Source organism: Schaalia sp. (genome assembly GCF_050312375.1).
Lineage (GTDB): Bacteria > Actinomycetota > Actinomycetes > Actinomycetales > Actinomycetaceae > Pauljensenia > Pauljensenia hyovaginalis.
On sequence record NZ_JBNOYB010000048.1, the window covers coordinates 1 to 57671 of the forward strand.

At 67.1% G+C, this 57671-nt stretch carries 45 protein-coding genes (1 of these 45 running past the window's edge); 10 read left to right on the forward strand and 35 right to left on the reverse strand.

The features are described 5' to 3' along the window. Positions 1-71: 71 nt before the first annotated feature. The 3 genes from ACQY7V_RS03620 to ACQY7V_RS03630 all read right to left on the reverse strand — a co-directional run bounded on the left by ACQY7V_RS03620 (position 72) and on the right by ACQY7V_RS03630 (position 2316). The gene (locus tag ACQY7V_RS03620; RefSeq protein WP_320785632.1) at positions 72-569 is read right to left on the reverse strand and encodes a DUF2249 domain-containing protein; all 498 of its coding nucleotides are present in this window, start codon (positions 567-569) and stop codon (positions 72-74) included. Positions 570-654: 85 nt separating this feature from the next. Next, positions 655-1119, reverse strand: coding sequence for a RidA family protein (locus ACQY7V_RS03625; RefSeq protein WP_235362005.1), 465 nt, complete (start codon positions 1117-1119; stop codon positions 655-657). A 66-nt stretch (positions 1120-1185) separates the two neighbouring features. Then, positions 1186-2316: a CPBP family glutamic-type intramembrane protease gene (locus ACQY7V_RS03630; protein ID WP_428638952.1), complete on the reverse strand. Its 1131-nt coding sequence runs from the start codon at positions 2314-2316 to the stop codon at positions 1186-1188. Positions 2317-2625: 309 nt separating this feature from the next. Between ACQY7V_RS03630 and ACQY7V_RS03635 the strand changes: the two genes are divergently transcribed. Genes ACQY7V_RS03635 through ACQY7V_RS03650 form a run of 4 tightly spaced genes read left to right on the forward strand, consistent with a single transcriptional unit; the run spans position 2626 to position 7428 of the window. Continuing rightward, positions 2626-3219 (forward strand): 2-oxoacid:acceptor oxidoreductase family protein, encoded by a 594-nt coding sequence (locus ACQY7V_RS03635; RefSeq protein ID WP_154475722.1) that lies wholly within the window; start codon positions 2626-2628, stop codon positions 3217-3219. Beyond that, on the forward strand, positions 3212-4525 hold the full coding sequence (gene porA / locus ACQY7V_RS03640) for a pyruvate ferredoxin oxidoreductase (RefSeq protein WP_154475720.1): 1314 nt from the start codon (positions 3212-3214) through the stop codon (positions 4523-4525). The genes ACQY7V_RS03635 and porA overlap by 8 nt, the downstream gene beginning before the upstream one ends. A gap of 13 nt (positions 4526-4538) precedes the next feature. Then, a complete protein-coding gene (locus tag ACQY7V_RS03645; protein WP_428638955.1) occupies positions 4539-5798 on the forward strand; it encodes a thiamine pyrophosphate-dependent enzyme in 1260 nt (419 codons plus the stop codon). 4 nt (positions 5799-5802) lie between these two features. Beyond that, a complete protein-coding gene (locus tag ACQY7V_RS03650; RefSeq protein WP_428638957.1) occupies positions 5803-7428 on the forward strand; it encodes an NAD(P)-binding protein in 1626 nt (541 codons plus the stop codon). A 79-nt stretch (positions 7429-7507) separates the two neighbouring features. Here the strand turns inward: ACQY7V_RS03650 and ACQY7V_RS03655 are convergent, their stop codons facing one another. From ACQY7V_RS03655 to ACQY7V_RS03675, 5 genes are all read right to left on the reverse strand, one after another. After that, positions 7508-9409, reverse strand: coding sequence for a carbohydrate-binding domain-containing protein (locus ACQY7V_RS03655; RefSeq protein ID WP_428638958.1), 1902 nt, complete (start codon positions 9407-9409; stop codon positions 7508-7510). Between the two features lie 42 nt (positions 9410-9451). Then, on the reverse strand, positions 9452-10411 hold the full coding sequence (locus ACQY7V_RS03660) for a VTC domain-containing protein (protein WP_428638960.1): 960 nt from the start codon (positions 10409-10411) through the stop codon (positions 9452-9454). A 12-nt stretch (positions 10412-10423) separates the two neighbouring features. Further along, a complete protein-coding gene (locus ACQY7V_RS03665) occupies positions 10424-10966 on the reverse strand; it encodes a DUF4956 domain-containing protein (protein ID WP_277298778.1) in 543 nt (180 codons plus the stop codon). A 118-nt stretch (positions 10967-11084) separates the two neighbouring features. Next, positions 11085-11870, reverse strand: a complete 786-nt coding sequence (locus ACQY7V_RS03670; RefSeq protein ID WP_184451221.1) for a TetR/AcrR family transcriptional regulator — start codon at positions 11868-11870, stop codon at positions 11085-11087. A gap of 80 nt (positions 11871-11950) precedes the next feature. Further along, entirely contained in the window at positions 11951-14290 is a 2340-nt protein-coding gene (locus ACQY7V_RS03675; protein WP_428638962.1) for a glycoside hydrolase family 3 N-terminal domain-containing protein, read from the reverse strand. A gap of 162 nt (positions 14291-14452) precedes the next feature. Here ACQY7V_RS03675 and ACQY7V_RS03680 point away from each other — a divergent pair, with 162 nt between their 5' ends. Beyond that, entirely contained in the window at positions 14453-16039 is a 1587-nt protein-coding gene (locus ACQY7V_RS03680) for a sugar porter family MFS transporter (RefSeq protein WP_428638965.1), read from the forward strand. Positions 16040-16141: 102 nt separating this feature from the next. On the opposite strand, the gene ACQY7V_RS03685 is transcribed toward ACQY7V_RS03680, so the two are convergent. From ACQY7V_RS03685 to ACQY7V_RS03700, 4 genes are all read right to left on the reverse strand, one after another. After that, positions 16142-17014 carry a carbohydrate ABC transporter permease gene (locus ACQY7V_RS03685; protein ID WP_320772006.1) on the reverse strand — a complete coding sequence of 291 codons (873 nt, stop codon included), beginning with the start codon at positions 17012-17014 and terminating at the stop codon, positions 16142-16144. Continuing rightward, on the reverse strand, positions 17011-17928 hold the full coding sequence (locus tag ACQY7V_RS03690; RefSeq protein WP_428638967.1) for a carbohydrate ABC transporter permease: 918 nt from the start codon (positions 17926-17928) through the stop codon (positions 17011-17013). Before ACQY7V_RS03690 ends, ACQY7V_RS03685 begins: the two co-directional genes overlap by 4 nt. Next, on the reverse strand, positions 17925-19178 hold the full coding sequence (locus tag ACQY7V_RS03695; protein WP_428638968.1) for a sugar ABC transporter substrate-binding protein: 1254 nt from the start codon (positions 19176-19178) through the stop codon (positions 17925-17927). Before ACQY7V_RS03695 ends, ACQY7V_RS03690 begins: the two co-directional genes overlap by 4 nt. 64 nt (positions 19179-19242) lie before the next feature. Further along, a complete protein-coding gene (locus ACQY7V_RS03700) occupies positions 19243-21021 on the reverse strand; it encodes a glycoside hydrolase family 31 protein (protein ID WP_303778210.1) in 1779 nt (592 codons plus the stop codon). Positions 21022-21356: 335 nt separating this feature from the next. On the opposite strand from ACQY7V_RS03700, the gene ACQY7V_RS03705 reads away from it, so the two are divergent. Beyond that, positions 21357-22370, forward strand: coding sequence for a LacI family DNA-binding transcriptional regulator (locus tag ACQY7V_RS03705; RefSeq protein ID WP_428638969.1), 1014 nt, complete (start codon positions 21357-21359; stop codon positions 22368-22370). 66 nt (positions 22371-22436) lie between these two features. On the opposite strand, the gene ACQY7V_RS03710 is transcribed toward ACQY7V_RS03705, so the two are convergent. Beyond that, entirely contained in the window at positions 22437-23549 is a 1113-nt protein-coding gene (locus ACQY7V_RS03710; protein WP_428638971.1) for a glycerate kinase, read from the reverse strand. 94 nt (positions 23550-23643) lie between these two features. Here ACQY7V_RS03710 and ACQY7V_RS03715 point away from each other — a divergent pair, with 94 nt between their 5' ends. Beyond that, entirely contained in the window at positions 23644-24642 is a 999-nt protein-coding gene (locus ACQY7V_RS03715; protein ID WP_303772610.1) for a hypothetical protein, read from the forward strand. 99 nt (positions 24643-24741) lie between these two features. Here the strand turns inward: ACQY7V_RS03715 and ACQY7V_RS03720 are convergent, their stop codons facing one another. From ACQY7V_RS03720 to ACQY7V_RS03745, 6 genes are read right to left on the reverse strand one after another with little or no spacing between them, the layout of a single operon-like run. Next, positions 24742-25386, reverse strand: coding sequence for a DAK2 domain-containing protein (locus ACQY7V_RS03720; RefSeq protein WP_303772611.1), 645 nt, complete (start codon positions 25384-25386; stop codon positions 24742-24744). Continuing rightward, positions 25386-26393 (reverse strand): dihydroxyacetone kinase subunit DhaK, encoded by a 1008-nt coding sequence (locus ACQY7V_RS03725; protein ID WP_235361086.1) that lies wholly within the window; start codon positions 26391-26393, stop codon positions 25386-25388. The genes ACQY7V_RS03720 and ACQY7V_RS03725 overlap by 1 nt, the downstream gene beginning before the upstream one ends. A gap of 51 nt (positions 26394-26444) precedes the next feature. Beyond that, positions 26445-27491, reverse strand: coding sequence for an ABC transporter permease (locus ACQY7V_RS03730; RefSeq protein ID WP_235361085.1), 1047 nt, complete (start codon positions 27489-27491; stop codon positions 26445-26447). After that, positions 27488-28537, reverse strand: coding sequence for an ABC transporter permease (locus ACQY7V_RS03735; protein WP_235361084.1), 1050 nt, complete (start codon positions 28535-28537; stop codon positions 27488-27490). The genes ACQY7V_RS03730 and ACQY7V_RS03735 overlap by 4 nt, the downstream gene beginning before the upstream one ends. Further along, entirely contained in the window at positions 28534-30048 is a 1515-nt protein-coding gene (locus tag ACQY7V_RS03740; RefSeq protein WP_235361083.1) for a sugar ABC transporter ATP-binding protein, read from the reverse strand. Before ACQY7V_RS03740 ends, ACQY7V_RS03735 begins: the two co-directional genes overlap by 4 nt. A gap of 57 nt (positions 30049-30105) precedes the next feature. After that, positions 30106-31149, reverse strand: coding sequence for a substrate-binding domain-containing protein (locus tag ACQY7V_RS03745; protein ID WP_235361082.1), 1044 nt, complete (start codon positions 31147-31149; stop codon positions 30106-30108). Positions 31150-31496: 347 nt separating this feature from the next. Here ACQY7V_RS03745 and ACQY7V_RS03750 point away from each other — a divergent pair, with 347 nt between their 5' ends. Then, a complete protein-coding gene (locus tag ACQY7V_RS03750; RefSeq protein WP_235361081.1) occupies positions 31497-32234 on the forward strand; it encodes a DeoR/GlpR family DNA-binding transcription regulator in 738 nt (245 codons plus the stop codon). A gap of 192 nt (positions 32235-32426) precedes the next feature. On the opposite strand, the gene ACQY7V_RS03755 is transcribed toward ACQY7V_RS03750, so the two are convergent. The 11 genes from ACQY7V_RS03755 to ACQY7V_RS03805 all read right to left on the reverse strand — a co-directional run bounded on the left by ACQY7V_RS03755 (position 32427) and on the right by ACQY7V_RS03805 (position 46647). Further along, positions 32427-34124, reverse strand: a complete 1698-nt coding sequence (locus ACQY7V_RS03755; protein ID WP_428638975.1) for an MGH1-like glycoside hydrolase domain-containing protein — start codon at positions 34122-34124, stop codon at positions 32427-32429. After that, positions 34121-34978 carry a carbohydrate ABC transporter permease gene (locus tag ACQY7V_RS03760; protein WP_277298754.1) on the reverse strand — a complete coding sequence of 286 codons (858 nt, stop codon included), beginning with the start codon at positions 34976-34978 and terminating at the stop codon, positions 34121-34123. The genes ACQY7V_RS03755 and ACQY7V_RS03760 overlap by 4 nt, the downstream gene beginning before the upstream one ends. After that, complete coding sequence (locus ACQY7V_RS03765) at positions 34968-35936, reverse strand: carbohydrate ABC transporter permease (protein WP_428638976.1); 969 nt, start codon at positions 35934-35936, stop codon at positions 34968-34970. Before ACQY7V_RS03765 ends, ACQY7V_RS03760 begins: the two co-directional genes overlap by 11 nt. A gap of 25 nt (positions 35937-35961) precedes the next feature. Further along, the gene (locus tag ACQY7V_RS03770; RefSeq protein ID WP_428638977.1) at positions 35962-37251 is read right to left on the reverse strand and encodes an ABC transporter substrate-binding protein; all 1290 of its coding nucleotides are present in this window, start codon (positions 37249-37251) and stop codon (positions 35962-35964) included. Positions 37252-37256: 5 nt separating this feature from the next. Beyond that, complete coding sequence (locus tag ACQY7V_RS03775; RefSeq protein ID WP_321082918.1) at positions 37257-38195, reverse strand: DMT family transporter; 939 nt, start codon at positions 38193-38195, stop codon at positions 37257-37259. A 366-nt stretch (positions 38196-38561) separates the two neighbouring features. Beyond that, on the reverse strand, positions 38562-39563 hold the full coding sequence (locus ACQY7V_RS03780) for an acetylxylan esterase (protein WP_303774763.1): 1002 nt from the start codon (positions 39561-39563) through the stop codon (positions 38562-38564). A gap of 67 nt (positions 39564-39630) precedes the next feature. Continuing rightward, entirely contained in the window at positions 39631-41988 is a 2358-nt protein-coding gene (locus tag ACQY7V_RS03785; protein WP_428638980.1) for a beta-glucosidase family protein, read from the reverse strand. 44 nt (positions 41989-42032) lie between these two features. Further along, the gene (locus tag ACQY7V_RS03790; protein ID WP_428638982.1) at positions 42033-43514 is read right to left on the reverse strand and encodes a glycoside hydrolase family 43 protein; all 1482 of its coding nucleotides are present in this window, start codon (positions 43512-43514) and stop codon (positions 42033-42035) included. Continuing rightward, positions 43511-44374: a carbohydrate ABC transporter permease gene (locus tag ACQY7V_RS03795; RefSeq protein WP_428638984.1), complete on the reverse strand. Its 864-nt coding sequence runs from the start codon at positions 44372-44374 to the stop codon at positions 43511-43513. The genes ACQY7V_RS03790 and ACQY7V_RS03795 overlap by 4 nt, the downstream gene beginning before the upstream one ends. Next, complete coding sequence (locus ACQY7V_RS03800; RefSeq protein WP_154475682.1) at positions 44371-45366, reverse strand: carbohydrate ABC transporter permease; 996 nt, start codon at positions 45364-45366, stop codon at positions 44371-44373. The genes ACQY7V_RS03795 and ACQY7V_RS03800 overlap by 4 nt, the downstream gene beginning before the upstream one ends. Positions 45367-45375: 9 nt before the next feature. After that, a complete protein-coding gene (locus ACQY7V_RS03805; RefSeq protein WP_320836164.1) occupies positions 45376-46647 on the reverse strand; it encodes an ABC transporter substrate-binding protein in 1272 nt (423 codons plus the stop codon). A 231-nt stretch (positions 46648-46878) separates the two neighbouring features. Here ACQY7V_RS03805 and ACQY7V_RS03810 point away from each other — a divergent pair, with 231 nt between their 5' ends. Next, positions 46879-47940, forward strand: a complete 1062-nt coding sequence (locus tag ACQY7V_RS03810) for a LacI family DNA-binding transcriptional regulator (RefSeq protein WP_320836165.1) — start codon at positions 46879-46881, stop codon at positions 47938-47940. A gap of 73 nt (positions 47941-48013) precedes the next feature. On the opposite strand, the gene ACQY7V_RS03815 is transcribed toward ACQY7V_RS03810, so the two are convergent. From ACQY7V_RS03815 to xylA, 3 genes are all read right to left on the reverse strand, one after another. Continuing rightward, positions 48014-49507: an MFS transporter gene (locus ACQY7V_RS03815; protein WP_428638987.1), complete on the reverse strand. Its 1494-nt coding sequence runs from the start codon at positions 49505-49507 to the stop codon at positions 48014-48016. Positions 49508-49636: 129 nt separating this feature from the next. Continuing rightward, positions 49637-50995, reverse strand: coding sequence for a xylulokinase (locus ACQY7V_RS03820; protein ID WP_320836167.1), 1359 nt, complete (start codon positions 50993-50995; stop codon positions 49637-49639). Positions 50996-51253: 258 nt separating this feature from the next. Beyond that, positions 51254-52606 (reverse strand): xylose isomerase, encoded by a 1353-nt coding sequence (gene xylA, locus ACQY7V_RS03825; protein WP_154475674.1) that lies wholly within the window; start codon positions 52604-52606, stop codon positions 51254-51256. A gap of 79 nt (positions 52607-52685) precedes the next feature. Here xylA and ACQY7V_RS03830 point away from each other — a divergent pair, with 79 nt between their 5' ends. Beyond that, positions 52686-53930, forward strand: coding sequence for an ROK family protein (locus tag ACQY7V_RS03830; RefSeq protein WP_428638989.1), 1245 nt, complete (start codon positions 52686-52688; stop codon positions 53928-53930). A 46-nt stretch (positions 53931-53976) separates the two neighbouring features. Here the strand turns inward: ACQY7V_RS03830 and ACQY7V_RS03835 are convergent, their stop codons facing one another. Both ACQY7V_RS03835 and ACQY7V_RS03840 read right to left on the reverse strand, forming a co-directional pair. Beyond that, on the reverse strand, positions 53977-54681 hold the full coding sequence (locus ACQY7V_RS03835; protein ID WP_235361070.1) for an MgtC/SapB family protein: 705 nt from the start codon (positions 54679-54681) through the stop codon (positions 53977-53979). Between the two features lie 33 nt (positions 54682-54714). Further along, positions 54715-57671: the 3' portion of a glycosyl hydrolase family 95 catalytic domain-containing protein gene (locus tag ACQY7V_RS03840; protein ID WP_428638991.1), read on the reverse strand. The gene runs 529 nt beyond the window's last position; 2957 of the gene's 3486 nt are visible here — the last part of the coding sequence; its start codon lies off the right edge, out of view — the gene reads right to left on this strand; the stop codon is at positions 54715-54717.

Genomic DNA, 57671 nt, shown 5'->3' on the forward strand with positions numbered 1-57671 from the left:
AAAGTGAGGACTGCGGCGCTCGCTGCTCCCGGCCCGCTGTCAGCCGCGGCGCATCGGGCGGGATGTCGGCTTCAGGAGATGCGGGTGATGCGGTAGCGCCAGTCGACGGGCCCCGCATCGAGGGTTTCGACGCGGTAATGGGCCTCGGAGGCCTCAAGCCGCCGGAACAGGGGAGCCGGTTGATGCGGGGCGACGATCACGAGGTTCTCCCCGACGGGGATCGCGTCGATCGCGGCGAAGAGAGCGGCGTGGCGCACGAGCTTCGGGATCGAATGGATGACGAGTTCCTCGACGGCGCTGGAGGCGCGGGCACGAGCGGCCTCGCCTCTGTGACCGTGGCCTCCGCAGCCGCAGCCGCCCGCGGTTTTCGCGGCTTCGGGGGCGTCGACCGTGCGGCGACGAGAGTGCCCGCCGCAGCCGCAGCCGCCTGCGCTGCGATCGCCGCCGTGTCCGTGCCCGCCGCAGCCGCCGCCCTCTGCCTTGAGGTTCTCGGGCTTGGTGTCGGCTGCGACGAGCTTGAAGGTCTGGTGCGCGCCCCCGGGGGTCGCGGTGGGCGGGGTGTCGGCCATGATGATCCTTTTCAGGCTCGGAACGATATACCCGGTGGGGGTACCCCGCCAGTCTATGCGCACTCCGCTGGGAGCGCACCGGGGCTCAGTCCTCGCGCAGGGCGAACTCCACCTCGACCTCGACGGAGACATTGAGGGGAAGTGCGGCGACGCCCACTGCGGAACGCGCGTGAGAAGACCCGAAGACCTCGCCGAAGAGCTCCGAAGCGCCGTTGATGACGCCCGCCTGACCGTAGAAGTCCGGCAGAGAGGCGACGAAGCCGGTCAGCTTCACCACCGAGGCCAGACGATCCACTCCCCCGGCGAGCTCGGCGGCGGCCGCGAGCGCGTTGAGGGCGCACACCCGCGCCGCTTCCTTCGCGTCATCCGGGTCGGCGCCATCGGCGCCGACCGCGCCGATGCAGACCGGTTCGCCCGCGACGACGGGGATCTGGCCGGAGGTGCGGATCACGCCCCGATCGAGGACCGCCGGAACGTAGGCGGCGACCGGCGCGGCGACGGGCGGCAGTTCGAGGCCGAGCTCGGCGAGCTTTTCGGAGGGGAGGGTCATGGCGGTCCTTTCGTTTCAGGCGGCTCGGGATGTTCAGCGCCCGGGCATGATGACGGCATCTTCAGGCTAGGCGATCGCGGTCCGATCCGGCCTTTCCTCCGCTCGCACCGCCCACAGTCGATCGACGATGAGCGTGTACAGGATCGTCGATCCGATGCTGAGCCCGAGCACCCACAGGGGCATGCCGGAGTCGTCGAGGGGGTTGGCGACTCCCAGGACCGCGAACACGATTCCGATCATGTTGTTCAGGACGTGCAGGGCGATCGATGCTTCGAGCCCCCGGGTCCGCCAGGCGAGCCAGCCCGTCGCGAGCCCGAAGACGGTGACGTCGACCATGCCCATCCACCCGTAGATGTGGCCCAGCGAGAAGGGGATCACCGCGAGGACGATGGCGAGCAGCGCGGGGACGCCCCAGCCCATGAGGATCCGCAGGAAGAAGCCGCGGAACACGTACTCCTCGGCCGCGCACTGCAGGGGCACGAGGACGATCACGATCGCGAGCAGCAGGGGCGCCCGTTCGAGCGCGCCGGCGGGGACGCCTCCCATGCGGATCGTGTCGCCGATGGACAGCAGGATCGAGGGCGAGAGGACGAGCAGGCCCATGCCGAGGGCCGCGGCGAGTCGCTTCCAGCGCAAGCGCCCCTCGATGGATGACAGGACGCCGATGCCCACGCCTTCGACGACTCGGATGGCGAGCCAGAGGAAGGGGATCATGAGGGCGAGGAGCCCGAAGTTGAAGGTGTAGAACCACGGGTTCGACAGCGAGGCCGAACCGCCCTCGAACAGCTTGAAGAATGAGGCGATGTCGCCTCCCCTCATGACCACGGCGACGGCGAAGACGAGCAGGATGAGCATCATGGTGAAGAACCACGAAACCCCGCCGAGGAGGAGGGTGAGCAGCGGCGTCCACCATCTGCGAGGGCGGGGGCGGTCGGACTTGCGGAGGCGGGAGTGCCCGGGCGCGGGCCAGGGCTGCTTCGAGGCCTTCTCGACGCGCGGCTGTTCGGGGACATGGGGCCGAGGGGCGAGGGGCGGGTACCCGGCCTGAGGGTATCCGGTCTGCGGATAGGCGCTCTGGGGGTAAAGGGCCTGCGGGTATCCGGCGGGAACGCCCGGCTGAGGGGAAAGGGGCTGGGGATTCGCCTGCTGGGGGTGCGGGATTTGGACGGGGTTCGGGGGCTGCGGTGTCATGTCCATGCCCCAAGTCTGACGGACCCGGTCCTTTCACGCCTCATCGGCCCGCATCGCGCCCCATCCCCGTCAGGGCCCGTCCTCATCGGGGGATGCGCGCCCGAAGCGCCGCCGATCGGCGGTGGATGCGGCTCCTGCCGGGCACCGATGAGGCGCGCGCCCCTCGGTGAATCGGGGATTAGAGAAGGCCCGACGCGCGAATTTGTGCCTTCCGTCACCCCCGGTCTCAGGAGGCGACCCCGACGATTCGGCAGGACACCGCGACTTCACCTCGATTCCACCCGCATCGTCGGCACTCGGCCTAGCGTCGAAGACATGGTCGAAGTGAGAATCCACGGTCGAGGGGGACAGGGAGTCGTCACGGCGTCCGACCTGCTCGCGATGGCGGCGTTCACGGACGGGCACCACGCGCAGGCCTTCCCCTCATTCGGTTCGGAGCGCACCGGCGCCCCCGTCGTTTCCTTCTGCCGGATCGCCGATCAGGAGATCCGCACGCGCGAACCCGTCCTCGAACCCGATGTCGTCGTCGTTCAGGACCCGACGCTGCTGTCCGTCATGGACGTCTTCGCAGGCCTGAAGCCCGAGGGCTTCGTCCTGCTCAACTCGACGAAGGACTTCCACGAACTGGGCCTCGATGAGCTCGTCGCATCCCTCCCTCCCGGGCACGCGATCACCCTGCCCGCTTTCGACATCGCGCGCGAGCACGTCGGACGCCCCGTCCCGAACGCCGTGATGCTCGGCGGCGTCGCAGCCCTCACCGGCCTCATCGCACTCGACTCGGTGATCGGCGCGATCCGCCGGCGATTCCCCGGCGGGGTCGGCGACGCGAACGTCGCCGCGGCGAGCGCCGCCTACGGCCTCGTCGCCTCCCGCACCGGTGCGAACACGAAGGAGAAGGCCGATGCGTGAACAGATCGAGGGCTCGCAGGCGATCGCCAGGGCCGTCGCCGCCTGCCGCCCCGAAGTGATCGCCGCCTACCCGATCAGCCCCCAGACGCACATCGTGGAAGCCCTCTCCGCCCTCGTGAAAAAGGGCGGGCTCGAGGACTGCGAATACCTCAACGTCGAATCGGAGTTCGGCGCGATGTCGGCCTGCATCGGCGCCTCCGCCGTCGGCGCGCGCACCTACACCGCGACCGCCTCCCAGGGCCTCCTCTTCATGGTCGAGGCCGTGTACAACGCCGCCGGCCTCGGCCTCCCGATCGTCATGACGGTCGCGAATCGCGCGATCGGCGCGCCGATCAACATCTGGAACGACCACACGGACGCGATGAGCCAGCGGGACTCCGGGTGGCTCCAGCTCTACGCGGAAACGAACCAGGAGGCGGCCGATCTGCACGTTCAGGCCTTCCGGATCGCCGAGGAGCTTTCGATCCCCGTCATGGTGTGCATGGACGGATTCATCCTCACGCACGCGATGGAGATCGTCGACGTGCCCGAAGAAGCGCAGGTGGCCCGCTTCCTCCCGCCCTACGAACCGCGGCAGGTCCTCGACCCGGCGAACCCGGTGTCGATCGGCGCGATGGTAGGCCCGGAGGCCTACACGGAGGTCCGCTATCTCGCCCACCACCGCCAGAAGCAGGCCCTGGAGCTCATTCCTCGGGTCGCGGCCGACTTCAAGGAGGTCTTCGGGCGGGATTCGGGCGGCCTCGTGCGCCCCTACCGCACCGAGGACGCCGAAACGATCATCGTGTCGATGGGCTCAGTCCTGGGCACCATCAAGGACGTCGTCGACGAGCGCCGCGCGCGCGGCGAGAGGATCGGCGTCCTGGGGATCACGAGCTTCCGCCCCTTCCCGATGGACGCGGTGCGCGAGGCGCTCAAGGGCTGCGCGCGATTCGTCAACGTCGAGAAGGCCTTCTCGGTCGGCCTCGGGGGCATCGTCTCCTCTCACTGCCGCAGCGCCGTGCGCGGCATGGGCATCGAGAACTACGAGGTCTTCGCGGGTCTGGGCGGGCGGCCGATCACGAAGGCCTCCCTCCACTCCCTCCTCGACGATCTGGCGGCGGGGGGCCTCGAGGAGCAGACCTTCCTCGACCTCGACCGCGCGCTCGTCGATGCGGAGCTCAAGCGGGAAGCGGCGTCTCGCCGCTCGGGTCCGACCGCGGAGAACGTCATGCGCGATTCGCACGCCCGAACCGACGCCGCCCTCGCACACGACGCGCCGCTAACGGACGACGCGCCGCCCTCGTCGCGGGCGACCGGGGCCAACTGAAAGGAGTCGGGAGATGAGCGTCCAGCCGGGCATCCCCGGGACGCGGGAGACCTCGATCCCCGCGCGCGAGCACGTGAAGTTCTACCAGGTCGGCTCCTACGCGGTCGGCAACCGCCTCGCCGGGGAGGACGACCGCTCCGTCCAGTCCGACCCGAACCGCTGGAACACCCTCACCTCGGGGCACCGCGCCTGTCAGGGCTGCGGCGAGGCCCTCGGCGCCCGCTACGCCCTCGACTCGGCGGTGGCGGCGACGGGCGGTGACCTCATCGCGGTGAACGCAACGGGCTGCCTCGAAGTGTTCTCGACCCCTTACCCGGAGTCAGCCTGGACCGTCCCCTGGCTCCACTCCCTCTTCGGGAACGCCCCCGCGGTGGCGGCGGGCGCGGCGGCGGGCCTGAGGGCGAAGGGGCGCGGAACCCGGGTCGTCGCCCAGGGCGGCGACGGCGGCACGGTCGACATCGGGATGGGCTGCCTGTCGGGCATGTTCGAACGCAATGACGACGTCCTCTACATCTGCTACGACAACGAGGCGTACATGAACACGGGGGTGCAGCGCTCGGGCGCCACTCCCCCGACGGCCCGGACCGCGACGACTCAGCCGGTGGGACCGAACCCGGGCAACCGCTTCGGGCAGGGCAAGGACATGGCCCGGATCGCGATGGCCCACGAGATCCCCTACGTCGCGACCGCGACGGTCGCGGACCTGCGCGATCTCGAGTACAAGGTGACGAAGGCGATGGGCTACCACGGGGCCCGCTACATCCACGTCCTCGTGCCCTGCCCGCTCGGGTGGGGAGCGGCCTCGAACATCACGGTGAAGCTCGCGCGCCTGGCGACGCAGACCGGGCTCTTCCCCGTCTTCGAGGCCGAGGGCGGGGAGATCACCTCGGTGACGAAGATCCGCAGGCCCGCGCCGGTCGAGGAGTACCTGCGCCCGCAGCGCCGCTTCGCGCACCTGTTCAAGGGCGAGGGCGACGCGCAGACCCTCGCGAGGCTCCAGGCGATCGCGGACCGCAACATCCGCCGCTACGGGCTCATCGACGAGGACAAGCTCGACGAGGACGTGCGCGCCCGCGTCCTCGCGGCGCCCGAGGATCCCGAGGGCCGCTACGAGCAGATCCTTCATGCGGCCGCCCAGACGAAGCAGGGCCTCGCCGAGGCCGCTGTCCTCGCCCGGGAGGCGGCTGGCGCGAGCGGAGTGCAGGTGGGTCTTCGCAGACCGCAGGCCCAGACGAGGGCGGCGCTGCGCGCCGACGCCCCGGAGCAGGAGTGAGGCCATGACCATCGAGAAGCAGCCTTTCGCGATCACCCTCGACGTCGGATCGTCCCTGGCGAACGAAACCGGATCGTGGCGCACGGAGCGCCCGATCTACGTCGATCTCCTCCCCCCGTGCAATGCGGCGTGCCCGGCGGGTGAGAACATCCAGCAGTGGCTCTACCATGCGGAAGAGGGCGACTACCGGGCCGCGTGGGCGGAGATCATGCGGAACAACCCGATGCCCGCGACGATGGGACGGGTCTGCTACCACCCGTGCCAGAGCGCGTGCAATCGCGTGCAGGTCGACGAGGCGGTCGGCATCAACGCGATCGAGCGCTTCCTCGGCGACAAGGCGATCGAGCAGGGGTGGACGGTCCCTGTCACCGCCCCCGATTCGGGCAAGTCGGTCCTCGTCGTCGGCGCCGGGCCCTCGGGCCTGTCGGCCGCCTACCATCTGCGCCTGGCCGGGCACCGCGTCCACATCAAGGAGGCGGGCCCGATGGCGGGCGGCATGATGCGCTTCGGCATCCCCTCCTACCGGCTGCCGCGCGGCGTCCTCGACGCGGAGATCCGCCGCATCCTCGACATGGGGGTGAGCATCGAGTACGGCGCGAAGGTGGAGAGCATCGAGGACGAGGTCGGTCATTGGGACGCGATCTTCCTCGCGGTCGGCGCCCACATCGGCCGCCGCGCCTACATCCCGGCGGGCGAGTCGGCGAGGATCATGGACGCCGTGTCCCTCCTCCAGGACGTCGAGGTCGGCGAGAAGCCGATGCTCGGGCGCAGGGTCGTCGTCTACGGCGGCGGGAACACTGCGATCGACGTCGCGAGGACGGCGAGGCGCTTGGGCGCCTCCGAGGCGATCATCGTCTACCGGCGCACGCGCGACAGAATGCCCGCCCACGACTCGGAGGTCGCCGAGGCCGAGGAGGAGGGCGTCATGATGCGCTGGCTCTCGACGATCAAGCACGTCGACGGCGAGACGATGACGATCGAGAAGATGGAGCTCGACGAGTCGGGCTTCCCGCAGCCGACCGGAGAGTTCGAGGAGCTCGGCGCCGACTCCCTCATCATGGCGCTCGGCCAGGAGTCGGACCTGTCCCTCATCGAGAACGCCGAGGGCATCACGATCGAGGACGGCGTCGTCACGGTCAGCGATCAGATGATGACGGGGATCGAGGGCGTCTTCGCGGGCGGGGACATGGTCCCCTCGGAGCGCACCGCGACGGTCGCGATCGGGCACGGGAAGACGGCTTCGCGCTACATCGACGCCTACCTGCGCGGAACGGCCTATTCGCCCGCGCAAAAGCACGCGGACGCCGAGTTCTCGCGCATGACGCCCTGGTACTACGCGGACGCCCCGCATCAGGTGCGCGCCAAGCTCGAGGGCGCGCGGCGGGCCTCCACCTTCGACGAGGTCGTCCAGGGCCTCGACGAGGAATCGGCCCTCTTCGAGGCCCGCAGGTGCATGTCGTGCGGGAACTGCTTCGGCTGCGACAACTGCTTCGGCGTGTGCCCGGACAATGCGATCACGAAGATCCGGCCCGGCGAGTACGAGTTCAAGTACGACTACTGCAAGGGCTGCGGGGTGTGCGCGGAGGAGTGCCCCTGCGGGGCGATCTCGATGGTGCCCGAGCAGGTGTGAGCCCCCTCCCGGGCGCGTTTTCGGGACCGGCCCCGCTGCGGAGCCGGTCCCGAAGACGCCGTTCACACCGGCGCGGGCCTCATCGGGCCCCGGGGCCGCCCGGGGCGACCGGCGCTCCCTGGCCTCCGGGGCCTCCCATAGCCCCGCCCATTCCGGCGGCGGCCTGTCCGGCGGTCACCGAGGTCGAGGAGCCGTCGACCTCGATCGTGTAGTCAGCGCCGTTCGTGATCTCCGCTGAGGCGTAGACGATCGATGCGAAGGCCTTGCTCGCCGTGAAGGAGAGGATCTCCGTTCCGGCCGAGTCCACGATCCTCACCTTCGATCCCTGGGCGCCCGAGAGGGCCGCGGAAATCCAGCCCGCGCCTTCGGTCGAGGAGGGCGCTTCGGCCATGCCGGCGGAGCCGACTGCGAGGAGGGTGCCCCCGGTGACGCTCATGGTGCCGTTGTAGTCGAGTGCGCCGTTGCCGTCGTTCGTCGGGCCCCACACCGTCGTCGTGCCGCCGGTGATGGAGATCGAGCCGTTCGAGTCGAGGCCGTCGCCTCCGGCGTTCACGACGAGGGAACCGCCGGAGATGGTGACCAGCTCGCCGGAGTCGGTGAAGTCCGCCCCTCCCCCGCCCGGGCCCGCCTGGCGCTGGTCCTGCTGCTCAACGGCGCCGGTCTCGTCGGAGGAGGCGGCCGCGGCGGCCGCGCCCGCTTCGACGCTCGTGGATCCGGAGCCGTTGATCCCGTCGTCCGAGGCCGTGATGTCGACGCTCCCGTCGGCGACGGTGATGAGGCCCGCCTCGAGTCCTTCATTCGACTGGGAGACCGTGACATCGGCCCCGTCGAGAACGGCCGCGACCTCGGCATGGATCCCGTCATCGCCGCTGGCGAGCTCGAGGGTCCCCGAGCTGAGGCGGATCGCGCCGTCGGAGTGGAGGGAGTCGTCCGCGGAGTCGACGGACAGATCCGCGCCTTCGACGATGAGGTAGACCCCGGTCTTGACCCCCTTGCTCGAGGTCTCGAGAGCCGCGCCCGTCGAGGCGCCGCCCCCGGATTCGATGTCGATGGAGCCGCCCGCCAGAAGGGCGTCGCTGTGCGCGACGATGCCGTCGCCGCCTGCGACCACGGAGATCTCACCCCCGCGGATCAGGACGTAGCCCGCGGTCGCGTCCTCGTCTTCGTCGGACTTCAGGCCGTCGCCGCCGGACTCGACCGTGATCGTACCGCCGAGCACGCTGAGGGAGTCCTTGCCGCGGAGGCCGTCGTCCCCGGCCTTCACGCTGATGCTTCCCGAGAGGATCGTGAGGTCGTCGGTCGAGGTGATCGCGTCGTTCGCCGTCGAGGAGACTTCGAGGCTTCCCTCGCCCGTCATCGTGAGGTCCATGTCGGCGTAGATCGCGGCGTTCGCTAAGGAGGATTCCGCGGCCGAGGAGGTGTCGACGATGCGCGATGCGCCGGACAGGGAGATCACGAGGTCGTCGCCGGTCTCGGCGAGGATCGCGGCGCCGGAGTCGTTCGTGATCGTGGCCCCGTCGAGGATGAGGACGACTCGGGCGTCCTCGGGGGCGTCGACGACGATCTGCCCTTCGTAGGAGCCGCTGAGCCGGTAGACGCCGGCGGCGCTGATCCTGAGGGTTCCGTCCTCGACGGCGACGGACTCCGAGGTGGAGCTCGCCGAGGTTCCGGCGAGGACGACCTCGACGGCGTCCGAGGAGGACCACTCCTCATCCGAGACGGCGCTGGCCTGGGCGTTCGCGGCGAGGGCTTCGTCCAGGGTCGGCGGGTTCGTCGTATCGCCGGCCGATGAGGACGCGGCGACGGCTTCGGAGGCGGTGGCGGTACTGCTCGCGGCGGCCCCGGCGGAGGAGGCGCCGCTCGTGCAGGCGCCGAGGGCGAGGGCCGCGATCACGGCGAGGGAGGCGAGGGGGCGGCGCGAGCGCTTGAGGGCCCCGAGGGGACGGCGCAAAGTCGCGTGCGGGGCGCGGGAGTCGGTCATGGCTGTTCGTTCCTTTTCAGTGGGTGGGGCCGGGTGCTCGCATCAGGATGCGAGGAGGTGGAGGAGGCGGGGCCTCGTGCTGGAGTCGTGAGAAGGCGGGTCCGCATCGGGGGCGGCCGGAAGGGCGCTCGGCATCCTTCCGGCGCGCAGCGCCCGCTCGCAGCGCTTCACCCCGAAGGCGTGCGCGAGGCTTCTCGTCCATCGGTTCGCGGGGAGTTCCGGGTCGAGCGCGGCGAGGGCGGTGGCGTATTTCGAGAAGCGGACGGGGCGGTGGCCGCGCGACCAGAGGAGGTGGTCGAGGGGCGAGGGCGCCGATCCGGATTTCGTTTCGATGATGACCAGCTCCGGGGCGCTGATGCGGGAGTCGGCTGGGAGGGGGCGCGTGCCCGCTCCGGCGCTTCCGGGGCGCGGCGCGCGCAGGTCCTTCCACTCGAGGCGCTCATCGAGGGTTGCGCGCCCGATGCCCTTCGCCATCAGGAGAGTCGTGCGCATGTAGCGCCCCTCGAGGGCGGGGCCGAGGGCCTCGGCGGGCGGTGCGGCGCATCCGGCGGCCTCGATCGTGCGGCGCGCCCAGAGCGCGCCCTCGGGGGTGAGGACTCCTTCGAGGGCGGCGTCGGGGTCGTAGGGGATTCGTTCCTTGACGGTGCGCCCCCGCGGCCCGCGCGTCTTGACCTCGAGGAAGGCGAGTCCGGAGTCGAGGTAGGAGCGGATGCGGATCTTGTAGCGCCGCCGCCTCGGTTGGGCCGCGCCGCGGAAGGAGTCGAGGCCGGGGGTGTCGAAGTAGGTGGAGGCGTAGGAATGGGCGGTGGCGCCCTCGATGTCGAGGACTCTGGTGGCGCGGTCGAGATCGGCGATGAGGGTTTCGGCCTCTGCGCGCTTCAGCGCGTACTTCCGGTCGACGCGGGTGAGCATCGAGGCCGCGGTGTTGAGCTCGCCGAGGCTGATCCTGCCGAGTTCGTCGGGGATCGCAAGGCTACGCCGCAGTGTCGGGGGTGCGTGCACGGGGTCCTCCTTTCAGGCCGCGCGGGAGTGGACCTCGACGAGGGTGAGGTCGTTGACGAGGTCGATCTTGAGGATGCGGGTCTTGAGGACGTCCGCTCCGAGTCTCGCTTCGAGTTCGGCCACGAGTTCCTTCTCGTCGGCGATGGCGCGGTCGAGCTGGACCTGTTGGCTCCGCTGCGAACCGAGGAGGAGGGGGGAGTCGGCGATGGCGAGAGCGGCGAGGATGAGGGCGATGAGCCCGATGGTCAGCGCATCGGGAGCGCCCGCCATTCCGCTGAGGAGCCCGATCGACAAGGAGGCGAAGTAGTAGGCGACTTCGCGCTGGCTGATCTCCGAGGAGCGCAGCCGGATGATCGAGAGGACGCCGAAGAGCCCGAGTCCGAGTCCCGCCGATACCGTGGCCTGCGTGAGGATCATCGTGACGGCGAGGACGCCGATGTTCACTCCGATGAACGCGGCGACGAGGTCGGCGCGCTTGTGGCGGCGCCAGTAGAGGGGGAGGGCGAGGAGGGTCATCGCGACGAGGTCGATGCCGATCATCGTCAGTGTGGACATCGTGGCTCCTTACGGGTGGTTCAGATGTCCCTATCTGACCCCGGGAGCCTATGAGGCGTCTGTGAGGAGGTTCTGATGCGCGTGTGCTCCGCCCCCGGGCGGGGCGGCGGCGCGGATGTCAGCCTTGTGCGCCGCCCGAGCCCGCATCCTCGACGAGCCACGTCGCGACGAGGGCGTCGGCGGCCGCGCGGAACTCGGCGGCGATGCCGGTGTCGTAGGGGAGGCCGACGAGGGGAGGCTCCTCGGCGGCGCCGCTTCCGGGCGAGGCGGGGGTCGGAGCGCCCTCGGCCCCCGCCAGGGCTCCCCCTGCCGCCTCGGATCCGGGTTTCTCCTTCTGCGCGCGCCTGTCGGCCCGGGCGCAGAGCATCTGGACCTGAAGGCCGTCGGAGAGGGCGACGAGCGCGCGGGCGAGCTCCCAGGAGGGCGCGTCCGGTCGGAGGACGCCCTCGGCCTTCCCGTGCTCGAAGGCCCGGGCGAGCACGTTCACCGCCCGGGCGAGGTGATCGGCGAACCACGCATGCGCGGGGTGATCGGCTGTGACGACCGCGCCGGTCATCGCGGTGAAGAGGGCCGTGCCCTCGATCTCCTCGACGTTGGAGGCGACCAGGGCGCAGAAGGCGTCGAGGACTTCGCGCATGCTCCGATCCCCGTCGAAGACTCCGAGGGAGACCGCTCTCCGGTCGCGCTCGTCGAGGACCGCGGTGAAGAGCTCCTCCTTGGATCCGAAGTGGTGGAGGAGACCGGGTTTCGTGATGTCGGCGGCGCGGGCGATCGTGGCGAGGGAGGCGCCCTCGTACCCCTTCTCCCCGAAGACCTTCAGCGCTTCGACGAGGATCCGCGCGCGCTTGTCCTCACTGCCCGCGCGGGGGCGTCCCGGCCTCCGGTCGACGTGTGCTGTTTCCATCGCTCCTCCTTCGCCCCTGCATGCTCGCACATGAGCCCGCGCCTTTCCGAGGACACGGGGCGGCGGGGCGCTGCGGGGGTTCAGGCCCCGCGGGCGGGGAGCTCGGCGAGCATCGCCTCGTACTGGGCCTCGGTGATCGGCATCCCGGGGAAGCGGGAGAGTCGGACGAGCGGCATCGCGCCCATCATCTCGCCGATCTCGGGGTCCTCGGCGAGGGCGATGAGCCCGGGGGCGTGCGCTTCGAGGAGGGGGCGGCCGAGGGGGTGGCGAGTCCATTCGGCGAGGGTGGAGTGATCGACGAGTTCGGGGTGAGCCGCGTCGGCAAGGACCTCGACTGCGACCGCATGGCGGGAGTCGCGCGAGTGCTCGCCGACGGCGAGGATCCAGCGCCCCTCTTCAACGGCCCATCCGTGAGCGGCGGCGTCCCAGTGGGAGAGGGCGCGCCGGGTGATGGGGAGGTCGATCTCGCGCGATTCGCCGGCTTCGAGGCGGAGTTTCACGAATCCGGCGAGGGACCTCGGTGCGCGGGCGATGCCGGAGGGCGATTCGCGTCCCACGTAGAGCTGGACGATCTCGGCGCCCGCGCGCTCGCCGAGGTTCGTCACGCGGACGCGGATGCTCCCGAGGATGTCGCCGTCGGCCGTTCCCCCGGCGTCGAGGCGCTCGGGGATGGAGCGGATCTCGAGGTCGAAGCGCGTGTAGCCGAGGCCAGAGCCGAAGGGGTGGGCGACGGGTGCGTTCATCGCGTCGAGGCCGCGGTATCCGACGAAGATCCTCTCCCCGTACTCGACGACTCCGGCCTCGCCGGGGAAGTTGAGTTGGGCGGGGACCTGGGCGAGTTCGGCCGGGAGCGATTCGGCGAGCCGGCCTTCGGGGGCGAGGTCTCCGAGGAGCATGTCGGCGATGGCCGAGCCCGCGCCCTGGCCTCCGAGCCAGGCCTCGAGGAGGGCGTCTGCGAGCCGTTCCCAGGATTCGACTTCGACGGCCGAACCGTTGGAGAGGACGACGATGCTGAGGGAGGCCGCTTCGGACACGGCCCGCAGGAGTTCGATCTGCTCGGCGGGCAGTGAGATGTCCGTGCGGTCGTAGCCTTCGGCCTCCTTCTTGGCGGGCAGGCCGAGGAAGAGGACGGCGGTGCGGCCCTCGGCGAGGGCGACGGCGTTCTCCCTCAGGGCCCGGGGGTCGAGGCCCGCGGTCCCGTCCTGGTCCTGAACGCCCGCTGCTTCGGCGAGGTGGAAGCCGGGGGCGAAGGCCACGGCTTCCTCGCCGAGGCGTGCGCGCAGCGAGTCGAGGACGGTGTCGAGGCGGATGGGGTTGACTTGGGAGGATCCTGCGCCCTGGTATCGGGGGGTGCGTGCGAACTCGCCGATGAGGACGAGGGGGTTGTCCTCGGTGAAGGCGGAGGGGCGCAGCGGGAGTGCGGCGCCGCCCTCGGCCTCCTCGTTGCGCAGGAGGACGGATCCGGCTGCTGCGGCGCGGCGGGCGAGTTCGTGGTGGGCGCTCGCGTCGAAGTCCTCGCGGGCGGGGGTGCCGGCGGCGCGCAGGATCATGGTGACGATGCGCGTGGCGGCGGCGTCGAGGACGGATTCGTCGAGTTCGCCTTCGCGGACGGCGCGGACGATCTGCGCGTCGGTGCGTCCGCCGGAGGCGGGCATTTCGAGGTCGAGACCGGCTTCGAGGGCGGGGACGCGCTGGTCGACGGCGCCCCAGTCGGAGACGACGAGTCCTTCGAATCCCCATTCCTCGCGGAGGATCCGCGTGAGGAGCTCGCGGTTCTGGGAGGCGTAGGTGCCGTTGACCTTGTTGTAGGAGCACATGACGGTCCAGGGCTGGGCTTTGCGGACCGTGGTTTCGAAGGCGGGGAGGTAGATCTCGCGCAGGGTGCGCTCGTCGATGCGGGCATCGACGCGCATGCGGTCGGTCTCCTGGTTGTTCGCCGCGAAGTGCTTGAGGGAGGTGCCGACGCCTTGGGATTGGACGCCGTCGACGAGGGCGGCGGCGAGTTCTCCGGACAGGAGGGGGTCTTCGGAGAAGTATTCGAAGTTGCGTCCGCACAGCGGTGAGCGCTTGATGTTGGTGCCGGGGCCGAGGAGGACGGCGACCCCGTTGGCCTTGGTCTCCTCGCCGAGGGCGACGCCGATCTCGCGGACGAGTTCGGGGTCCCAGGTGGAGCCGAGGTTGGCGGCGGGCGGGAAGCAGGTGGCGGGGACGGAGGAGTTGAGTCCGAGGTGGTCGGATGCTCCGGCTTGTTTGCGCAGGCCGTGCGGGCCGTCGGTGAGCATGAGCGGGACGAGGCCGAGGCGTTCGACCCCCTTCGTGTGCCAGAAGTCCCGGCCGGAGGTGAGGGAGGCCTTCTCCTCGAGGGTCATCTCCTTGACGAGGGCGGCGGCGCGGGCGGTGAGGTCTGCATGTGTACTCATGGCGAGCTCCTTCGATCGACACACCTATTCTACCGATCGATAAATAAATAGCAAGGCCCCGTCGCCGAAGCTTCGACCCCGCGCCATCTGGGGCGGGGCGACGCGAGCCCGCCACGACGCATTCCCGCCTCAGCCCCCCGAAGAAGAGTGCAAGATGAGGGCATGACATCCGACGCATCGCCCTCGACGCCCGCCCGTCCGGGCACAAGAGAACTCGCGCGCCTCGTCGAGGCGACGCCCGCCTCGGGCAAGAAGCGGAGCATCGCCCTCCTCGCAGCGGTCGCCACCTTCGGATCACTGCTCTTCGGCTACGACACGGGCGTCATCGCGGGCGCACTGCCGTACATGTACATGCCCCGGGCCGCAGGGGGCCTCGGGCTCAACGAGTTCGTCGAAGGCCTCGTCGGCGCGACCCTCGCCATCGGCGCCGCCCTCGGGGCCATCTTCGGCGGGCGGCTTTCGGACCGCTACGGCCGCAGGCACAACATCCTCCTCCTCGCGCTGGTCTTCCTCGTGGGCACGCTCGGCTGCACCTTCTCGCCGAACATCCCCGTCCTGCTCCTCTTCCGCCTGATCCTCGGCTTCGCCGTGGGCGGCGCCTCGGCGACCGTTCCGATCTACCTGTCCGAATCGGCGCCCACTCGCGTGCGCGGACAGCTCGTCGCCCTCGACCAGTTCATGATCGTCTTCGGCCAGCTCCTCGCGTACTCGATGAACGCCGCCCTCGCCCGAGGGCACGGCGGACCGGAGGTCACCACCGGAACCGGGGAGTCCCTGTCCTGGGACGCGGCGCAGACGATGAGCGCCCTCGAGATCATCGGCGGCAACGGGCAGGCGTGGCGCTGGATGCTGGTCCTGGCGACGATCCCCGCGATCCTGCTGTGGATCGGCATGCGGATGATGCCCGAGTCCGGGCGCTGGTACGCGGCGACTCTCCACTACGCCGAGGCGATCGGCTCCCTCAAGCGGATCCGCGACCCGAAGCTCGACGACATCGGCGCCGAGATCTCGGAGATGATCGAGCTCCACGCCACCGAGGAGCACGAAGGGAAGTGGTCGCTGCTCCGGACCCTCTCGGTGAAGTGGACGCGCCGCCTCACCCTCATCGGCATCGGCCTGGCCTGCTTCGACCAGCTGACCGGCATCAACACGGCGATGTACTACCTGCCGAAGATCCTCCACGCCGCTGGCTTCTCGACGACCGACTCCATCTCCTTGAACGTCATCACCGGCGCCGTGGCCACGATCGGCGCGGCCTTCGGCCTGTGGCTGGTCGGCAGGCTCCAGCGCCGCCACGTGGGCATCTACCAGGAATCGGGCGTCACCTTCTTCCTGTTCGCCCTCGCCCTGGTCTTCGCCTTCGGAATCGCGCCGTACACCCTGGCCGACGGGACGATCTCCGCCGAAATCCCCGCGTTCTGGCCCTGGTTGGTCGTGATCCTCGTATCCCTGTTCGTCTTCGCGAAGCAGTCGGGCACGGTGAACTGGGTGCTCGTATCGGAGATCTTCCCGGCGCGGATCCGCGGAGTCGCTCAGGGCTTCGCAGTGGGGTGCGGATGGCTGATGAACGCGGTCGTCTCCTACGTGTTCCCCGTGATGATCACGCACCTCGGAGCGGCATGGACCTACGCCGCTTTCGGGGCGATCAACGTGGTGTCGCTCTGCTTCTACCTGTTCATCGTCCCGGAGACGAAGGGCGTATCGCTGGAGAAGCTCGAGGAGCGTTTCGCCCAGAAGTACGGGGTCTGAGGGGCTTTCGCCCCCGCCCGCGCGGCGCGCCCCGCCCTCGTCGATCGGGGCGGGGCCTGTCCGCGTCGCAGAAGCCGACCAGTCTCGTCGTCGGCCGGTCGACTACCCCTTGGTCGCCCCTCCCGCCAGACCGGCGACGATGTACCTCTGCAATGCGATGAAGATCAGGAGGACCGGAGTCGCGATGAGAGCGGCGACGGCCATCAGGTGATTCCAGTTCGTCCCGTACTGTCCGATGAGCCGGTTGAGAGCCACCGTCAGGGGTTGGACCTCCTGTTGCGTGGACAGCGTGAGCGCGAAGGTGAATTCGCCCCACGCCATGAGGAATGCGAAGGAGCCGATCATCACGACTCCCGGCCGGATCGTCGGAATGATGATTCTGACGATCGTCTGAAGCACTCCGAGACCGTCGAGCTTCGCCGCCTCCTCGACCTCATAGGGAAACTGCTTGAAATACGGTCGCAGAAGGATCACCGCGAAGGGCAGGGTGACGGAGAGGTCGGCGAGGATGATCGAAAGGTGGGTGTTGATCAGCCCCATTTGACGGAACATCACGAAGAGCGGAATGGAGATCGCGATCGCCGGCAGGAGCTGCACCACCGTCAGCAGCACCATCATCGAGGTCGACACCCCGTCGCGGAAACGCGCAACGGCGTAGGAGGCGGGGACCGCCACCGCCAGCGTGAGGATCAAAGTCCCCAGGGCGATGATGAAGGAGTTGCCGAGGGCGACCCACACCCCGTACTCGGGCGAGAAAGCCGCTCGATATGAGTCGAGGGTCGGCGCGTAGGGGACGATGTGGGGCGGCTGCGAGAAGGTCTCGACCTTGTCCTTCAAGGAGGTCGTGACCATCCAGTAGACGGGGAAGAGGTAGACGAGGGCGATGATCCAGGCGATGACGGATTTGGTCCACCGCTGACGCCGCCTGCGTTTCTCCGCGTGCGAAAGTTGGGATGACGGACTCGCCGCGCTCATCTCTCCTCCTCTTTCAGACTGCGCACGTAGAACCACGAGAGAACCAGGGGGAGCACGAGCGTGAGCGTCGATGCGGCCGCGCCGTTGCCGAACTCGAAGACCTTGAAGGTCTCCAGATAGGTGTAGACGGGCAGGGTGGTCGTCGCCGACACCGGACCGCCCTTGGTCATGGTGAAGATGAGGTCGAAGACCTTGTAGGTGTTGATGACCCCGAGGAGCAGGACCGACACGATCACGGGGCGCATCAGGGGCGAGGTGATCGACCAGAATTGGCGCCACCACCCCGCACCGTCGACTTGGGCGGCTTCGTACAGCCCGTCATCGATCGCATGCAGTCCCGAGAGGAGGAGCAGCATGTTGAAGGGGATCCCGACCCAGAGGTTCGCCACGATCACCGCGATCATCGAGGTCGCCGGGCCCGTCAGCCAGTGCACGGGTTCGCTGATCAGACCGCTTTGAAGAAGCGCGTAGTTGAGGACGCCGAAGTCCGAGTCGAAGAGCCACTTGAAGATCGTGCCGGTGACGACCGGGGGCAGGATCCAGCCGACGAGGAGCAGAGCGCGGATCGTGCCGTTCCCGGGGAAGGGTTTGCGGAAGAACAGGGCCAGGGCGTAGCCGATGACGAACTGGAGCACGAGGCAGGAGATGGTGAACACCGCGCTCAGGACGACGCCGTTCCAGAACTCCGGGTCGTCGAGGACGGCCCGGTAGTTGGCGAAGCCCTTGGGCGCGAAGTTCCCGGTGATGAGATTCGCGCCGTTCGCATCACTGACGGAAATCCAGAGGTTGTAGATGAGGGGCGCGAGGAGGAATACCGCGATGTAGACCAGCGCGGGAAGCGAGAGGGCCAGGCCCAGGCCGCGAGTGCGGGTCTTCGCACTCGCGGCCCGGGCTCGACGACGCTCGGAGCTCACTTGTCCGACTCCAGCAGGGCCGCGATGGTTCCGGCGGCCTTCTTGGCGGCCTCCTCCGGCGTCGACGCGCCGGTCAGGGCCTCCTGCATCGAGAGTTGAACGGCTTCGGAGACCTTCGCGTACTGCTTCCCGTAGGCGCGCGCATGCGCGACTGCGAGTTGGTCCTCGAAGACCTTGAGCTTGTCATCCGAGGAGAGCTTGAGCTTTCCGGCGAGGTCGGGGCGGGCGGAGAGCTGCCCCGATTCGTCGCAGTAGATCTTCGCGCCCTCGGCGCTCGTGAGGAATTCGGCGAGCTTCACGGCGGCATCGGCCTGCTTGCCCTCCTGGAGGACGACGACGTTCTCACCGCCGAGCCCGGTGGCGGCCTCCTTCCCCTTGGGGAGGGGCGCAACGCCCCATTCGAAGGGGACGTCGGCGAGATTCTGCAGTTCCCAGGGCCCGTTCATCATCATCGCGACTTTCCCGGCGGTGAATTGTGTGCGCGCGTCCTCTTGCGAATAGTTCGTGACCGCCGAGGAGACTGAACCCTCGTCGATCATTCCCTTGAGGAAGCTCAGCGCCTCAGCACCGGAGGTCGCGTAGTCCTCGAGGTCGCCTCCGGTCTGCCAGACGAAGGGGAGGAACTGGAAGGTCCCCTGCTCGTTCTTGACGGCGGAGATGGCAAGTCCTGAAACGTCTCCGTTCGCGGTCACCTTGGCGGCGGCGCTCAGCTCCTCCCACGTCGTCGGAACCGCGACGCCCGCTTCGTCGAGCAGCGCCTTGTTGTAGTAGAGGCCGAGGTTGTTCGAATTGAGGGGGAGGCCGTAGGTCTTCCCGTCCATCTGCGTCGACGTCCACGGGCCGGGATGGAACTCGCCGGAGCGCGAGCCCTCCGTCTCCGTCAGGTCCTTCACGAGTCCGAGGGCGGCGAAGTTCTGATTGTCGACGACGTCGACCACGGCGAGGTCGGGCACGGCGCCGCCGACGCCGCCCTGGACGATGGACTTCGCAAGATCACCGTATGCGAAGGAGGTGCGCTTCACCTCGTATCCGGGGTTCGCCTTCTCGAATGCGGCGACCGCTGCCTCCATCGCGGTGTTGGAAACGCCCTGGCCGAGGTAGTCCCACATCTCGATGGTGACGGTTCCACCATCGGAGGCTGCGCCCGGGTCCGGACTCGCTCCCGAACATGCGCTCAGGATGAGGGCGAATGACAGGGCGGAGGCCCCGAGGGCGCTGAGCCGGCCTCTTTTCGTACTGATCACTGACATGTTTCCTACTCCTTCGTATGAAATGCGGTGAGTGTGAGGGGATGGTCGTTTCGGGATGGTCGTTTCAGAGGGAAAGGGCGGAGCTCGCCCGGATGAGAACGGGGATTCGTTCGAGGGGCGCTTCGATCTCGACGGTCTGACCGCCGTCGTAGACCTCATCGGTGTACGCGTCCCTCCACTGGCATCCGGAAGGCAGATGCACCCGCGCGCAAGTCGCTCCCGGCTGCGTGATGGGGCGCACGAGGACATCGGGCCCGAGGAGGAATTGGTCCTCGACATCCCAGGAGGAGGGATCTTCGGGGAACTCGATGAAGAGCGAGCGCATCGGGGGGATCCCGGTTTCGGCCGCCTCTTCCATGAGCCCGTCGATGTAGGGGCGCAGGCGCTCACGCAGGAGGATGTGCTCTTTCGCGATTGCGAAGGCCTCGTCGCCGTACGACCAGATCTCGTTCGGGCCTCCCGGGCTCACTGCGCCGACGGCTTCTCGGGGCTCGCGGTGTCCGTGGAGGCGGAAAAGCGGGCAGAAGGTTCCGAACTCGAACCAGCGGATGAACAGCTCTTGATATTCCGGGTCTTGCGGATCCCCTCCGTGGAATCCGCCGATGTCGGAGGTCCACCACGGAATGCCGGAGATCGCGATCGACTGGCCCGCACTGACCTGATGGCGCAAGGCCTCCCAGGTCGGAGCGATGTCGCCCGACCATACGGCGGCTCCGTAACGCGCCTGTCCCGCCCAGGCCGAGCGGCAGAGCAGGACCGTTTCAGGGGTTCCGGCATCCCGCATCCCCTCGAAGAATCCCTTGGCGTTCTCTCGAGGGTAGGTGTTGTTCACCGCAAGGCCGTTCCCCGTGAAGTAGCTGAGGTTGCCCGGGTGCCCGGGGTTCAACTCGGGTTCGCATGCGTCCAGCCAGAAGACTCGGACTCCGAGGTCGTGGTAGTTCTGCTTGATCTTGCTCCACAGATACTTCCGCGCCTGCGGGTTGGTCGCGTCGTAGAAGGCGACGGGGAGCGGAGTCGGCATCCCCTTGTCTTTGAACTTCTGATGGAATTCGACTCCCGCTTCGGTGCCGACGAGGAAGCCGCGGTCGTGGAACTCCTCGTAGTTCTTCGACAGGGGGGAGACCGTCGGCCATACGGAGACCATCAGTTTCGTCCCCAGCTCTTCGAGCTCGCGCATCATCGCCGCGGGATCGGGGTACTCCTCCGGGTCGAACTCGTAGTCGCCCATCGCGGGCCAGTGGATGAAGTCCGTGACGATCACCGAAAGCGGGATGCCGAGCTCCTTGTAGCGCCGTGCGACTTCGAGCAGCTCATCCTGCGACATGTAGCGCAGCCTCGACTGCCAGAATCCCGTCGCCCAATGAGGAAGGACGGGGGCGTGGCCGACGACGTCCGCATAGGCCGAAAGAATCTCCTTCGGCGTCGGCGCCAAGCAGAGCCAGTAGTCGATGATCTCCGTGCCCTGGGCGACCCATCGTGTGCGGTCCTTCGAGAATTCCACGCGTCCGACGGCGGGATTGTTCCACAGGAGGCCGTACCCGCGGTCTGAGAGGACGAAGGGGATCGACACCTCTCCGTTGCGCTGGATGAGATCGAGGACGAGGCCCTTGTGATCGAGATGCGGATGGGCGTGCTGCCCGAGGCCGTAGAGCTTCTCGTCAGGGTCGGATGCGAAGACCTGGTGGACCTCGACGCCCCCGGGCCCCGGGTAAACGCCGTGGGCTCCGGGCCACCAGAAGTGCTCCGAGGCCTCTGCGAGAACGCATTCATCCCCGCGGAGGAACGAGAGGAGGGGCCGCGGGTTGCCCGCGCCATCGTCGATCACCAGCTCAATCGTGTTCACACCTGAACGCATACGTATGCGCTTCGACAGGACCTCGATGTGCGCGGGAATGGAGAGAGGGGGCTCGCCCAATGCGCCATGATCCGGTCGATCGAGCGTATGGCGCGACATCCGGACGCGGAAGGAGTTCTCCCCCCAGGTCTCAACCCGAATCACCTCATGGTGATGACGAAGCTCGAAGCCCGATTCGAATACGGCAACATCTTGCACTCGCAGCCTCCTTGCCGATCGCGCATACGTATGCGCGATGCTGAAAAACACCGGCGGCACCGAAGTGCCGCAATGTGGTTAGACTAAAGCGACGTATCCCACACCGTCAACGCTCGAGAGTAACGATGACATCACAAAAGCCCACGAGTCACGATGTCGCCAGACTCGCCGGCGTCTCACAAACCACTGTGTCCTACGTGATGAGCGGACGCAGAGCCGTGGCGCCCGACACCGAGCAACGGGTCCTTCGCGCCATGTCGGAACTCGGCTACCAACCGAATTCAGGAGCCCGCGCACTGCGCTCCAAGAAGACCAACGTCATCGGAACCGTGATCCCCTATCACCCCGGCGCCGACCCCGGCGCTCAGCATCAGTTCATCATCGCTTTGACCACGGAGGCCAGGAAGTACGACTACGACATCCTCCTCGTCACGGCGGACGAGGGCGCGCCCGGCCTCCGCCGAGTGATCGACGGCGCGCTGTGCGACGGCCTGCTCATCATGGAGGTCGCCACGCGGGACCCCCGGACCGATGTCATCCACCAATCGGGCACCCCCGCGGTCTTCATCGGCATACCGGACAACGAGGATCCCATTCTGGCGATCGATTCCGATTACGAATCCGCCGCTCGGCAGTCCGTCGAGCTGCTCCGGGAACGCGGGCACCGGAGGATCTCCCTTCTCGTCCCGCACGACGAATCACTCACCGAATTGAACTTCATCAGCAGATTCCGCAAGGAAGCGCGCGCCTGCGCGAATTCTCTCGGAATCTCCCTCCTCGAGCACCAGGTCGACGTGTCGTACCGCCACGTCGCGCAATACCTTTCCCGACTGGCCCCCGTCGCCGGGGACGCCCTCCTCCTCGCCCCGGTCGTCTCCGCTGACGACTGGTGCAATGCGCTGCGCGACCGCGGCCTCATCCCCGGGCGCGACATCAGCCTCATCGCCTCCTCGTGGGACGAAGAGCGGGCGCACACGCCCGACCGTCCGACTTGCTTCGACATGAGGACGCAGGAATTGACGGAACGGGCGATTCAGCTCCTCATCACCCGGATCTCCTCAAGGCCCCCCGATCGGCCCATACGTCACCTCGTCGAGCCTCGCCTCCGAATGGGGACAACGGTGATGGCGGCGCATTAGCGGAAGCCTTGAAGATCGGACCCGGCCTGTTCGGAGCGCAGCCCGGCTCACGATTCTCGGGTCATTTCACAGCCGGAGGGAGTTCAAGACCTGCGCGACTGCGCGGCGCATGTTCTGCGGGCCGTGCTTCAAGGCCTCAGCCAGCGGCTCATCAGGATCGCCCACCTTCACGATCCGAGCGACACCGTGCTCGAGGAGAACCTCGGCACCGTCCTTGATCCTCCCGGCGAATATCATCACGGGAACGCCCTCGGCGCTCGCGATCGCGGCGACTCCGGCCGGGGTCTTCCCATTGAGCGTCTGCGAATCCAGCGAACCCTCACCAGTGAACACCCAGTCCGCGTCCTCGACGCTCCCGGCGAGACCGACGGCCCGCGCGACCAGGTCGACGCCGGGCAGCAACTCCGCATTGCAGAACGCCCGCAAGGCGAAGCCCAGACCGCCCGCAGCGCCCGAACCCGGCATCCGGGCGACATCCGCCTTGCCGGAAACCTCCGCGAAACGCCGATGAGTCTCATCGAACACCGCCACCTGCTCCTCGGCGACGCCCTTCTGCGGACCGAACACGGCAGTCGCGCCCATCGGCCCGTTGAGCGGATTCGTCACATCGCAGGCGACCCGGATCCTCACCCCCGCGAGGGCCTCCTCCAGGGCGGCGGTCTCAACGCGCCCGACGCGGGAAAGATCATCCAGACAGGGGGAGAGCTCACCGCCCTCGGCATCGAGGAAACGCGCGCCGAGCGCGTGCAGCATTCCCGCGCCCGCATCATTCGTCGCCGAACCGCCGATACCGATGAGCAGCTCCTCGGCGCCGCGTGCGAGCGCATCACGAATGAGCAGGCCGAGCCCCGCGGTGTTCGAGCGCACGACATCACGATCCTCAGGGGCGATCAATTCAAGGCCCGCGCACGAAGCGACATCGAGGACCGCGCGCCCGCCCGCGAGCGCATAGGTCGAAGAGATCGGCCGACCGAGGGCGTCGACGGTCCTCACCTCGACGCGCTGCGCATCCCACGCGGTCCCGACCGCCTCGATGAAGCCCTCACCCCCATCGGACATGGGAACGAGGACGCATCGGGCATCGGGGAACACGTCCCGGACCCCGAGCTCCATCGCCCGCGCCGCCTCAACGGCGGGCATGTTCTCCTTGAAGGAATCAGGTGCGAGGACGAATTTCACAAGATCTCCTCAGTCGATGAGCTTGCGCTTATACGCTAGGCGAGAGACGTGATTCATCGATGAAACACGCGAAGAACTGCTGACAGTTTCTGACATGACGAAGGAGTCGGAATTCATGGACCTCACGATCGGCACCGGACGCACAAGAGCGGGCATTCAGCTCCAGGGAGCGATGACCACGGCCGTATTCGAAGCTGGAACGGACCGCGAATTCACTCCGACATATGCGGCGAAGTGGCAGGGCTTTGCGGAAGCTCCGATCCTCGACCGCCTGCGCGGGGACTTCCTCTGCGTCCCCTTCGGGGCTGCGCCGGAAAGCGCGGACGATCTCCCCGAAGCCTGGCGGACGGGTCACGCCGGTGCCGGCGAATGGATTCATGGACTTTCCGCGAACGCCGCCTGGATCCCGATCGAAGTGAGCGAGGAGTCCGCGAAACTTACTCTCGACTACCCCGCCGGCTCCCCCATCGAACGCGTCGCACGCACGGTGACCTGCACTGATGGAGCCGTCGAGTTCGAGGATTCAATCCGCGTGCGCACCGATTGCCGCCTGCCGCTCGGCCTGCATCCGATCCTCCGCCTCCCCGAGGACGAGGGCGCGGCGCGCATCGAGACTCCCGAATGCGACGCCTACTGGGCTTTGCCGCTCGATTCGGGCACGACGGTCCTCGAACTCGGAGCGGTCTTCGAGGATCTCGCGACCGCACCGCGAGCCGACGGCACGACGATCGATCTGTCACGCCTGCCCCTGAGCGTCGAGGTCGACGAGATCATCCTCATCGCGGCCCCGAAGGAGCCGCGGATCGCCCTCGTCAACGAGGTCGAGGGCTACCGCGTCACGGTCGAATGGGATTCGACCCACTTGAAGAACGCGATGCTGTGGATCTCGAACCGCGGGCGCAAGGGCGAACCCTGGGCCGGCAAGAACCTCTGCCTCGGCATCGAACCCATCACCTCCGCATTCGACTTCGGCGAGGGGGTGTCCGCCGCCGAGAATCCGCTCACCGAAGCCGGATACGCCACGGCGGTCGACCTGCTGGCCGGTGAGACCTACGTGATCCGGCACAGGATCGCGGCGGAGAGGATCGATTAGCCCACTCGCCCTCGAGCGCGCTCGATCGCACCCCTTCTTCAAGACGGGGCGGGTGCCCGGCGCTCGCAAGAGCACCGGGCACCCGCATTCCGATATCGATCAGTCGACAGCGCCCTTCGGCCCGACAGTCCCTGAAGCGGCGTCCCTCCACGCTTCAAGCGCACGGAGGAAGGCCGTTGCACCGGGATCCTGCAAGCCGATGCTCCGATCCTGCAGCCACGATGCCCTTCCCTTTCGGGATTGAAGGCCCCGTGTTTCAACGACTGCGGAGGACGCGGCGTCGATTGCGAAGGCGAGCGGCTCCTCATCATCGACATGATCCGCGACCGCATCCGCCGCGGGGACCATCGCGTCAAGGATGGTCTTGTCCCCCACCTGGCTCTTGCCACGATGCGAGATCGAGCCTGCGGCGGCGCGGATGAACTGTTCGGCCTCCGCGACACCGATTTCATCGAGGCCCGCCCAGGCCTTCGATCCGGCGAGAAGACCGCCGGCGACCAGCGCCGCCATCGTCGAGGGGTTCGCATTCGCGAACGCGCGGGCGCAGGTCTTCGCGACCTCGCTCGGCTCGGCGAGCTCCGGAGCGGCCTCGAGCGCCTCGATCACGGCCTTCGCCCCGGCGGAAACGGTGATGCCGAGATCACCGTCGCCGAGGACCTGGTCGAGGTCCCGGAGTTCATCGGCGGAGTCGATGAGGAGCGTCATCGTCTTCGTGATCTGCTCGATCAGTTCAGGGGTCCTCATCAGCGGCCGACCTCCTCGAAGAAGGGCGAACGGGCGGGAGCGTCGAGGAGATCGAGCATCTCATCGTCCAACTTGAGCAGGGAGATCGAGGCCCCGGCCATTTCCAGGCTCGTGGCGTATTCGCCGATGTAGCGGCGCTCGATCTTCACCCCGAGGCCTTCGAGCCTCTGGTGGACCCGGCGGTAGAGGAGGTACAGCTCCTCGAGCGGCGTCGCGCCCAGGCCGTTGACGAGAACGGCGACACGATCGCCGCTCGCAAGATCCAAGTCGGCGCTCACTGCATCGAAGATCGAATCCGCGATCTCATCCGCAGTCGTCAAGGCCCCCCGGTGGATGCCCGGTTCTCCGTGGATGCCGATGCCGATCTCCATTTCACCGTCGGGCAGCTCGAAGCTCGGCGCTCCGGTGGTCGGCAGGATCGTGGGGGAGAGTCCGACGCCCATCGTCGCCGTGTTGTCGACGACGCGTTCGGCGATTTCAGCGACCTTTTCGAGGTCGTCGCCGCGCTCGGCGGCGGCGCCCGCAGCCTTGTAGGCGAAGAAGATTCCCGCGACGCCGCGTCGATCGAGCTTGCGCTCCTTCGGTTGGGAGGCGACATCGTCGCGACCGAGGACCGTCTTGGTCTCGATGTCGTCGAGTTCGAGCATGTCGGAGGCGAGATCGAAGTTGAAGACGTCGCCGCCGTAGTTGCCGTAGAGGAAGAGGACTCCCCTGCCCCCGTCAACGGCCTTCGCAGCATCAGCGATCTGCTGAACGCTCGGCGAGGAGAAGACGTTCCCGATGGCGACGCCCGAGCACAGCCCCTTGCCGACATAGCCCTTGAAAAGGGGGAGGTGGCCTGAGCCGCCGCCGGTGATGATACCGACCTTCCCCGTCAAGGGAGCATCTGCTCGGACGAGCACGCGCTTGTCCTCTCCGGGAGTCTTCACTTCGTCGGGATGAGCAAGGAGGATGCCCTCGACCATTTCATCGACGAAGTCGGCGGGGTCATTGATGATCTTCTTCATGTCAGTCCTTTCGTGATAGTTCGATTTCGATGAGCGGGATGGGAGGGTGACTCATTTCCGTTTGAACAGCGCCCTCCAATCGATGCGGTCGATGACGAGAACACCGATGAGGATCAACCCCTGAGCGATCGAATACTGGAAGGTGGACAGCCTCATCGCCGTGAATCCCGATTGGACGATCTGGAGGGTCATCGCAGCGAGGAAGACCCCCGCGACCGTTGCGAATCCGCCGTTCGGGTTCGTCCCGCCGAGAACGGCGATGACGATGACGAGCAGCACGTATGAGGCCCCGTAATCAGCCGAAGCAGTCGGGTTCCGCGAGATGAAGACGATCCCCGTGACTGCTCCGAGCAGACCCGTGAGGAGATATGAGCGCATCAGCAGGCTTCTCGAACGGATTCCGGAGAACTTCGCTGCGACGGAGTTCGAACCTTCGAGCTCCAGCCCGAGACCGAGGGGAGTCTTGTTGATGAGGAATCCGACGATGAGGGCGACGGCGACGAAGACGAGGAACAGGACCGGGACCCCCGCGACTGCGGTTTGTCCGAATGCGGTGAGTGCGGCGGGCGAGCCGTAGAGGGTCTTCCCTCCGGTCCATACGACTGCGAGACCGTTGAAGATCTGCATGGTGGCCAGGGTGGCGAGAATCGGGGTGACTCCGACGAAGGCGATGAGAATCCCGTTCACCGCTCCCGCGCCGATGCCGACGGCGAGGGCGAGGAGGATCAGGAGGGGCCCCATCGTCTCGGCATGCGCCGGATCGCTTGCCGCGAGTGCCGTGAATGTCGTCGAGATGGTGATCGCGGCGAGATTCGCAACGGACACGAGGGAGAGATCGATACCGCCCGTGAGCATCGAGATCATCATGGCCACGGCGAGGATGCCGATTTCGGGCACCGCGAGCAGCATGTTCTGCAGATTGAGCCCCGTGAGGAATACCGAGGGCGAGGTGACCGTGAAGAAGAGCAGGGCGAGGAGCATGAGAGCGACCATGCGGACGATCCCCGTATTGCGGCGCAGCCTTCGCAGCAGCGCCGCCGCGCGACTGTCGATCTGATCGTTCGCGTCCCGCAGCGCGCGGCCGAGATTCCGCGTCATCGCACGACCTCCTCAACCTCGTTGGAAGCCCGCCGATGATTCCGGCGAGCGGAGAGCGCCTGGATCCCCACACCGACGATGAGAAGGACGCCGACGGCCGTGCGCTGCCATGCGCTCGGCACTCCGACGAGGATCAGGCTGTTATTGATGAGCTGAACGAGGAGGACGCCGAGCACGGTCCCCCGTACCGATCCCCTCCCGCCGAAGATCGACGCCCCGCCGAGAACGACCGCTGCGATGATGTCGAGCTCGTTGCCGACGAGTTCCTGGGGATTGGCGGACCGGCCCATGATCATGTAGATCATTCCCGCGATTGCCGCCATGACGCCGACGATCACATAGACCTTGATCTGGCTCCGCTTCACCCGGATTCCGGCCCGGGTCGCGGACTCGATGTCTCCGCCGATGGCGTAGATCGACCGTCCGAACATCGTTTTCGACAGGATGAGCGCGACGCCCGCAGCGAGGAGGAGCGCCGGGATGATCATGACGTGCAGGAGGGCGACGCCGGTCTCGGTCTTCATCGTGACGATGTTCGTCGTGGAGACCGAGGCCATTCCCTCCGGGAGCTGAGCGATGTACTTCGAGCCGACGTATGCGAGGAGGAATCCTTGGAAGATCCCCTGGGTGCCGAGCGTGACGATCAGGGTCGGGAGTCGGAACTTCGAGATCACGTATCCGTTGATCAGTCCGAGGAAGGCGCCGATCGCGATCGCCATCGCAAAGGATCCGGCGAGACCGAGGTCGGTCCCGGTCGTCAGTTGGAAGACGATCGTCGAGTACGAGGCGAAGGCCGCGATCGCGGCGAAGGAGACGTCGATTCCTCCCGAGATGATGACCAGGAGGACGCCCAGGGCGTAGATCAGCGGGACGATCGAGGATCGGATGATCGCGAACAGCGTCGACACGGTGAAGAACGCCGGGCTGACGAAGGACATCACGATCACGAGGGCGAGGAGCACGAGGAGGATCACGCCCTCGTTGTTCTGCCCCTTGATCCAGGAGAGGAGGGGCGCTATTCCCCTCGTCTTCAGCGAAGAGCTCATGCGACGACCAACTTCCGAATCGCGTCCGCATCGATGTCGTCGCCGACGAGTTCGGCTTCGATGCGGCCTTCCTGGGTGACGAGCACCCGGTGACAGCAGGCGACGAGCTCTGGGGCGTCGTCGGAGATGATGAGGATCGCCGTTCCCCGTTCGGCCTGGTCCCGGAGGATGTCGAGGATCTCCGACTTCGACCCGACATCGACCCCGACGGTGGGGCCGTTGAGGATGAGGACCTTGGGGTGGCGGGCGAGCCATTTCGCGAGGACGACCCTTTGCGCATTACCGCCGGACAGGGACCTGACAGGGGCCTGCACATCGGGGGCTTTGATCCGAAGGGAATCGAAGTAGTCCTTGATCGTCTTGCGGATGAGTCCCTCGCGCAAGGTCTTGAACTTCGAGGTGTGCTGGTCGATGGAGGCGGCGATGACGTTGTCCGCGATGGACTTGTCGAGGAAGAGGCCCTCCGTGAGACGGTCTTCGGGGACGTAGCCGATTTCGGCCCTGATGGAATCGGCGATCGAGCGGATTCGGACTTCCCGACCGTCGATCCTGATGCGTCCCGAGTCGATCGGCAGGAGGCCGAAGAGCGCTTCGGCGATTTCCGTTCGTCCCGAACCGAGGAGGCCGGTGAGCCCGAGGATCTCCCCCTTGCGGATTGAGAATGAGACATCGCAGATCGCTCCGGCCGAGGTGAGGCCTTCGACCTCCAGACGCTTTTCGGCATCGTCGGGGAGCGCGGAGACGCGCCTGGTCTGATCGAGGACGCGGCCGGTCATGTATTCGGCGATCTGATCGCGGTCGAGCTCGGCTGCCGGGCTGTCGACGACGTTGCGCCCGGAGCGCATGATCGCGATTCTCTGGGATATGCGCTTGACCTCATCGAGCTTGTGGGAGACGAAGACGAGCGCGACGCCGTCTGCGCGGAGCTTCTCGACGACGAGGAAGAGGCGCTCCACTTCCTTCTGAGTGAGAGCCGTCGTCGGCTCATCCATGATCAGGAGTTTCACGTCATTCGCGAGGGCGCGGCAGATCGCGGTGAGTTGCTTGTCGGCGACCGACAGCGTCTCAACGTCCGCATCGAGATCGAGATCGACGCCGAGACGGCTCACGACCTGTTCGGCGTGCGCTCGGCTGTTCGCCCGGCTGAAGGAGAAGCGCCGTTTCGACACCCCGTCCGTCATCGTGATGTTCTCGGCGACGGAGAGATTGGGGAAGAGCGAGAAGTCCTGGTAGATGACCTGGATCCCGGCCTTCATCGCACCCAGTGGAGAAAGGGAGTCGATGGTCCGCCCGTTGATTCGGATTGCGCCAGCATCCGGCTTATGCACTCCGGAGATCACCTTGATGAGGGTTGATTTTCCGCAGCCGTTCTCTCCTGCGAGGCACAGCACCTCGCCGGGGAAAACTGCGAGATCCACTCCGGCGAGAGCCTTCACGCCGTCGAATTGCTTGACGATTCCCTCAACCTCGAGAAAGGGGGCGCGCTCGCGCGCCGGTCTCGATTCATTCATTGAGCACCTCCACATGGCTGGTTGGCGCCATCGGGCGCCAACCAGCCTCGTGACACGTCAGAAATCGAACTTCTTCGCCTGTTCGGCGTCGGCGGCGATGGCCGCATCACCGACCCAGACGTTGTCGTAGCCGTCGAGCTTCTTCAGCGAGGTGTAACCCTCGATTCCGAGGTCGGTGCCGTCTTCGATGGTGCCGCCGTCGGCGAGGATCTTGGCGATCTGAAGCTGGGCCTTGCCCGCGAGCGCCGGATCCCAGAAGAAGATCTTGTCGATGGATCCTGTTTCGAGGTATTTCGCGGATGCCGAGGGGATCGAGGTGCCCATGACGCAGACCTTGTCCTCGAGGCCGGCCTCCTCGATCGCGCGGGCGATCCCGGGCACGTCGTTGCCCGCGGATCCCTGGAATGCGGCGATGTCGGGGTACTTGCCGAGGACCTCCTTCGCCTTCTCGTAGGCGGCGGTCTCGTTGTCAGTCGATTCGATCGGAGTCTCGACGCGCTCCATGTCGGGGAAGTTGGCCTTCTGGTACTCGTAGGCGGCTTCGACCCATTCCATATGGGTCTTCGCCGTGAGACCGCCGACGAACTGGACGTACTTGCCCTTTCCGCCCGTGCACTCGCCGATGTTCTTCATGATGTCTTCGCCGTACGAGGCGTTGTCGAAGGCTTCGATGTCGATGTCGACGTTCTGAATGCCCGTCGCTTCGTGGGCGATGACCTTGATGCCCTGCTGACGCGCCTGGGCGAGCACGGCGGACAGCGCTTCCGGAGAGTTGGGAACGACCGTGATCGCCGCGGGCTTCTGCGCGATGAGATCCTGAATGATCTGGATCTGCTTCTCCGGGCTGACGTCGTCACCGCCCTCGGTGCGGGTGTCGTAGCCGTTCTCCTCGCCCCATTCGGTGACGCCGACATCCATTCGGTCGAACCAGGCGATGCCCTTGACCTTGACGACGGTGACCATCGTCTTGTTGGAAGCGCCCGAATCAGCGGACGAGGAAGCCGATTCCGCGGCGCCGGTCGAACCGACCGAGCTGCAGGCTGCCATCGAGACGGCAGATAGGCAGGCGAGCGCGGTGACGGCCAGCTTCGTCATCTTCATTTCATCACTCCTTCGTGACCATGGGATCCGACGCTCCACCCCATCAACGGTGATGGAGTGCACGTCGCACTCAGTAACAATACCCATTTTTTCGCGCTCGTCAACGCGCATCAAATGCGCGTTTTCATGCATTACTCAATGATGTCGCGCTATTCCGCCTACATCTGGGCTCTACTGCATGCATTTTGCGTGACGAGGGCGGTGCCGTCTCCGTCGGCATTGGCAGACATGTGGCACGTCATGCACGAAAGCGCGCACACGTGTTCCTGTGCGGATATCCTTATCCCACTGGAGTCGCACAGCGACGTGCCGGCACCTCAGGTACAACCCGCCCTTGGAGCATTCGTATGAACCGCCACGATGTCATCGTCGACATGGTGAACAGATCCGGATTCGAGTCCGTGAACTCCCTCGCCACGGCACTCAATGTGAACGTCTCAACAGTGCGACGGGATCTCGATGCCCTCGATGCTGCGAATCGGATCCGACGAACGCACGGGGGCGCCGTCCCCTTCTCCAGCGCGCCCCGGGAGACCGCTCCCTGCCCGCAGCTTTACGAAAAGCGGGCGATCGGAATCGCGATGGCCGAACGGATCCTCGAAGGGCAGACCGTCTTCCTCGACTCGGGTACGACCTGCCTCGAGGTGGCGCGGAATCTCCAGCACCGCTCACTGACCGTCGTCACTCACGATCTCCCCATCGCTTCGGAGATCCTGAAGCATCCCGCTCTGAACCTCATCGTCATCGGCGGGGAACTGCTTCCCCTGAGGACTCATGTCTGGGGCCCCACCGCAATCGATCAGCTCAATCGCATGCGCTTGAACGTCGCGATCTTCGGCACGAGTTCCGTCATGGAGGACGGCATCTACGGCAATTCAGGGTATTCCTTGGAACTGCAACGAACAGTTCGCCGGATCGCCTCGGACGCCTTCTTCGTCGCGGACTCCACGAAGTTCGGACGAGAGGCGATGTACAAGATCCTGGGGATCGAGGACTTCAGCGCCGGAATCACGGATTCGCTTCTGAGCCCGATCACGGCCGCGAACTACCCGATCCCGCTCATCCGCGCAGAGGTCTCGCCCTAGGAGCGGTGCCCGGACATCGCTCCGTTCTGCGTAACGAGAGCGCGCAACGGCGAAGGCTCCGCAGGGGTGCCGGAGTCGTTCCGGCTCCGCCACCGCGCACAGGAGGCCTTCAACCTGAGGCTGAATCGGCACCGCTCGCAGTGTCCCGCGCCCCCTGCACGGCGGCGCCCCGGCCGACGCGAGGAGCGCCCCTCAGCTCGAGGCCGTGTACTCCCGCACTGCGAGGTCCACGTAGAGGGCGGCCGACCAGGAGAACGCCGACGCGGCGCCTTCGCAGCGCCGCCCGGTGAAGGCGTTCACGTATTCGACAGGACCCGCTGTTTCGATCATCTTCATGATCCCCGCGCGCAGCTCCTGGGCGAGCCGTTCGTGACCGCACGCCTGCATGCCCTCCGCGACGAGGTACGACGTATTCGCCCAGACCGGCCCGCGCCACATGACCTCGGCGCGGTAGGCGTCGTCGTCGAAGGACACGACGGGCAGCGAGTACTGCGACGAGAAGCGCTTTTCGGAGCGGATGTCCTCGCTCAGACTCCGGCTGATCTCCTCCGGAAGGCCTCCTGCGAATGATGCGAGCAAGTGGACGATCGTGCGATGCGGGATCCGCCGATGCGCGTTGCGCGCGACGAACATCTGCTCGTCCGCGTCCCACAGATCCAGCAGCAGACGACGGGTGTCCTCGGCGCGATGAGTGTGGAGATCAGCGTCGTCCGAGCGCAGCAGTCCTTCGCGCCGCCACGAAGCGAGAATCTCATCCTGGCGCACGAGGTATGCCAGCAGGTCCGGCGTCTCAACGGGCAATTCGTAATCGAAGACGGGGCTGTCATCCAGACCCGAGGAATACGGGTGGGCGTACACGGGAGGGATCCCCTGGGCGAACCACCACTCCTGGCTCTTCGCGATCGAAGCGGAGAAGCGCTCGATCTGCTGGGAGCGCACCGAGGGCGAGGTGGATGCGAGCACCTTCTCCAATGCCCAGGCGGTCAACGGGGGCTTCGTGAGGGGCACGGCGCCGAGTCCGATGCTGGCCGAACCCTCCGCTTCCAGTTTGAGGCGGTCGGCGGGCGGCAGGTCATCGGATGAGGCCAGCACGCCCTCCTCGTGGACGACATCCGGGAGCTGACCGTCATCGCCCTGAAAGCGCATCGCGATCTCGAACTGCTCGAGGGCCAGATCCGGATCGCCGTGGGCCACGCCCATGGCGATGAAGTACGCGTCCCACTGCCACAGGCCCACGTAGCCGCGTTTCGAGGGCACGATGATCCGATGCCCGCGCCCATCGATCACCGTGTCGATGGTGTTGACCCCCAACGTCCACCAGCAGTGGCGCATTGCGGGGACGCGGTGGGGCGCGCACGCCGGCATGCGCGACATCCACTCGTCGACGACCCGATCCGCGCTCGCCCCGAAGTCCGCGAAGGAGTCGGATCCCCCGGATGGGCTCGCAGCGTCTTCCCCCTCGCGGATCCGGCGTCCCTGAGGGGAGGCTTCGTCGTCGCACACGTCGACGATCAGGGCGTCGTCCTGCTCGGTGACGCTGATCCTCAGCGGATCGACGACCGTCAAGCGCCACGAGCCGACGTGCTCGTCCCGCCCGAAGCAGATGCGTTCCCCCATGATCGCCAGCTCGGCTCCGCCGCTCCTCAAATGCGCTCCCTGAGCGATCCAGGCGGCCGCTTGACCGCCCTCGGACCGCCTGGAGGCGAAGGAGGCGATGACCAGAAGGCACGAATCGAGCGGAACTTCGTAACGCGCCTCGTAGATATGCAGATCAGTCCCGTTCCTGGTGACGAGCAGGCGCGAACGCGGAACGCTGAAGGCGACGTGGTCGAGATCCACGAAGGGCAGCTCGCAGCCGGGACCGGTTGAAGGCAGGGCGCTCCTCGTCATCTTCCCCCCAGACCCGATGACGCCAACGACGACATGATCTGCTTCTGCCCGATGACGAATGCGATGAGCATGGGAATGGTCGATACGGCGGTCGCCGCCATGATCAGCCCCGTGTTGATGCCGCCGAACTGCCCTTGGAACTGCGAGAGCAGCAAGGGCACGGTGAAGAGCTGGGATCGGTTGAGCAGGACCAGCGGCAGGAGGAAGTTGTTCCACGCATCCAGCGCCACGATGATCGCCAGGGCCCCCAGGCCCGGTCGGATCAGCGGAAGGATGATCTGCCAGTAGATGCGCAGACGCGAAGCCCCGTCGACCGTGGCCGCCTCCTCCAGTTCCTTGGGGATCGACAGGATGAATTGACGGGCGAGGAAGACGCCGAAGGGATTGACCAGGATCCCCGGGATGATCAGCGACAGATGGGAGTCCACCCACCCGATTTTCGCCATCAGCAGGTAGAAGGGGACCAGGGTCACCTGCTTCGGAATCATCTGGCTGACCAGGACGACGCCGAAGAGCCAGCGGCTGGCGGGGAAGTCGATGCGCGCGAAGGCGTAGCCCGCCATTGACGTGGTGATCAGCGAACCGCAGACGATCGCGATCGTGATGTAGGCCGAGTTCGCGTAGGCCTGGACGAACGGCGCCTGGGTCCATGCGGAGGTGAAGTTCTGAGTGGTCCACGGATCCGGTATGAAGCTCAGAGGCTCTTTGAGGATCTGCGGCAGTGTTTTGAACCCCGTGAGGACCATCCACACGAATGGCGCGAACATGGCGATGGCGCCGAGCGCCAGGACGAGGTGGGTGGCCAGGGAGCCGAAGCGCACTCGGGGCAGGGGGCGCGAACCTTCAGTTCTCATAGTGGACGAACCTCTTCTCGAAGCCGAACTGAATGATCGTGATCACGGCGGACAGGATGAGCAGGATGACGGCCGCCGCCGAGGACATCCCCATCTGCCCCTTCTCAAGTCCCAGCTCGTAGATGTGGTAGACGATCGTGCGGGTCGCATTGTCCGGTCCGGCGTTCTTGACGAGGACGAAGACGATGTCGAAGGCCTGGAGCGAGGAGATGAAGGCGATGATCGATTGGAAGAAGATCGTGGGGGAGAGCATCGGCAGCGTCACCGATCGGAAGCAGCGCAAGGCCGATGCGCCGTCGATGGATGCGGCTTCCAGGACGGACGGACTGATGTTCTGCAGACCGGCCTGGAAGATCACGACGTTGAGTCCGAGCGATGACCAGATCGTCACGGCGCTGACGGCGATGAGCGTCAGCCGAGGGTCGTTGAGCCAGTCGGGTGAATCCAGTCCGGTGATCGCCGCGATCGTGGTCGACAGCGCTCCGTCGACCCGCAGGAGCTGCTGCCAGATCAGCGCAACGGCCACTGACGAGGTGACGACGGGGGCGAAGAACATCATCATGTAGACGGTCTTGCTCCGGATCCGGTTGAGCAGCACTGCGATCACGATGGCGAGGAAGAGCCCGACGGGAACGGTGATGGCGGCCAGGCCCAGAGTATTCGCGACGGCTCTGATGAACAGCGGATCGCCGATCTGCTTGGTGAAGTTGGCGAATCCGATGAAGCGCAGGGGGCCGAAGCCGTTCCAGTCGGTGAAGGCGAGGGCGAATGCGAGGAGGAACGGGATGAGCGTGAAGACTACGGTTCCGATGAATTGAGGGGCCAGGAAGAACACGGCCCAATAGGAGTCCTTGCGACGCCAAGGAGCGGTCGTGGAGGACGCGCTTAGAGCACTCGGCTTGCGCGCATCCTCCACGAGCCGTCCCCGGTCGCCGCCGGTCGGCGGAGGAGTGGTCATGGTGCTTCTACTCTTCGATCCGGAATCAATCGCCTGCTGATTCCTTGACGATCTTCGCGATGGCGTCCAGCCCTTCCTGAGCGCTGAGCTTCCCTTGGTAGATCGGCAGCATGTATTCATTCGCGATGGTGTTGGACAGGTCGGGGACGGCCGCCTCGACCTGGTAGTTCGCGAATCCTTCGTCCCTCATTTCGATGAGGGTCGCGACGTGGGCGGGCTTGCCCGATCCCGTGACGATCTCGTCGACTCCTGCGATTGAGGGCAGGGCGTTGCCGGAGTTCGAGAGCCGCTGCGTCTGCCCGTCCCGCGACAAGAATTCGGAGAAGAAGGTGAAGGCGGCCTTCTTGTCCGCGGCGTTCTTGTTGATGGCGAGGAAGGAGGAGGCGACGCCCGTCGAGGCGGCGGCGCCGTCGGGGGTCGGCCAGCGCACGACGTCGTAGTCGTCCATGGAGTTCCCGGCGCCTTCGATGGTGGCGACCGTGTAACGCCCTTGCACGAGGAATCCGAGTTGGTGGGTGACGAACAGGGTGTCGGCGTCCTGTCCCGCGGGCATGAGGTCGGCGACGGCCAGTTCCCCGGAGGCGAAGCGGTCCGCCCATTGCTGCACGGCTTCGACGGCCGCGGGATTCGTGTTGGCCGTGTAGGCGTCGTCGGTGTAGACCGGTCCCGCTTGGGACTCGATGATCGAGTTGGTGGTCGACCAGTAGTTCCAGAATGCTGCGCCCGTCATGCCGGCTTCGGCGAGCTTGCGCGTCATGGAGAAGAAGGCCTGCGTCGTCCATTGATCCTTGGCGGCCAGTTCGGCGGGGTCCTCGGTGATGCCGGCTTGAGCGAGCGCCTGCTTGTCGTACCAGAAGGCGTCCGGATTGACGTCGTTCGGCAGGGCGTAGGTGCTGCCGTCGAGCTGCGCCACGCGGTAGATCCGCTCGGAGAAGTCGTCGAGCTTGATGGCTGCGTCATCGCTCAGGTGCGGATCCAGGGGTTCGAGCACGTTGTTGGCGACGAGCGAGGCGATGCGGTCGTCTCCGACGTAGAAGACGTCCGGCGCTGTGCCGGAGGTCAGCTGCGTGGTGAGTTTGGAGTGGTAGTCGGTGTAGGAGGCGACGGGTTGGAAATCGACTCGGATGTCGGGGTGGCGTTCCATGAAGTCCTTGTTGAACTCTTCGAAGACGGCGAGTTCTTCGGGATTGCCCCATGTCGACCAGGTGACGCTCCCTTCGGCCCGGTCGGCGCTCCCCCCTGCGGAGCACCCGGCGGTCGCGCCGAGCGCGAGTGCCGAGGCGAGGGCGAGGCAGGCGGTTCTTCTGAGTGACATCGTTGTCATCCTTTCTGTGCGATGAGTGTTGACGATGCTTGGTCTTCTGGGGAGGATCGGCGGGCGTCGCTTTTGCGCTCGTCGGCCGACGGGCGCAGTTCGGTGACGAGCATTGCCGAGAGCATGAGGGTTCCGCCGATGACGAGGCGCCCCGTGAGGTGCTCTCCGCCGAGCGCGATGGCGAAGAGCGAGGCGAATGCCGGTTCGGTCGTCATGATGACCGCGGCTGAGGCCGCCGGGATGCGCGACTGCGCCCAGGTTTGGATGACGAGGGCGGCGAGGGCGGCGACGAGGGCCATGTAGAGCAGGGACGCCCAGTCCGCCGCGCTCGTCGGGAGCCCGTATCCGCCGGGGGCGGCCGCGATGTCGGCCAGAACGGCGATGACGATGAGTTGGATCGCGGCCAGGGCGAGGGGGTCGTCGTGTTCGGCCCATCGCCCCAGGACGAGTATGTGGAGCGCGTAGAGCAGGGCGCCGCCCAGCGTCAGGGTTTCCCCGGTGCCGTACGAGAGGCCGTTCAGGCTGAGCACCATCAGTCCGCCGGTTGCGATGACGACGGCGATCCAGGTCCGCGCGGCCGGACGGTTCGAGAAGAGGAGGAATCCGACGAGCGGCGTGAGGACGACGTACATGCCGGTGATGAATCCGGAGATCGACGCGTCGGTGGTCTTCAGCCCTTCGGTTTGAAGGAACTGGGCGGCGAAGTAGAGCAGTCCGGCGGTCGCGCCGCGCGCCCACGTGCGCTGATCGGCCTTGATGATTCGCCGTCCGAGGATCACGGATCCGGCCAGGGCGGCGATCGTGAATCTCAGGGCGAGGAAGTCCAGTGCTTGCAGGTCTTCGAGCAGATTCTTGGTGAGGAAGAAGGTGGATCCCCAGACGGCGGTGACGAGTATGAGCCCGAGGGCGGGAAGGAGGTGAGCCGTGGGGGTGCGCGTCGTCATCGCCGTGCATTCCTTTTGTCTGCCAACGAACATGGAAACCGGTTTCTATCATTGTCGCAACCGGTTTCTACGAATGTCAAATCAATCACGGGAACAGGAGTCGTCACCCGGTACCGCACGTCGCATCGACTGCCGAGGAGCGATGACACACCCCCTCGCACTCGACACCGGAGCGCGCACAGGCCGCGCCAGAAGCGCGATCAACGCCTCCTCACAGCGGACAAGAGGCGCCACGAGGCCCCGAAGAGCCTGCGGACGACCGTCGACGCCAGTCGGATTCGACGAGTCCCGACCGGCCATCATCCCCGATGACGACGGGACGAGGGCGGAAGGGGCGAAAGGGCCTGCGTCCGCCTCAAGACGGCGTCACTCTCCGTCGCCGAGCAATCCCCTCGCCCACTCGACCTGCTTGAGCCACTGGTAAGCGCCCCCGCCTTCATGGTTGTTGAAGGGGTACACCTCGATGTCCGCCCTCGGCGCCTCCCCCTCGGCCGCCGCGCCCCACCAGTTGCGCGCCGCGAACACGGACGAGGGCGGGCACACCGAATCGAGCAGGGCCGTGGAGAAGAGCGCGGGCGCGAGAGCCCTGCGCCCGAGGAGGACGCCGTCGAAGTAGGAGAGGGTCTCGAACACCCTGTCGACCCGATCGCGGAAGACCGCGAGATAGCGGACGATCTCGTCGTAGGGCGTGCCCTCGGTCTGGGCGACCGAACGGCGGAAGTGGTTCATGAAGGGGACGTCCGGCATCGCGCCGACCACCCGATGATTGAGCGAAGCGGCGGCGATCGCGAGCGCCCCGCCCTGGGATCCGCCGGTGACGAGGATCTTCGAAGCATCCACCTGCGGCAACGCGGCTGCGGCCTCGACCGCGTGGTGGGCGTCGACGTAGATCCGACGGTAGTAGTGATCGCGGGGGTCCTCGATGCCGCGCGTCATGAAGCCCTGATCCCCGTAGCCGGCGCCCCGCGGATCAGGGGTCGCTCCCCCATTGCCCCACGTGCCGCCCTGGCCGCGCGAGTCCATGAAGAAATGGGCGAATCCGGCGCTCGCCCAGTCGAGGTGGTCCACCGGAAGGCCGCGTCCTCCGCCGTAGCCCTGGTACTGGACGACGGCCGGCAAGGGACCCTCGGCCGACACGGGCAGCGTGAGCCAAGCGCGGATCGGATCCGAACCGAAACCGGGGAAGACGAGGTCCAAGACCCGCAGAGTCTCAAGCGGCGTCTCAACCTCATCGACGCGCACTAGAGCCGGATCGAAGGGGTTCTCCTCCAGGGTCGTCCGCCAGAACTCGTCGAAGTCGGCGGGCTCGGCCAGCTCCGGCCGATACGCCTGCAAATCGGGCAGTTCCATGTCGTAGCGGGTGGACATCCTTGACTCCTTCGCGACCGCTCCCGGGGGCCGACGGCTCAAGCAGCGCCGACCCCGGCGGTCTTGCTCAGTTCCTCTCGATCCTCACCGGAGTGGTGAGGACGCGTCCCTCACCGACGATACGACGCCCGGGCTCGAGTTCGATCTCGGACGCGGGCAGGCGCTCCTCCGAGGAGCGCCCCGCGGCGAGCAGGATCCTCCCGCCCTCGACGATGCGCTTCATGTCCACTCCCGTGAAGGAGAAGCGATCGGCGTGGACCTCAAAAACGACGCGGGCGGACTCGCCGGGCGCCAGCTCGACCTTCGCAAAACCGATGAGCTGCTTGAGCGGGCGGACGACCTCGCCGACCGGGTCGGAGGCGTAGAGCTGGACGACCTCGGCTCCGGCGCGCCCGCCGGTGTTCGTCACCGTCACCGAGTACTCGACCGTCCCGTCGAGCGCCATGCGCCCGGTCGAGACCGAAGGAGCGGAGTACTCGACGCTCGTGTAGGACAGGCCGTGCCCGAAGGGGAAGAGCGGGCGCGGATCGATGTTCGAGATCCCCTCCGACTCCCAGCCGAGCGGCGGCTGCAGGTAGGTGCCGGGCTGGCCGCCCGGGGTGTTCGGGATCGCGATCGGCAGGCGGCCCGAGGGCGAGACCCCGCCCGACAGGATCCGGGCGATCGCGCCCGCGCCCTCGACTCCGGGCATGAAGGCCTGGACGACCGCGGCGCAGCGATCCGCATAGGCGCCGAGCGCGTAGGGGCGGCCCGTCACGAGGACGAGGACGACGGGCGTGCCTGTGCTGAGGACCGCGTCGAGCAATTCGCCCTGACGGCCGGGCAGGTCGAGGCCCGCGACGTCGCAGCCCTCGCCGGAGGTGCCCTCGCCGAACATGCCGGCGATGTCCCCGAGGGTGAGGATCGCGAGCTCGGAGCTCTTCGCGGCCGCAACGGCCTCGGCGATCTCCTCGTCCGTTCCGGACATGAAGCCGGTGCCGCGGACGAAGACCGGCTCGTCGAGGACGGAGCCGAGCGCCTCGGGCAGGGTCTCGATGTCGAGGCCCGTCCGGCCGTCCTCGTAACGGGCGAGCACGTGGTTCGGGAAGGAGTAGCAGCCCATGAAGGAGCGGACCTCCTCCCATACCGGGCCGATGACCACGGTGCCGGAGCGGGCGCGCAGGGGGAGGATGCCGTCGTTCTTCAGCAGGACGATCGACTCCTCGGCCATGCGACGCGCCACCTCGCGGTTCTTAGGAGAATCGAGGTCGCGCGATTCATCGACGAGGGGCTCCCAGTCGGCGTCGAGCAGGCCCAGGCGCACCTTCTGGAGGAGCACCCTGCGAGCCGCCGCATCGACGTCCGCAACCTCGAGCAGGCCGCGCTCCACCGCTTCGGCGAGCCCCGAATAGCAGGTCGTCTCAGGCAGCTCGACATCCAATCCGGCGCGGAGGGCGAGCGCCCCCGCCTCGACCTCGTCCGCGGCGACGCGGTGCATCTTCTCAAGGAATCGGACCGACCAGTAATCCGAGACGGTCGTCCCCGTGAATCCCCAGCGCTCGCGCAGGACCTCGGTGAGGAGGTGGCGAGAAGCGGCGGCGGGCACACCGTCGATGTCGGAGTAGGAGTTCATCACCGAGTCGACGCCGCCCTCGCGGACCGCCATCTCGAAGGAGGGGAGCATGACGTCCTCGAGTTCGCGCGGGCCCATCGGCACCGGCGCGTGATTGCGGCCGCCGCGCGAGGCCGGATAGCCGACGAAGTGCTTGAGGGTCGCCATGACGCCCGCGCCCTGGAGGCCCTTGACGTAGGCCGTGCCGAGCGAACCGACGAGGTAGGGGTCCTCGCCGCAGGTCTCCTCGACGCGCCCCCAGCGGTAGTCGCGGACAACGTCGAGCAGGGGCGACAGGCCCTGGTGGACGCCGAGGGCGCGCATGTCCTGCCCGATCCGCGAAGCCATCTCGCCGACGAGCTCGGGATCCCAGGTCGCCCCCCACGCGATCGCCGCGGGGTACACGGTCGCCCGGTAGGCGGTGAAACCGGTGAGGCACTCCTCGTGGACGATCGCAGGGATGCCGAAGGCGTTGCATTCGCGCACCTCGGCCTGCATCTTCTTGAGCTTGGCCGCACCCTCGGAGAGTTCAAGGGGGTCTGTGCCCCACACGCGGGTCAGGTGGCCGAGGCCGCCGTCGATCGACTCCTCCCAGGACAGGGAATCGGCCGCGAAGGCGTTCTCCATGGGCGCGACCTCGTGGCCGGCCCCCTCATCGGCGGAATCGCCGACCCCGCCCTCGTGCCCCGTGGGCTCGGGCGCGGGCACGGAGTCCTCCGGATCGCGCGCCCAGAAGGAGGCGAGCTGATGGATCTTCTCCTTCAGGCTCATCTCGGCGAGCAGGGCGTCGAGCCGTTCCTCATCGCTGAGGGACGCGTTCTGCCAGGTGGTCATGATGTCTCCAAGGTCGTGCGCCCTCAGGCGCAGGGGTCGGGCGCTCAGGGGCGCAATTCGGTTCCGGCGAGGCGCACCGGCGCAGTCGTGTTCTCGAGGGCGGGACCCCACAGTCCGAGCAGGCAGCCGGTGAATCCCCCGGCTTCCTCGGTCGAGAGCCAATCCGCGGGCAGGGCGAGGACGGTCTCGGCGCGTTCATCGCCGAAGGCGATCTCACAGACGAGGTCGCGCAAACCGACCCGGACTCTTGCGCCCGCATCGGGACGCCCGAGCACCCGTTCCTCCTCTTCTCCGCGCACGAGGATCCGGGCGAGCAGGCGACCGTCCTCGTCGATGCGCACGCGGGCCGAGTTCTTCGCATCCTGGACGATGCCGAGCGCGAGGCCTCCTGCGGCGAGCGTCTCAGCGGCGAGGCTGATCGCGGCCTTCCAGGACGCGGCGCGCACGCCGCGGAACGAACGCTCCTCCTCGCCGATCCACTCCGCCCCGACCGGCCTCAGCGCCCTGGCGCTCAGCTCGGCGACGGGGAGTTCGACCTCATGCGGGCGTTCGGGGACGTCTCCGAGGGGCGCGAGGCTGCGCTGCTCGGGGGCGATACCGGGACGGATGTCGAGGGCGGCGGGGACCCGGCCGACACCCGGGGCGAACACCGGCCACCCGTCCTCCCAGGCGACGGGCACGAGGAAGGTCTCGCGCCCGAGGAGGTGGCGGTTGTCACGCAGCCTCACGCCGAGCATGACCGCCCACCAGGATCCGTCGGGCATGGTGAACATGTCGGCGTGCCCGATGTTGTGGATCTGCGAGCTCCGGCCGAGATTGCGGTGGCTGAAGATCGGGTTGCGCTTGCAGCCCTCCCAGGGGCCGCGCGGGTGCGATGCCCGGGCGATCGAGACCGAGTGCTCTTCGGCGGTCCCGCCCTCGGCGGTCAGGAGGTAGTAGGTGTCGCCGAGCCTGTAGAGGTGCGGCCCCTCCGACCAGACGACCTTCTCGACGGCGCCGTGCCAGATGACCGTCTCCTCGCCCGTGAAGCGGGCGCCGTCGAGGTCGACCGGGCGCGTCCAGATCTCGGTCTGGTCGTGCCACATGGGATCTGCGGCCAAGCGGGTCCCCGTCCACCAGACGGTCCCGTCCTCGTCCTCGAACACATCCGGGTCGATACCGCCGGCGCCGTCGAGGAAGCGGGGAGTCGACCACGGCCCCTCGGCGCGCGGCGCGGTCATGACGAAGGAGCGTTCCGCGGCGCCGACGACCGTCGTGCAGACGAGGACGAAGCGACCGCCGATGTGGCGCAGAGTCGGGGCGAAGATGCCCTGCGATTCTGCTCCGAGCTCGAGGTCGAGCGGGCCGGCATTGTCCTCGGTGAGGGCGTGGCCGACGAGCTCCCAGTTCTCCAGGTCGCGGCTGGCGTGGATCGGCAGTCCGGGCAACCAGGTGAAGGTCGAGTTCGCGAGGTAGACCGTGTCGCCGACCCGGCAGGCGGAGGGGTCGGGGAAGACCCCGGCGAGGATCGGGTTGCGCGCGCTCATCCCTTCACGGCTCCCGTCAGGCCGCCGACGATGCGGCGTTCGAAGAGGGAGAAGAAGATGAGGGCGGGGATCATCGACAGGGAGGTGAAGGCGAGGACTCTGGCGGTGTCCACCGAGTACTGGGAGGCGAAGGCCTGGACGCCCAGCGGCAAGGTGAAGAGGGACTCATCGGAGAGGACGAAGAGCGGCAGCATGTAGGAGTTCCAGGAGCCGATGAAGGCGAGGATGCCCGTCGTGATGACGCCGGGAGCCGACAGCGGCAGGACGATCTTCCAGAAGAAGCCGAGCCTTCCGCAGCCGTCGAGGGCCGCGGCCTCCTCGAGCTCCTTGGGGATCGTGCGCAGGAAGGGCACGAGGATGATCACCGTCGTCGGCAGTGCGAAGGCGATGCCGGGGAGGATCACGCCGAGGAGATTGTTCGTCAGGCCCAGGGACTTGATGAGGATGTACAGGGGCGTGATCGCAACGGTCATGGGGAACATGAGCCCGGCGGCGAAGAGGGAGTACATGGCCTCGCGCCCCTTGAAGGGGTAGCGGGCGATGACGAAGGAGGCCATCATGCCGAGGATGACGACGCCGAGGGTGGTCGCCGTGGCGGCGATCGTCGAGTTGAGGATCTGCCTCCAGAAGACGGGGCTCGCGATGACCTCGGTGTAGTTCTCGATGACCCACGGGTTCGGCAGGCCGGCGGGGTTGTCGGTGATCTGCGAGTTCGTGCGGAAGCCGCCGATGATGACATAGGCGACGGGCGCAAGGATCGCGACGATGACGACCGCGGCGAGGAAGTAGATGCCGGGGTTGCCCCATTCGAGCTTCGGTGCGCCGTTCTTCCGGCGCTTGAGCGGGATTGCGGTGCTCACTTCCGGCCTCCTGTCAGGGCGCCCTCGGTGTCGCGGCGCAGGACGAAGCGCTGGTAGGCGAGGGCGATGATGAGCGAGATGAAGAAGACGACGACCGCGACGGCGTTGCCGTAGCCGTAGTTGCCGGCCAGACGGCCGTTGATCACCATGTAGCTCGCCATCGTCGAGGTTCCGGCGGTCGAGGCGATGTACTGGCCCCAGATGATGTAGACGAGGTCGAAGAGCTGGAGGGAGCCGATGATCGAGAGGAAGGCCCACATGCGGATCGTCGGTCCGAGCAAGGGGATCGTGATGCGGCGCTGGATCTGCCAGTAGGAGGCGCCATCGACCTTCGCGGCCTCCATGAGCTCGGTCGGGATCCCCTGCAGCCCCGCGAGGAAGATGATGACGGCGAATCCGACGTACTTCCAGGTGAGGATGAACATCAGCGTCGCCATGGCGATCTTCGGATCGGCGATCCAGTCCTGGGTGAAGGCGCCGAGGCCGATGTCGGTGAGGAGGCGGTTGACGCCGCCCTGGCTCTGGAGGAGGAGCGACCATGCGGTGCCGGCGATGACCTCGGAGATCACGTAGGGGATGAAGATGAGGACGCGGATCACGGACTGCCCGCGCATCTTCTTGTTGAGGAGGAGCGCGAGGAGCAGGGCGATCGGGCCCTGGAGGAGCAGGGATGCCACGAGGATGATCGCGTTGTGGCCGAGGACCGCGTGGAACTCGGGGTCGGTGAGGATCGTGATGTAGTTCTTCAGGCCGACGAAGTCGGTGGGGACTCCGTAGCCCTTCCATTTGAAGAAGCCGTAGTAGCCCGCCATGAGGACGGGGAAGATGACGAAGAAGAGGAAGAGGAGGATCGCCGGGCCGGACAGGACGGCGATCTCCAGGCGCTCGCGCCTACCGATCTCCGACTTCTGTGAGCGGCCGCGGCCGCGGGAGCGCTTCTCGGCGGCTCCCGCGGCCCCGGATCCCCCGTTGAGCACGGGGGCTGCTGACATGGTCTCGAATCACTCCTTATCCGCTGCGGCCTGAACCGCCTTGAGGATGCCATCGGGGCCCGACTTGCCGGCGAGCATGTCGACGACGCCGATGTTGAGGGCGTTACCGACGTTCTGGCCGAGCAGGGTGTCGAGCCACACGGCGATGTAGGGGGCCTTGTTGTTGGCCTCGAGGATGTTCTTGAGCGCGGGCTCCTGAACGACGCCCTGGGCCTGCGTGTTGGCCGGGATGGTCTTGAAGGCTTCGGCGTACTTCTCCTGGTATTCCTTCTTCACGGCGAAGTTGAGGAATTCAGCGCATTCCTTGGGGGCTTCGGTCGAGCAGGAGAATCCGTCAAGACCGCCCATGAGGGCACCTTCGCCGCCCTGTCCGCCGTCAACGGCCGGGAAGGGGAACCAGCGCAGGTCCGCGAGGGGCTTCTTGTCGGGAGTGAGGTCCGCGATGACGCCGACGTTCCAGGCGCCCATGAGTTCCATGGCGGCCTTGTGGTTGGCGACGAGGCCCGCGGAGGAGCCTGCGCCCTGCTGGGCGGAAGTGGTGAGGAAGCCGTCGTTGAAGGGTTCAGTATCGGCGAAGGTCTTGAGGTCCTCGGCGGCCTTGAGCCAGCAGGGATCGGAGAAGTCGCCCTTGGCGGAGTCGGTGAGGAAGGTGTCCTGGCTGCATTCGCGCAGGGCGAAGAAGTAGAACCAGTGGGCGGCGGGCCATGCGTCCTTGGCGCCGAGGGCGATCGGCTGGATGCCGGCCGCCTTGAGCTTGTCGATGGCGGTGTTGAGCTCGTCCATGGTCGTGGGGGCTTCGGTGATGCCGGCCTGGGCGAAGAGCTCTTCGGAGTAGTAGATGCCTCCGGGCAGAACGGAGGTCGGAATGCCGTAGAGCTTGCCGTCGACGGTGAGCGTGGACATTGGGCCGGGGCCGATCGCGGTCTTCGTCTCTTCCGTGATTTGATCGGTGATGTCCTGGACCTGTCCGGCAGCGATCATGTCGTTGAGCTTGCCGCCACCGCGCGAGAAGAAGATCTCGGGGGCGTCTCCGGAGTTCATCGCGGTCTGGAGCTTGCCGTCGAGTTCTTCGTTCTGGACGGCCGAGACGTTGATCGTGACGTTCGGGTTCTCTTTCATGAAGTCGGCGGCGGTGCTGTCCCAGAAGGCCTTGCCTTCACCGGTGGTGGAGTTGTGCCAGAGCTCCATGGTGACCTTGCCGTCGGCGGATCCGGAGTCGGACCCTGCGCCACCGGCGCAGCCGGCGAGGGCGAGTGCGGCGACGGTGGCGATTGCCGTCACACCGAGCATTCGTGAGTGTCGTTTCACCGTTGAAACCTCCGTCGGTGGTCGCTCCGGTCTGGGATTGACCGAAATCTTTCGCGAACCAACCTGAACACCACTTAGTTTAAGTCCGAGAAAAAATATGTCAAGACGCGCAGATTGCGCGCTGATAACGAAATCGTCAGAGATTGATTACTCCTTGAACAAAACGAAACTGTTTCGTATGCTGAAGCTCGAAAGGAGGTTGCCATGAGTGATACCCCTCGCAAGCAGAAGGTCACCCTCGATGCGGTCGCCCAACTGGCAGGCGTTTCCAAAGCCTCGGCCTCAAAAGCCCTCAACAACCGCAAAGACGTCTCCGAATCGACACGGCGCGCCGTCCTCGACGCCTGCGCCGCACTCGGATATCAGCGCACCGCCCCCGCGCACCCGACCGCAGCACGCCCCTCGATCGCCATCGTCGCCGACAATCTTTCGACGACCTACACCCTCGAGATCCTCAAAGGCGCCTCCACAGCAGCCCTCCAGCTCGGCGCCAACCTCCTCCTCAGCCACACCTCATTCGGCACCGGCGAAGAACCGAGGATCCGCCCCCTCGACGATCGTTGGATCTCGGACTTCGCCGAAGGCGGGGGCATCGGCATCATCACCGTCACCTCGCCCTCGAGCACCGACCTCATCGCCCGCCTCCAAGACGCCGGCCTCGCCCACCTCGCGATCGACCCCGCATCCCCCACCCCGATCGGGACCGCCTCGATCGGCGCGACCAACTGGAACGGCGGCGTCGAAGCGACGCAGCACCTCATCGCCCTCGGCCACTCCCGCATCGCCTTCGTCAAAGGCCCCGCCTACTCGGTGCCCGGCCACGAGCGCTTCGAGGGCTACCTGTCGGCCCTGAGGATGAACCGGATCGCCTTCGACCCCGCCCTCGTCGGCGGATCCGAATACTCCTACGAGAACGGACTCGAAGTCGGACGCCGTCTCCTCTCACTCCCCGCGCCCGAGCGCCCGAGCGCGATCTTCGCCTCCAACGACGTCACCGCGATCGGCGTCTACGAGGCGGCCCGCGAACTCGGACTGCGGATCCCCGAGGACCTCTCCGTCATCGGCTTCGACGACACCGACCTCGCGCGCTGGGCGACCCCCAGGCTCACCAGCGTCCATCAGCCGCTCGGCGACATGGGGGCGCAGGCCGTGCGCACCGTGCTCCTCATGTCGAAGGATCCGGGGGCGACGGCCGGCTCGCCCATTCAGCTCGCCACCCGGCTCGTCGTCCGCGACTCGACCGCCCCCGCTCCCCTGAGCGACTGACCCCATCGGTCCCGCCCCAAAGCGCCCGGCCGACGCGCACACGGCGCGCCGACGCCGGGACCGCCGCCCCGACTCAGGCGGGCCCGTCTCCGGGCCCCACCTCCAACACCCGCTTCACCGCGGGCATCGAGACGAGCGCCAGCACGAGGGCGCCCAGCGCGAAACCGACCACGGTCGCGAAACCGCCGAACGCTCCCCAACGATCGATCGCAGCCCCCGCACCGATGTTCGACACCGACATCCCGATCACCCACATCGAACCGAAGAGGGCCATCCCCTCGGTGAAGCGCTTCGCGGGCACGATGCGCATGAAGATCTGATTGATGTTGACCACCGTCGGAGCCTGGAACAGGCCCGACACGAGCATGACGATCGCCGCCGCGGGCATCGAGCCGACGAACACGAGCAGCGAGCACGCGACCGCGAGCGCCGCCAACCCGATGTAGAAGCGCGCCCACAAGGATCCGGGCCACGCCCTCATCCCGTAGACGAGTGCGCCGACCATCGACCCGCCCGAGAAGCAGGCGGTCACGGTCCCCGCCCAGGCCTGCATGTCGAGCTCGCGGGCGAAGGCCACGATCGCGATCCCCGTGGTCGTCTGGAAAGCGCCGTAGAAGATCAGAACGAGAAGAAGGACGGCGAAGGTCGGCGTCCACAGGCGCTCGACCGCCGATGAGGACGAGGGCTGCGCAGTCGGCGCAACGCCGGGAGCGCATTCGCCCACCGCCTCTGCCCGGGCCTCCGCCCCTGCCCGGGCCTCCGCCCCTGCCCGGGCATCCGCCCCGCCCTCGAGAATCATCGATTCCTCGGCATGAGCGGCGCTTGCGAACGCGCCTTCGATCCCGCAGTCGCCCGATCCGGCCTCCGCGCGCTCGCCCTCGTTCCCCGAGGAGCCGAGCTCCGCCCTCGGCCCCTGCGCACCTCGGAGTCGCGCACGCACGCGCTCGCCCAAGGGCGCGGGTTCGAAAGTCGAATCGCCGAGGAGCAGGTGCAGACCGGCCAGGATCGTGAAGATGCCGAAGACCAGTGCCGCGATCGGCGAGACCAGGGTCGCCAGGGCGGTCGCGATCGGGGTGGAGAGCACCCACATGAACTCCTCGGCCACGGAGGTGAGCGACAGGGCCGAGGGCATCACCGAGGACTCCTCGCGCAGGGCCTCGCGCCAGCGGGCGCGGATCAAGGATCCGCCGGGGACGCTGATCCCGAGCATGACCACGACTGCGACGAGCGCCCAGTAGGGCGGACGCAGCACGAGGACGAGGCCGAGGACCGCGATGGAGAACACCCAGAAGGCGCCGATGACGCCGACGACGCGCTTCTGCCCCCATCGATCGATGGCGCGGCCCACGTTCGGGCCGAAGAAGGCTCCCGCGATCGACATGACCGCCGCGGCGAGGCCCGCGCTCGAATAGGAGCCGTAGCCGTCGCGCGCCCCGATGAGGAGGGCCATGTTCACCATCGCGTAGGGGAACTGGACGAGCACCCCGCCCAGGAGGAAGCGCGCCACATGGGGACGCCGCAGGAGGGCCGCGTAGATCCGCAGCCCTCCCGCCTCTCCCCGAGTCATTCGAGTACTCCGACGTTCATGTCGACTCCATCTCCCCCGTCGTTTCCCGGTGGTGCCCGACGCCCCTCGGCGACCCGGTGCGCAGCGACCCCGTGCCGGACGTGCCGGATGTGCCGGACGTGCCGGACGCTACTGCGCTTCGGCCAGAACCTTCGCGGCCTGCTTCGCGGCGCCGAGCGCGACGTACTCGCCGGCCTCGGGAAGCTCGACCGCCGCATCGAGGAACTGCGCGGCGAGCGCCTGGACGGCGGTGGACTTCGCGCCGCCGCCGACGATGAGAACCTTCTCGATCGGCGCGCCCTGGGCGCGCATCGCATCGAGTGCGAAGCGCATGAGGGTGAGCAGTCCTTCGACGGTGGCGCGGGCGACGTGGGCGCGATCGGAGTTCGCCAGGGTCATGCCCGAAAGCGAGGCCGTCGCGTCCGGCAGGTTCGGGGTGCGCTCGCCCTCGAAATAGGGGACGAGGACGAGGCCGGCGGCGTCATCGACGGACAGGGCGGCCTCGTCGAACTCCTTGTAGCCCAGGCCCGTCACCTTCATCATGGCATCGATGATGCGCGAGGCGTTGAGGGTGCAGGCCAGGGGCAGCCAGTTGCCGGAGGCATCCGAGAAGCCTGTGACCAGGCCGGATGCGTCGGCGATCGATCTGGTCGACACGGCGGAGACCACTCCTGAGGTCCCCAGGGACAGCAGCGCCGACCCGGGTTCCAGTTCGACGCCGAGAGCCGCCGCCGCATTGTCGCCGGCGCCGGGACCGATGAGGATCTCGCCCCAGCCGCGCTCGGGGTCGCCGTGCCCGACGACGTCCCACGGGCCCGCGATCGCCGGGAGGATGATGCGCCCCGCCTCGTCCTCGTCGATGCGCAGGGCGGAGGCGAGGATGTCGCGCCGGTATTCGGGGGTTTCGCGCGCCATGTAGCCGGTGCCCGAGGCGTCGGAGCGGTCGGTCGCGAGCGCTTCCAGGGAGGGCGAGCCCATGATCCGCCACGCGAGGTAGTCGTGGGGCAGGCAGATCGCCGCGATCCGCTCGACGTTCTCGGGCTCGTTGTCGGCGATCCATCGCAGCTTCGTCACGGTGAGCGAGGCGACGGGCACCGAACCGGTCGCATCGGCCCACCAGCTCGCGCCCTCGGAGCCCGCGTCGTCGCGCCCGTCGGTGCCGCGTTCGCGGATGAGGTCGCGTGCGCAGGACGCGGAGCGGGTGTCGTTCCACAGCAGGGCAGGGCGGATGACCTCGCCGTCCTCGTCGAGGAGGACCATGCCGTGCTGCTGTCCGCCGACGGACAGGGCCGCGACATCGTCGAGGCCGCCGGCTTCATCGACGGCTTCGAGGAAGGCGTCCCACCACTTGGCGGGGTCGACCTCGGTGCCGTCCGGGTGGGAGGCCTTGCCCTGGCGGATGATCGAGCCGCTGGCGGGGTCGTAGATGACGACCTTGCAGGACTGGGTGGAGGTGTCGACGCCGGCGACGTAGGGGCGGGTGGTCATGGGAGTCTCCAGAACTTCGTTGTCGTGGGCCTAGGGAGGATCAGGTGGCTGCCCCTGAGTTGCGGGCGCGGGGGTGACGAGGGCGGGGCGTGCTGCGGATTGAGGGGAATGGAGATCCCCTCGGGGCGCAAAGGTGATGACCTCGATGAAGAAAGGTGATGACCTCGGTGGGTGGGGGAGGGGGAGGAGGCGGTCGGGACCGGTGGACCCGACCGCCTCAACGGCACTGCGCCAGGACGCCCCTGTCGGGGTCGGATTTCAGGCGCGGCCGAGGGTGTCGACGATGTAGTTGTTGATCGTCGCCTTCACCGACTCGAGGTGGTCCGACTTGACCGCGGCCATGAGCTCGGCCTGCGGGATGTCGAGCGCGTGCTCCTCGAGGGAGGCGAGGGTCGCGGTGCCGTCCTCGACGGTCGCGCCGATGCCCGAATCGAAGGACGAGTAGCGCTCGGCGACCAGGTCGTTGATGACGCCCTCTTCATGCATGCGCGCAGCCACGAGCAGGCCGGCCGCGTAGGAGTCCATGCCGACGATGTGGGCGCGGAAGAGGTCCTCGGCGGTGAAGGAGGTGCGGCGCGGCTTGGCGTCGAAGTTGAGGCCGCCGCGCGGGCCGATCGAACCCTCGGCGATGACCTCGTGCATGACCGCGGTCGTCTCGTACAGGTCCGAGGGGAACTCGTCGATGTCCCAGCCGATGAGCTTGTCGCCCTGGTTGGCGTCGAGCGAGCCGAGCATTCCGGCGGCGCGCGCCACGCGGATCTCGTGCTGGTAGGTGTGACCGGCGAGGTTGGCGTGGTTGCCCTCGAGGTTGAGCTTGAACTTGTCGGCCAGATCGTAGGTCTGGAGGAAGGCGATCGAGGTCGCGGCGTCGAAGTCGTACTGGTGCGCGGTCGGCTCCTTCGGCTTCGGCTCGATGAGGAACTGGGAGTCCAGGCCGATCTCGGCCGCGTAGTCGACGCACATGTGGAAGAAGCGCGCGATGTGGTCCTGCTCGCGCTTGAGGTCGGTGTTCCACAGGTTCTCGTAGCCCTCGCGGCCGCCCCAGAACACGTAGTTCTCGGCGCCCAGGCGCTTGGCGATCTCCAGGGAGTGCTTGAGCTGACCGCCGGCGTAGGCGTAGATCTCGGAGAAGGGCGAGGTCGCGGCGCCCGAGAGGAAGCGGGGGTTGGTGAAGAGGGAGGAGGTGTTCCACAGGAGCTTGACGCCCGTCTCCTTCATCTTCGCCTCGATGCGGTCGACGACCTTGTCGAGGATCGCGTTGGTCTCGCGGAGGGTGTCGCCCTCGGGCGCGATGTCGCGGTCGTGGAAGCAGAAGTAGTCGACGCCCAGGGTCGTGAAGAAGTCGAAGGCGTAGTCGACCTTGGCGAGCGCGAGGTCGAGGGGGGTGGAGTACTTGCCGTCGAAGGGCCGGATCGCCGTGCCGGTGCCGAAGGGGTCGACGAGGCGCTGCTCGAAGGTGTGCCAGTAGGCGACGCCGAAGCGCATCCATTCCTTCATGGTCTTCCCGGCGACGACGCGGTCGGCGTCGTAGTAGCGGAAGCCGAGCCCCTGTCGGAGCGACTCTGTTCCGACGTAGGGGATCTTTTCGATGTTCCACAGGTTCTCAGACATGGGTGCCTCTCATGGACGGGTCCACAGTGATTTTGTTACGAAGAAAAACTTAGTCCTTCGAATAGGCTAGAGTCAAGACATGAAAGCCGAGCATCGTCGCCGCGCCTCAGTCGCGCAGCGCTCCCCCCTCAAGCCCTCCGAACGCGCCATGGCCGGAGTGAAAGCGGAGAGCCTGCGCGCGATGAACCTCTCCCTCTCCCTGCGACAGATCCTCTCCGCACCCGGGGAGATCTCCAGATCCGGCATCTCCCAGGCCTCGGGCATCACCCGCGCCACCATCTCCCGCCTCGTCGACGAACTCATCAGCGCCGGACTCGTCACCGAGATCGAACCCCCGACGGGCGGCCGAGGGCGCCCCGCCAACCGCCTCACGCCGACGCCCGGAAGGGCGGTCGCCCTCGGCCTCGAAGTCAACATCTCCGCCCTCGACCTCGTCCTCATCGACCTCGCCGGACAGGAGATCGCCGCCAAGCGCATCGAATCCGACTTCGCCGGATCCGACCCCATCGAAACGATGACCCGCCTCGGCGAAGCCTCGCGCGAACTCCTCGCCGAATCCCTGCCCGCAGGAGCCCTCTTCCTCGGATCCGGCCTGGCCCTGCCCGGCCTCGTCTCCCCGAGCGCCCTCGCCCTCGCCCCCAACCTCGGCTGGAGGGACATCCCCCTGGAGGCCCTCCTCTCCCCCCTCACCAGCGTCCACCCCGCGATCGTCGCCAACGAAGCCGATCTCGCGGCATTCGCGGTCGCCAACCCGCTCCCCGGCGTCCCCTCCGGCCCCGCCTCCTTCATCTACGTCTCCGGCGAAGTCGGCATCGGCGCCGGCATCATCGTCGACCACAGGCCGCTCAGCGGAGCGAGGGGATGGTCGGGCGAGATCGGGCACATCTGCGCCGACCCCTCCGGACCCCTCTGCTCCTGCGGCGCCACCGGATGCCTCGAGGCCTACCTCGGCCTGCGCGCCCTCGGACAGCACGCCGGACTGGGACGTGAAGCCGGAGTCGAAGACGTGAAAGCCTCGGCCCTCGCGGGCGACTCGGCGACCCTCGCCGCACTCGAAGAAGGCGGCGGAGCACTCGGACGCTCCCTCGCTGCAGTCATCAACGCCGCGGACATCCCCCTCGTCCTCCTGGGCGGCGTCGTCGCAGAGCTGGGCGAATGGCTCGTCGAACCCGCGGCGAAAGAGATCGAGACGCGCGTCCTCCAGGCCGCCTGGTCACAACCGAGGATCGATCTCATCCCCGACTCGCGCGACCTCGCGGTCAAGGGAGCCGCCCACAGGATCCTCCAGCGCCTCGTCGACGACCCGATGGCCTGGACCGCCTGAGCGCCCCGAGCGAAGGGGCGTCGAACGGCGATCCGAGGGCACCGGCTCAATCGAGGGTGGAGTGCTCGATCCGATCGACCGCATTCACGCCCTCGATATCGGCCACCCGTTTCATCAGATTCTCAAGGGAATGAGATCCTTCGAAACGCATGACGGCGCGCACTCCCCGACCGTGCTCCGTGTCGATCCGCTCCGTCGAGTTCACCATCGCCGCGAACCCCAGGCCCGAAGCGGTGACGAGGATCCGGCGCAGCACGCCCTTTTCCGCCTCGTACTCCACAACGAGCCGATCATTCTCCTTCCGCGAGGGAATGCGCTCAAGAAGGGGGCCCACGGCGAAGACCAGCAGAACATGCAGGAGCACGGTCACACAGGCGAGGAGGACCATTCCGACGCCGCAGGCCACACCGATCGCCGCTGAGACCCACACGGTTGCGGCCGTAGTCAGCCCCTTCACCGTGTCATTGTTGACGAAGATCAGGCCCGCGCCGAGGAAGCCGATGCCCGAGACCACCTGCGCGGCGAGGCGCGAGGGATCCACCGGTGCGCCCGCAGGAGTCGAGGACCCGAATCCGTAAACCGACACGAGCGTGAACAGGCAGGCGCCCACACCGACGAGGACGTGCGTCTTCACGCCCGCATCCTTGAGGTGGTAGTGGCGCTCCAAGCCGAGGATCGAGCACAGAAGCCCGGTCATCGCCAGAGCCCCCACCCCGTAGCCGAAGTGGGCGAGCGAGAACAAGTCCCCCATGAGATTCACCTGCCTTCGCGGAGCGGTCCTCCCCTATTCCACCACGTCATCCTTGGCTTCAGCGACCGCGAGCGCACCCCGCCGATCTGAATCCGTCACGATCAGCGAAAGCTCGGCGACCGACATGTTGTCGGTTCCCGGAGCATGCGCCGATAGCCCGATGAGCTTCACGTATCTCGCCCGGATGCCGACGGGGGCGATCTGCGCGATCCCCTCCGCAGTGAACTCGCCCCGAGTCACGGGCTCACTCCAGTTCACGCCGTCCTCGGAGACCCTGATCTCGTATTCGCGCACGCGCCCGTTGACCGCCCCTCCGGTCGTGCGCGGCGTGTATGCGAGCCCGCACACCGACATCGCCTCCGGGAGTTCAACTTCGATCCAATGGGGATACTTCGCAGTCCACTGCGAATGCCAGATCGTCGCGGGATCCCCGTCGACCGCACGCTCCTTGCCCGTGTCCTCGATCGCAGTGTGTTCGGAGGATACGGCCGTCACGCTCGGGAGTACCGACCTGCCGCACAACGCTTCCACATCGACCTGGGCGTCGGCCCGCTGATCCTCTGCAAGGGCGGAGAAACGAAGGGTCGCAGGGCCCGCGGCCGCCGCAGCGGCTTCGAAGCGCACGTCGACGCTTCCGCCTGCGGGGATCTCGGCGATCTCACGCGAAGACGCATCGAACTCCCACCCGGGAGCGTCGGTCGCCGCCTCGACGACTACGTTCTTGAGGACGCTCCCGCCCTCGTTCGCCACGGAGACCGTCACATCGACGGAGCCGGAGGCGTCGACGAGGCGCGCACTGGCGCTCGCGCTCACCTTCATCGAGCTGAAGCCCTTGATCGCGTATGCGTGCCCGGCCTCCGTGGGGAAGGAGATGCGGTCGTCGTCCAGCACTGAAACCGGAACGCTCGCCCCGCCGCCCGTCATGTCGATGACACGGGTCCCGGCTGCTCCGGTGAATGCGAGTGCGGCGTCATTCCCGGCTTCGGAGGTCACCTGCAGGGCGTTGAGCTCGCCGTTCCTCCATGCGAAGTCGAGAAGGAATCCTCCCCTGGCGCGGATTCCCGCGACGGAGCCCTCAGCCCACGCGGAGGGCAAGGCGGGCAGCACTCGCATGTAGTTCCGGTGCTCCGCGCCTCCGGCGTCGACGAAGGCCGCATTCGACTGGAGGAGCATCTCATCCACGCCGGCGGCATAGCCGAAGTTGCCGTCGATCTGGAACGGCGGATGCGCGTCGAAGAGGTTCGGATACATCCCGTTCTTCATCAGCGAGGCGATCAGCTCGTGCGCCTTGTCGCCGGACCCCGTACGAGCCCATGCGCCGATCCGCTGAGCCATGCCCCAACCCGTCGCCTTCGCGCCGCGTTCATCGAGCGACACGACCGCCGCCTTCATGCTCGCCGCATCATCGGAGGTGATGAGGTCGCCCGGGTAGAGGCCCAGAAGATGCGACATGTGACGATGCCGGCTCTGGAAACCGCTGATCGCCGTGCCGGCCGAGTCCTTGCCGATCCGGCCCTCGAGGTACCACTCCTTGATCTGCCCGTCATCACCGATCTCGATCGGGTCGAGGAGTTCGAGGGCGCAACGCCATGACCGATTCGCACGGGAATCGACGAAGGCTCCCTCGGCCGACCAGTCCCTGTTCCAGTTCTTAGCCGCGCAGCCCTCGTCGCTCCCGACGACGGGCGCATCCACTCCGAGCGCCTCAGCCGCCTCGATCGCGTCGTGGAACAGCTGCCAGATCAAGGACTGCTCATAGGTGTTGCCGTCCGTGATCGGACCGTGCTCGGGCGAGTAGGCCGGCGACGATACCAGCCTGGTGACGCCATAGGGATCGGTGGAGGGATGAAGAAGGCGTTCGCTGTAGAGCGTCGCGCTCTCCTTCAGCAAGGGGTAGATATCAGCGCTCAAGGCCTCACGAGAACCCGTGAATTCGTAGCGCTCGTACACGTTCTGAAGGATCCAGGGCAGGGCGGCGGGCGACCACCCCCAGGTGAACTCGTACCCGGGAGCCGTCCACCCGAAGGGGGTGTTCTCCGTGTGCGCCAAGAAGCCCGTTCCCGGCTCGCCGCTCGTGCCCGCGTAGATCGCCGCGGTCCTGCGCCCCGGTTCCACCAGCCCGTTGACGTAGGACACCAGGGGTTCGGAGGTCTCCACGAGATTCGCCGAATATGCCGGCCAGTAATTCATCTGGAGATTGACATTCATGTGGTAGTCGGACCGCCAGGGATTCTCCTTGCCCCTATCGGCCGAACACGCCGCCCAGACGCCCTGCAGATTCGCGGGGAGCTGCGAATCCTCCCGAGATGACGACGCCAGCAGATAGCGCCCGTACTGATGAAGGAGGGTCTCGAGGTAGCGATCCTGAGCAGGAGTATTCGATCCCGCCTTGTACCCCGCGAGCAGCTGATCCGTGGCGAGGCCCCCGGAGTCCCCTCCGAGATCCAGGCGCATCCGATCCATCAGGGGTTGGAAATCCGCCAGGTGACGGGCCTTGACGTCCTCGTATCCCGCATTCGCCGCCGCCTCGGCCCGTTCGGCGACGCGCGCCTCGAGGTCATGGCGGGACTCTCCCGTCCGGTAGGCCGGATAGTCATTCGCATAATCCGTCGCCACTGCGAGGAAGAAGGTCACCGATCGGGCGTCCTTGATATTGAGCTTCGAGCCTCGCCGGTCAATGGTGACGCTTCCGCCCTCGGCGATGACGCGCAGATCGGCTGCGTATTGCAAGCCGTTGTTCCACAGGGCGCCCGATACCTCGATGCCCTCGTCCGTCACGCGCGTCACCTCGCCATTGCGCTGCGCGTCCTGCTGCGTCGGAAGGGAAATGCCGACGGTGACGCCTCCTCCCCGGGCACTGAGTCGCCCCGCGATCACGCCCGAAGGGTTGGATGCGAAGTATTCGCGTTCGTACGCCGCTCCCCCGGAGGTGAAAGCCACGCGGGCGATTCCCGACCGCAGATCGACGGAGCGCTCGTACTCGCCGTACC

What these genes read in the sequence shown, in the direction of transcription:
- ACQY7V_RS03800 (WP_154475682.1), bottom strand. Translation starts at nt 45,366, where the DNA reads ATGTCAGCAGCCCCCGTGCTCAACGGGGGATCCGGGGCCGCGGGAGCC.
- ACQY7V_RS03730 (WP_235361085.1), bottom strand. Translation starts at nt 27,491, where the DNA reads ATGACGCGGAATCTCGGCCGCGCGCTGCGGGACGCGAACGATCAGATC.
- ACQY7V_RS03685 (WP_320772006.1), bottom strand. Translation starts at nt 17,014, where the DNA reads ATGAGCGCGGCGAGTCCGTCATCCCAACTTTCGCACGCGGAGAAACGC.
- ACQY7V_RS03810 (WP_320836165.1), top strand. Translation starts at nt 46,879, where the DNA reads ATGAGTGATACCCCTCGCAAGCAGAAGGTCACCCTCGATGCGGTCGCC.
- ACQY7V_RS03780 (WP_303774763.1), bottom strand. Translation starts at nt 39,563, where the DNA reads ATGTCCACCCGCTACGACATGGAACTGCCCGATTTGCAGGCGTATCGG.
- ACQY7V_RS03785 (WP_428638980.1), bottom strand. Translation starts at nt 41,988, where the DNA reads ATGACCACCTGGCAGAACGCGTCCCTCAGCGATGAGGAACGGCTCGAC.
- ACQY7V_RS03630 (WP_428638952.1), bottom strand. Translation starts at nt 2,316, where the DNA reads ATGGACATGACACCGCAGCCCCCGAACCCCGTCCAAATCCCGCACCCC.
- ACQY7V_RS03675 (WP_428638962.1), bottom strand. Translation starts at nt 14,290, where the DNA reads ATGAGTACACATGCAGACCTCACCGCCCGCGCCGCCGCCCTCGTCAAG.
- ACQY7V_RS03745 (WP_235361082.1), bottom strand. Translation starts at nt 31,149, where the DNA reads ATGAAGATGACGAAGCTGGCCGTCACCGCGCTCGCCTGCCTATCTGCC.
- xylA (WP_154475674.1), bottom strand. Translation starts at nt 52,606, where the DNA reads ATGTCTGAGAACCTGTGGAACATCGAAAAGATCCCCTACGTCGGAACA.
- ACQY7V_RS03645 (WP_428638955.1), top strand. Translation starts at nt 4,539, where the DNA reads ATGAGCGTCCAGCCGGGCATCCCCGGGACGCGGGAGACCTCGATCCCC.
- ACQY7V_RS03820 (WP_320836167.1), bottom strand. Translation starts at nt 50,995, where the DNA reads ATGACCACCCGCCCCTACGTCGCCGGCGTCGACACCTCCACCCAGTCC.
- porA (WP_154475720.1), top strand. Translation starts at nt 3,212, where the DNA reads ATGCGTGAACAGATCGAGGGCTCGCAGGCGATCGCCAGGGCCGTCGCC.
- ACQY7V_RS03680 (WP_428638965.1), top strand. Translation starts at nt 14,453, where the DNA reads ATGACATCCGACGCATCGCCCTCGACGCCCGCCCGTCCGGGCACAAGA.
- ACQY7V_RS03635 (WP_154475722.1), top strand. Translation starts at nt 2,626, where the DNA reads ATGGTCGAAGTGAGAATCCACGGTCGAGGGGGACAGGGAGTCGTCACG.
- ACQY7V_RS03695 (WP_428638968.1), bottom strand. Translation starts at nt 19,178, where the DNA reads ATGTCAGTGATCAGTACGAAAAGAGGCCGGCTCAGCGCCCTCGGGGCC.
- ACQY7V_RS03725 (WP_235361086.1), bottom strand. Translation starts at nt 26,393, where the DNA reads ATGAAGAAGATCATCAATGACCCCGCCGACTTCGTCGATGAAATGGTC.
- ACQY7V_RS03760 (WP_277298754.1), bottom strand. Translation starts at nt 34,978, where the DNA reads ATGAGAACTGAAGGTTCGCGCCCCCTGCCCCGAGTGCGCTTCGGCTCC.
- ACQY7V_RS03705 (WP_428638969.1), top strand. Translation starts at nt 21,357, where the DNA reads ATGACATCACAAAAGCCCACGAGTCACGATGTCGCCAGACTCGCCGGC.
- ACQY7V_RS03665 (WP_277298778.1), bottom strand. Translation starts at nt 10,966, where the DNA reads ATGTCCACACTGACGATGATCGGCATCGACCTCGTCGCGATGACCCTC.
- ACQY7V_RS03715 (WP_303772610.1), top strand. Translation starts at nt 23,644, where the DNA reads ATGACGAAGGAGTCGGAATTCATGGACCTCACGATCGGCACCGGACGC.
- ACQY7V_RS03830 (WP_428638989.1), top strand. Translation starts at nt 52,686, where the DNA reads ATGAAAGCCGAGCATCGTCGCCGCGCCTCAGTCGCGCAGCGCTCCCCC.
- ACQY7V_RS03775 (WP_321082918.1), bottom strand. Translation starts at nt 38,195, where the DNA reads ATGACGACGCGCACCCCCACGGCTCACCTCCTTCCCGCCCTCGGGCTC.
- ACQY7V_RS03655 (WP_428638958.1), bottom strand. Translation starts at nt 9,409, where the DNA reads ATGACCGACTCCCGCGCCCCGCACGCGACTTTGCGCCGTCCCCTCGGG.
- ACQY7V_RS03650 (WP_428638957.1), top strand. Translation starts at nt 5,803, where the DNA reads ATGACCATCGAGAAGCAGCCTTTCGCGATCACCCTCGACGTCGGATCG.
- ACQY7V_RS03735 (WP_235361084.1), bottom strand. Translation starts at nt 28,537, where the DNA reads ATGAGCTCTTCGCTGAAGACGAGGGGAATAGCGCCCCTCCTCTCCTGG.
- ACQY7V_RS03790 (WP_428638982.1), bottom strand. Translation starts at nt 43,514, where the DNA reads ATGAGCGCGCGCAACCCGATCCTCGCCGGGGTCTTCCCCGACCCCTCC.
- ACQY7V_RS03670 (WP_184451221.1), bottom strand. Translation starts at nt 11,870, where the DNA reads ATGGAAACAGCACACGTCGACCGGAGGCCGGGACGCCCCCGCGCGGGC.
- ACQY7V_RS03770 (WP_428638977.1), bottom strand. Translation starts at nt 37,251, where the DNA reads ATGTCACTCAGAAGAACCGCCTGCCTCGCCCTCGCCTCGGCACTCGCG.
- ACQY7V_RS03815 (WP_428638987.1), bottom strand. Translation starts at nt 49,507, where the DNA reads ATGACTCGGGGAGAGGCGGGAGGGCTGCGGATCTACGCGGCCCTCCTG.
- ACQY7V_RS03625 (WP_235362005.1), bottom strand. Translation starts at nt 1,119, where the DNA reads ATGACCCTCCCCTCCGAAAAGCTCGCCGAGCTCGGCCTCGAACTGCCG.
- ACQY7V_RS03620 (WP_320785632.1), bottom strand. Translation starts at nt 569, where the DNA reads ATGGCCGACACCCCGCCCACCGCGACCCCCGGGGGCGCGCACCAGACC.
- ACQY7V_RS03835 (WP_235361070.1), bottom strand. Translation starts at nt 54,681, where the DNA reads ATGGGGGACTTGTTCTCGCTCGCCCACTTCGGCTACGGGGTGGGGGCT.
- ACQY7V_RS03720 (WP_303772611.1), bottom strand. Translation starts at nt 25,386, where the DNA reads ATGAGGACCCCTGAACTGATCGAGCAGATCACGAAGACGATGACGCTC.
- ACQY7V_RS03740 (WP_235361083.1), bottom strand. Translation starts at nt 30,048, where the DNA reads ATGAATGAATCGAGACCGGCGCGCGAGCGCGCCCCCTTTCTCGAGGTT.
- ACQY7V_RS03765 (WP_428638976.1), bottom strand. Translation starts at nt 35,936, where the DNA reads ATGACCACTCCTCCGCCGACCGGCGGCGACCGGGGACGGCTCGTGGAG.
- ACQY7V_RS03750 (WP_235361081.1), top strand. Translation starts at nt 31,497, where the DNA reads ATGAACCGCCACGATGTCATCGTCGACATGGTGAACAGATCCGGATTC.
- ACQY7V_RS03755 (WP_428638975.1), bottom strand. Translation starts at nt 34,124, where the DNA reads ATGACGAGGAGCGCCCTGCCTTCAACCGGTCCCGGCTGCGAGCTGCCC.